The 57,671-nt window shown below is 31.6% G+C and carries 55 protein-coding genes, 3 pseudogenes and 1 riboswitch (2 of these 59 running past the window's edge); of the genes and pseudogenes, 10 read left to right on the top strand and 48 right to left on the bottom strand.

Going from position 1 to position 57,671, the window contains the following annotated elements; genetic code table 11:
- From CUL_RS0106845 to CUL_RS0106780, 14 genes are all read right to left on the bottom strand, one after another.
- Nucleotides 1-802: the 5' portion of an NCS2 family permease gene (locus CUL_RS0106845; protein ID WP_025640897.1), read on the bottom strand. It extends 509 nt beyond the left edge of the window; 802 of the gene's 1,311 nt are visible here — the first part of the coding sequence; it begins with the start codon at nucleotides 800-802; the stop codon falls past the left edge of the window.
- An 18-nt stretch (nucleotides 803-820) separates the two neighbouring features.
- Entirely contained in the window at nucleotides 821-2,077 is a 1,257-nt protein-coding gene (gene purD / locus CUL_RS0106840) for a phosphoribosylamine--glycine ligase (RefSeq protein ID WP_025640896.1), read from the bottom strand.
- A gap of 11 nt (nucleotides 2,078-2,088) precedes the next feature.
- Nucleotides 2,089-3,621 carry a bifunctional phosphoribosylaminoimidazolecarboxamide formyltransferase/IMP cyclohydrolase gene (gene purH / locus CUL_RS0106835; RefSeq protein ID WP_025640895.1) on the bottom strand — a complete coding sequence of 511 codons (1,533 nt, stop codon included), beginning with the start codon at nucleotides 3,619-3,621 and terminating at the stop codon, nucleotides 2,089-2,091.
- A gap of 10 nt (nucleotides 3,622-3,631) precedes the next feature.
- On the bottom strand, nucleotides 3,632-4,249 hold the full coding sequence (gene purN, locus CUL_RS0106830; RefSeq protein WP_025640894.1) for a phosphoribosylglycinamide formyltransferase: 618 nt from the start codon (nucleotides 4,247-4,249) through the stop codon (nucleotides 3,632-3,634).
- Entirely contained in the window at nucleotides 4,243-5,271 is a 1,029-nt protein-coding gene (gene purM / locus CUL_RS0106825; RefSeq protein ID WP_005585995.1) for a phosphoribosylformylglycinamidine cyclo-ligase, read from the bottom strand. Before purM ends, purN begins: the two co-directional genes overlap by 7 nt.
- A gap of 15 nt (nucleotides 5,272-5,286) precedes the next feature.
- The gene (purF, locus tag CUL_RS0106820; RefSeq protein WP_025640893.1) at nucleotides 5,287-6,645 is read right to left on the bottom strand and encodes an amidophosphoribosyltransferase; all 1,359 of its coding nucleotides are present in this window, start codon (nucleotides 6,643-6,645) and stop codon (nucleotides 5,287-5,289) included.
- A 13-nt stretch (nucleotides 6,646-6,658) separates the two neighbouring features.
- Complete coding sequence (purE, locus tag CUL_RS0106815) at nucleotides 6,659-7,141, bottom strand: 5-(carboxyamino)imidazole ribonucleotide mutase (RefSeq protein ID WP_025640892.1); 483 nt, start codon at nucleotides 7,139-7,141, stop codon at nucleotides 6,659-6,661.
- Nucleotides 7,142-7,197: 56 nt separating this feature from the next.
- Nucleotides 7,198-10,917, bottom strand: a complete 3,720-nt coding sequence (locus CUL_RS0106810; RefSeq protein WP_025640891.1) for a phosphoribosylformylglycinamidine synthase — start codon at nucleotides 10,915-10,917, stop codon at nucleotides 7,198-7,200.
- A gap of 141 nt (nucleotides 10,918-11,058) precedes the next feature.
- A riboswitch (purine riboswitch) is annotated at nucleotides 11,059-11,160 on the bottom strand.
- A gap of 114 nt (nucleotides 11,161-11,274) precedes the next feature.
- The gene (locus CUL_RS0106805) at nucleotides 11,275-12,711 is read right to left on the bottom strand and encodes a radical SAM protein (protein ID WP_005585992.1); all 1,437 of its coding nucleotides are present in this window, start codon (nucleotides 12,709-12,711) and stop codon (nucleotides 11,275-11,277) included.
- A 35-nt stretch (nucleotides 12,712-12,746) separates the two neighbouring features.
- Nucleotides 12,747-14,360: an NERD domain-containing protein gene (locus tag CUL_RS0106800; protein WP_025640890.1), complete on the bottom strand. Its 1,614-nt coding sequence runs from the start codon at nucleotides 14,358-14,360 to the stop codon at nucleotides 12,747-12,749.
- 3 nt (nucleotides 14,361-14,363) lie between these two features.
- On the bottom strand, nucleotides 14,364-16,262 hold the full coding sequence (locus tag CUL_RS0106795; RefSeq protein ID WP_025640889.1) for an MrfA Zn-binding domain-containing protein: 1,899 nt from the start codon (nucleotides 16,260-16,262) through the stop codon (nucleotides 14,364-14,366).
- Nucleotides 16,263-16,266: 4 nt separating this feature from the next.
- Nucleotides 16,267-19,713: a helicase-related protein gene (locus tag CUL_RS0106790; RefSeq protein WP_025640888.1), complete on the bottom strand. Its 3,447-nt coding sequence runs from the start codon at nucleotides 19,711-19,713 to the stop codon at nucleotides 16,267-16,269.
- Nucleotides 19,706-21,712 (bottom strand): DEAD/DEAH box helicase, encoded by a 2,007-nt coding sequence (locus CUL_RS0106785; protein WP_005584050.1) that lies wholly within the window; start codon nucleotides 21,710-21,712, stop codon nucleotides 19,706-19,708. The genes CUL_RS0106790 and CUL_RS0106785 overlap by 8 nt, the downstream gene beginning before the upstream one ends.
- Nucleotides 21,713-21,927: 215 nt before the next feature.
- Nucleotides 21,928-22,689, bottom strand: a complete 762-nt coding sequence (locus tag CUL_RS0106780; RefSeq protein ID WP_005584051.1) for an S-methyl-5'-thioinosine phosphorylase — start codon at nucleotides 22,687-22,689, stop codon at nucleotides 21,928-21,930.
- Nucleotides 22,690-22,874: 185 nt separating this feature from the next.
- Between CUL_RS0106780 and CUL_RS0106775 the strand changes: the two genes are divergently transcribed.
- Together CUL_RS0106775 and CUL_RS0106770 are read left to right on the top strand one after the other, a co-directional pair.
- The gene (locus tag CUL_RS0106775; protein WP_005584052.1) at nucleotides 22,875-23,789 is read left to right on the top strand and encodes a DUF2935 domain-containing protein; all 915 of its coding nucleotides are present in this window, start codon (nucleotides 22,875-22,877) and stop codon (nucleotides 23,787-23,789) included.
- Nucleotides 23,790-23,824: 35 nt separating this feature from the next.
- The gene (locus CUL_RS0106770; protein WP_025640887.1) at nucleotides 23,825-24,739 is read left to right on the top strand and encodes a DUF2935 domain-containing protein; all 915 of its coding nucleotides are present in this window, start codon (nucleotides 23,825-23,827) and stop codon (nucleotides 24,737-24,739) included.
- 133 nt (nucleotides 24,740-24,872) lie between these two features.
- Here CUL_RS0106770 and CUL_RS0106765 read toward each other — a convergent pair whose 3' ends face one another.
- Complete coding sequence (locus CUL_RS0106765) at nucleotides 24,873-25,490, bottom strand: DUF5052 family protein (RefSeq protein WP_005584054.1); 618 nt, start codon at nucleotides 25,488-25,490, stop codon at nucleotides 24,873-24,875.
- 221 nt (nucleotides 25,491-25,711) lie between these two features.
- Between CUL_RS0106765 and CUL_RS0106760 the strand changes: the two genes are divergently transcribed.
- Entirely contained in the window at nucleotides 25,712-26,065 is a 354-nt protein-coding gene (locus CUL_RS0106760; RefSeq protein WP_005584055.1) for a hypothetical protein, read from the top strand.
- 444 nt (nucleotides 26,066-26,509) lie between these two features.
- Entirely contained in the window at nucleotides 26,510-26,881 is a 372-nt protein-coding gene (locus CUL_RS0106755; RefSeq protein ID WP_005584875.1) for a DsrE family protein, read from the top strand.
- Nucleotides 26,882-27,075: 194 nt separating this feature from the next.
- On the opposite strand, the gene CUL_RS0106750 is transcribed toward CUL_RS0106755, so the two are convergent.
- The 4 genes and pseudogenes from CUL_RS0106750 to CUL_RS16865 all read right to left on the bottom strand — a co-directional run.
- The gene (locus tag CUL_RS0106750; RefSeq protein WP_005584876.1) at nucleotides 27,076-28,095 is read right to left on the bottom strand and encodes a pirin family protein; all 1,020 of its coding nucleotides are present in this window, start codon (nucleotides 28,093-28,095) and stop codon (nucleotides 27,076-27,078) included.
- A 689-nt stretch (nucleotides 28,096-28,784) separates the two neighbouring features.
- Nucleotides 28,785-29,384: an ATP-binding cassette domain-containing protein gene (locus tag CUL_RS0106735; RefSeq protein WP_025640886.1), complete on the bottom strand. Its 600-nt coding sequence runs from the start codon at nucleotides 29,382-29,384 to the stop codon at nucleotides 28,785-28,787.
- A gap of 190 nt (nucleotides 29,385-29,574) precedes the next feature.
- On the bottom strand, nucleotides 29,575-29,700 hold the full coding sequence (locus tag CUL_RS19900) for a hypothetical protein (RefSeq protein ID WP_005584878.1): 126 nt from the start codon (nucleotides 29,698-29,700) through the stop codon (nucleotides 29,575-29,577).
- Between the two features lie 82 nt (nucleotides 29,701-29,782).
- Nucleotides 29,783-30,133, bottom strand: a pseudogene (locus CUL_RS16865) (YjdF family protein); the annotation flags it as partial.
- A 95-nt stretch (nucleotides 30,134-30,228) separates the two neighbouring features.
- On the opposite strand from CUL_RS16865, the pseudogene CUL_RS20300 reads away from it, so the two are divergent.
- Nucleotides 30,229-30,387, top strand: a pseudogene (locus CUL_RS20300) (transposase); the annotation flags it as partial.
- A gap of 176 nt (nucleotides 30,388-30,563) precedes the next feature.
- Nucleotides 30,564-30,845 (top strand): annotated as a pseudogene (locus CUL_RS18385) (transposase); the annotation flags it as partial.
- 54 nt (nucleotides 30,846-30,899) lie between these two features.
- Here CUL_RS18385 and CUL_RS0106710 read toward each other — a convergent pair.
- From CUL_RS0106710 to CUL_RS0106690, 6 genes are all read right to left on the bottom strand, one after another.
- Nucleotides 30,900-31,124, bottom strand: coding sequence for a hypothetical protein (locus CUL_RS0106710; protein WP_025640885.1), 225 nt, complete (start codon nucleotides 31,122-31,124; stop codon nucleotides 30,900-30,902).
- Complete coding sequence (locus tag CUL_RS0106705; RefSeq protein ID WP_025640884.1) at nucleotides 31,111-31,587, bottom strand: twitching motility protein PilT; 477 nt, start codon at nucleotides 31,585-31,587, stop codon at nucleotides 31,111-31,113. The genes CUL_RS0106710 and CUL_RS0106705 overlap by 14 nt, the downstream gene beginning before the upstream one ends.
- A gap of 150 nt (nucleotides 31,588-31,737) precedes the next feature.
- Nucleotides 31,738-31,917, bottom strand: coding sequence for an N-6 DNA methylase (locus CUL_RS17965; protein ID WP_162147635.1), 180 nt, complete (start codon nucleotides 31,915-31,917; stop codon nucleotides 31,738-31,740).
- A 45-nt stretch (nucleotides 31,918-31,962) separates the two neighbouring features.
- Nucleotides 31,963-32,085 carry a hypothetical protein gene (locus CUL_RS19895; RefSeq protein ID WP_269077317.1) on the bottom strand — a complete coding sequence of 41 codons (123 nt, stop codon included), beginning with the start codon at nucleotides 32,083-32,085 and terminating at the stop codon, nucleotides 31,963-31,965.
- 105 nt (nucleotides 32,086-32,190) lie between these two features.
- On the bottom strand, nucleotides 32,191-32,343 hold the full coding sequence (locus CUL_RS20155) for a type I restriction-modification system subunit M N-terminal domain-containing protein (protein WP_408065622.1): 153 nt from the start codon (nucleotides 32,341-32,343) through the stop codon (nucleotides 32,191-32,193).
- Nucleotides 32,344-32,608: 265 nt separating this feature from the next.
- A complete protein-coding gene (locus tag CUL_RS0106690) occupies nucleotides 32,609-32,833 on the bottom strand; it encodes a helix-turn-helix domain-containing protein (protein ID WP_005583553.1) in 225 nt (74 codons plus the stop codon).
- Between CUL_RS0106690 and CUL_RS18870 the strand changes: the two genes are divergently transcribed.
- Nucleotides 32,825-33,169: a hypothetical protein gene (locus tag CUL_RS18870; protein ID WP_040354599.1), complete on the top strand. Its 345-nt coding sequence runs from the start codon at nucleotides 32,825-32,827 to the stop codon at nucleotides 33,167-33,169. The two genes, CUL_RS0106690 and CUL_RS18870, sit on opposite strands and share 9 nt — an antisense overlap.
- A gap of 42 nt (nucleotides 33,170-33,211) precedes the next feature.
- Here the strand turns inward: CUL_RS18870 and guaA are convergent, their stop codons facing one another.
- The 6 genes from guaA to CUL_RS0106660 form a co-directional block, all read right to left on the bottom strand.
- The gene (gene guaA / locus CUL_RS0106685; protein WP_005583555.1) at nucleotides 33,212-34,717 is read right to left on the bottom strand and encodes a glutamine-hydrolyzing GMP synthase; all 1,506 of its coding nucleotides are present in this window, start codon (nucleotides 34,715-34,717) and stop codon (nucleotides 33,212-33,214) included.
- A gap of 11 nt (nucleotides 34,718-34,728) precedes the next feature.
- Nucleotides 34,729-36,180 carry an IMP dehydrogenase gene (gene guaB, locus CUL_RS0106680; protein ID WP_005583556.1) on the bottom strand — a complete coding sequence of 484 codons (1,452 nt, stop codon included), beginning with the start codon at nucleotides 36,178-36,180 and terminating at the stop codon, nucleotides 34,729-34,731.
- Nucleotides 36,181-36,364: 184 nt separating this feature from the next.
- Nucleotides 36,365-37,015 (bottom strand): TetR/AcrR family transcriptional regulator, encoded by a 651-nt coding sequence (locus tag CUL_RS0106675; RefSeq protein ID WP_025640882.1) that lies wholly within the window; start codon nucleotides 37,013-37,015, stop codon nucleotides 36,365-36,367.
- 30 nt (nucleotides 37,016-37,045) lie between these two features.
- Nucleotides 37,046-37,774 (bottom strand): Rv2686c family ABC transporter permease subunit, encoded by a 729-nt coding sequence (locus tag CUL_RS0106670; RefSeq protein WP_005583558.1) that lies wholly within the window; start codon nucleotides 37,772-37,774, stop codon nucleotides 37,046-37,048.
- On the bottom strand, nucleotides 37,771-38,496 hold the full coding sequence (locus CUL_RS0106665; RefSeq protein WP_005583559.1) for a fluoroquinolone export ABC transporter permease subunit: 726 nt from the start codon (nucleotides 38,494-38,496) through the stop codon (nucleotides 37,771-37,773). The genes CUL_RS0106670 and CUL_RS0106665 overlap by 4 nt, the downstream gene beginning before the upstream one ends.
- The gene (locus CUL_RS0106660; protein ID WP_005583561.1) at nucleotides 38,489-39,343 is read right to left on the bottom strand and encodes an ABC transporter ATP-binding protein; all 855 of its coding nucleotides are present in this window, start codon (nucleotides 39,341-39,343) and stop codon (nucleotides 38,489-38,491) included. The genes CUL_RS0106665 and CUL_RS0106660 overlap by 8 nt, the downstream gene beginning before the upstream one ends.
- 174 nt (nucleotides 39,344-39,517) lie before the next feature.
- On the opposite strand from CUL_RS0106660, the gene CUL_RS0106655 reads away from it, so the two are divergent.
- Nucleotides 39,518-40,372, top strand: a complete 855-nt coding sequence (locus CUL_RS0106655) for a VOC family protein (RefSeq protein WP_025640881.1) — start codon at nucleotides 39,518-39,520, stop codon at nucleotides 40,370-40,372.
- A 28-nt stretch (nucleotides 40,373-40,400) separates the two neighbouring features.
- On the opposite strand, the gene CUL_RS0106650 is transcribed toward CUL_RS0106655, so the two are convergent.
- The 3 genes from CUL_RS0106650 to CUL_RS0106640 all read right to left on the bottom strand — a co-directional run bounded on the left by CUL_RS0106650 (nucleotide 40,401) and on the right by CUL_RS0106640 (nucleotide 43,230).
- Nucleotides 40,401-40,985, bottom strand: coding sequence for a class I SAM-dependent methyltransferase (locus tag CUL_RS0106650; RefSeq protein WP_005583564.1), 585 nt, complete (start codon nucleotides 40,983-40,985; stop codon nucleotides 40,401-40,403).
- A 149-nt stretch (nucleotides 40,986-41,134) separates the two neighbouring features.
- A complete protein-coding gene (locus CUL_RS17960) occupies nucleotides 41,135-42,154 on the bottom strand; it encodes a copper amine oxidase N-terminal domain-containing protein (RefSeq protein WP_025640880.1) in 1,020 nt (339 codons plus the stop codon).
- A gap of 305 nt (nucleotides 42,155-42,459) precedes the next feature.
- Nucleotides 42,460-43,230 (bottom strand): YqiA/YcfP family alpha/beta fold hydrolase, encoded by a 771-nt coding sequence (locus CUL_RS0106640; RefSeq protein ID WP_005583567.1) that lies wholly within the window; start codon nucleotides 43,228-43,230, stop codon nucleotides 42,460-42,462.
- Between the two features lie 99 nt (nucleotides 43,231-43,329).
- On the opposite strand from CUL_RS0106640, the gene CUL_RS0106635 reads away from it, so the two are divergent.
- Nucleotides 43,330-44,226, top strand: coding sequence for a fumarylacetoacetate hydrolase family protein (locus tag CUL_RS0106635; protein ID WP_025640879.1), 897 nt, complete (start codon nucleotides 43,330-43,332; stop codon nucleotides 44,224-44,226).
- Nucleotides 44,227-44,622: 396 nt separating this feature from the next.
- Here CUL_RS0106635 and CUL_RS17955 read toward each other — a convergent pair whose 3' ends face one another.
- From CUL_RS17955 to CUL_RS0106575, 11 genes are all read right to left on the bottom strand, one after another.
- The gene (locus CUL_RS17955; RefSeq protein ID WP_005582787.1) at nucleotides 44,623-46,311 is read right to left on the bottom strand and encodes a stalk domain-containing protein; all 1,689 of its coding nucleotides are present in this window, start codon (nucleotides 46,309-46,311) and stop codon (nucleotides 44,623-44,625) included.
- Between the two features lie 63 nt (nucleotides 46,312-46,374).
- Nucleotides 46,375-47,313 (bottom strand): linear amide C-N hydrolase, encoded by a 939-nt coding sequence (locus CUL_RS0106620; RefSeq protein ID WP_025640878.1) that lies wholly within the window; start codon nucleotides 47,311-47,313, stop codon nucleotides 46,375-46,377.
- A gap of 147 nt (nucleotides 47,314-47,460) precedes the next feature.
- Complete coding sequence (locus tag CUL_RS0106615; protein WP_025640877.1) at nucleotides 47,461-48,360, bottom strand: anti-sigma factor family protein; 900 nt, start codon at nucleotides 48,358-48,360, stop codon at nucleotides 47,461-47,463.
- Entirely contained in the window at nucleotides 48,357-48,842 is a 486-nt protein-coding gene (locus CUL_RS0106610; protein ID WP_025640876.1) for an RNA polymerase sigma factor, read from the bottom strand. The genes CUL_RS0106615 and CUL_RS0106610 overlap by 4 nt, the downstream gene beginning before the upstream one ends.
- Nucleotides 48,843-49,046: 204 nt before the next feature.
- Nucleotides 49,047-49,964 carry a hypothetical protein gene (locus CUL_RS0106605; RefSeq protein ID WP_005582792.1) on the bottom strand — a complete coding sequence of 306 codons (918 nt, stop codon included), beginning with the start codon at nucleotides 49,962-49,964 and terminating at the stop codon, nucleotides 49,047-49,049.
- Complete coding sequence (locus CUL_RS0106600; protein WP_005582793.1) at nucleotides 49,946-50,719, bottom strand: hypothetical protein; 774 nt, start codon at nucleotides 50,717-50,719, stop codon at nucleotides 49,946-49,948. The genes CUL_RS0106605 and CUL_RS0106600 overlap by 19 nt, the downstream gene beginning before the upstream one ends.
- Complete coding sequence (locus tag CUL_RS0106595) at nucleotides 50,716-51,204, bottom strand: hypothetical protein (protein WP_025640875.1); 489 nt, start codon at nucleotides 51,202-51,204, stop codon at nucleotides 50,716-50,718. Before CUL_RS0106595 ends, CUL_RS0106600 begins: the two co-directional genes overlap by 4 nt.
- On the bottom strand, nucleotides 51,191-51,757 hold the full coding sequence (locus CUL_RS0106590) for an RNA polymerase sigma factor (protein WP_025640874.1): 567 nt from the start codon (nucleotides 51,755-51,757) through the stop codon (nucleotides 51,191-51,193). Before CUL_RS0106590 ends, CUL_RS0106595 begins: the two co-directional genes overlap by 14 nt.
- A gap of 145 nt (nucleotides 51,758-51,902) precedes the next feature.
- Nucleotides 51,903-52,418 (bottom strand): cob(I)yrinic acid a,c-diamide adenosyltransferase, encoded by a 516-nt coding sequence (gene cobO, locus CUL_RS0106585; protein WP_005582796.1) that lies wholly within the window; start codon nucleotides 52,416-52,418, stop codon nucleotides 51,903-51,905.
- Between the two features lie 87 nt (nucleotides 52,419-52,505).
- The gene (locus CUL_RS0106580; RefSeq protein WP_025640873.1) at nucleotides 52,506-53,066 is read right to left on the bottom strand and encodes a hypothetical protein; all 561 of its coding nucleotides are present in this window, start codon (nucleotides 53,064-53,066) and stop codon (nucleotides 52,506-52,508) included.
- Nucleotides 53,067-53,318: 252 nt separating this feature from the next.
- Nucleotides 53,319-54,482, bottom strand: coding sequence for an AI-2E family transporter (locus tag CUL_RS0106575; protein ID WP_005582798.1), 1,164 nt, complete (start codon nucleotides 54,480-54,482; stop codon nucleotides 53,319-53,321).
- Between the two features lie 309 nt (nucleotides 54,483-54,791).
- On the opposite strand from CUL_RS0106575, the gene ald reads away from it, so the two are divergent.
- Complete coding sequence (gene ald / locus CUL_RS0106570) at nucleotides 54,792-55,910, top strand: alanine dehydrogenase (RefSeq protein ID WP_005582799.1); 1,119 nt, start codon at nucleotides 54,792-54,794, stop codon at nucleotides 55,908-55,910.
- A gap of 244 nt (nucleotides 55,911-56,154) precedes the next feature.
- Here the strand turns inward: ald and CUL_RS0106565 are convergent, their stop codons facing one another.
- The 3 genes in view from CUL_RS0106565 to CUL_RS0106555 are tightly spaced (at most 49 nt apart) and all read right to left on the bottom strand, a layout consistent with a single transcriptional unit that may run on beyond the window.
- Nucleotides 56,155-56,775, bottom strand: a complete 621-nt coding sequence (locus CUL_RS0106565) for a DUF1847 domain-containing protein (protein ID WP_005582800.1) — start codon at nucleotides 56,773-56,775, stop codon at nucleotides 56,155-56,157.
- 30 nt (nucleotides 56,776-56,805) lie between these two features.
- On the bottom strand, nucleotides 56,806-57,594 hold the full coding sequence (locus CUL_RS0106560) for an ABC transporter ATP-binding protein (protein ID WP_035142836.1): 789 nt from the start codon (nucleotides 57,592-57,594) through the stop codon (nucleotides 56,806-56,808).
- Nucleotides 57,595-57,643: 49 nt separating this feature from the next.
- On the bottom strand, nucleotides 57,644-57,671 hold the final stretch of the coding sequence (locus tag CUL_RS0106555; RefSeq protein ID WP_005582802.1) for an ABC transporter permease. The gene runs 818 nt beyond the window's last position; only the last 28 of its 846 coding nucleotides appear in the window; the start codon falls outside the window, past its right edge — the gene reads right to left on this strand; the stop codon is at nucleotides 57,644-57,646.

Genomic DNA, 57,671 nt, shown 5'->3' with positions numbered 1-57,671 from the left:
CTACTAAAGTCCCTACTGTATCAAATATATCTACAAATAAAAATGTAAATACTACTACCAACATATCTAGTGAAAATATCTCTTCCCATCCAACAAATTGGAATGCAACAGATTTTAAAGATGGAGGTAAGCTTACAATACTTTTTAAACCAAATCCTTCCGGTAACACGGTAACTCCCATGGGTATGCCTATTATGGTAGTTAGAAGAATACCAATTAACAAAGCACCTCTAACATTCTTAGCTAATAATATTCCAGTAATTACCAAGCCTATAATTGCTAGGATTGGAGCTGGGTCCTTAAGATTTCCTAAACCTATTAATACTCCGTCTCCTGCTACAATAATCTCTGCTCCAGAAAGGCCAATAAATGCAATAAAGAGTCCTATACCTACAGAAACCGCATTTTTCAAGTTCATAGGGATTGCATTAAATATTGCTTCCCTAGCCTTTACCAAGGATAATAGTATAAATATAATACCTTCAATCAATACAGCGGTTAAAGCAAATTGCCATGATTTTCCCATAGGACCTAAAACTACAGTAAAAGCAAAAAAAGCATTAAGTCCCATGCCTGGTGCTAAGGCAAAGGGATATTTTGCATAAAAAGCCATTATCATAGTTGCAATAAATGCAGATAAGGCCGTTGCTGTAAATACTCCTCCTACATCCATACCAGTTTTCGATAAAATATCTGGATTTACTATTAAAATATAAGCCATAGTCATAAAAGTAGTAATTCCTGCAAGTATTTCAGTTCTCTTGTCAGTATGATGCTCCTTTAATTTAAAATAATTTTCCATTATAAGTCCTCCTTAATCTTAGTCAATTTTTGCTATATCCTTTCTAAAATACATCCCATCAAATTTGATTTTGTTTAGGTTTTCATATATTTTCTCTCTGGCTTCTTCTAAAGTATCCCCTAAGGCGGTTATGGATATTACTCGACCACCATTAGTATATAGTCTCCCCTCCTTTTCTACTGTTCCATTGTGGAATATTATTATATCTTCATCTACATCCTTAAGCCCTCTAATCTCCTTGCCTTTTTCATACTTTCCAGGATAGCCTTTCGATGTAGCTACTACCGTTACACATTTTTCATCTCTCCAAATCAAATCCTCTTTCAATAAACTGCCTTCCAATGTTTTTTCAAAAATATCTATTATATCGGATTTAAGTCTCGGAATTAAAACCTCTGTTTCTGGATCCCCAAATCGCACGTTAAACTCCAATACTTTAGGTCCATCCTTAGTTATCATTAACCCTATGAACAATATGCCATTATAGTCTATTCTCTCTCCCCTTAAACCTATTTCAATTTTTTTAAGTATTTTTTCTTCAATTATTCTTTCTAATTCAGGATTGAATAATGGATTTGGAGAATAACAACCTACTCCACCAGTATTAGGTCCTTCATCTCCTTCAAATATCTGTTTATAATCCTTAGCGCTTTCCATAGGGATTATTTTCCCATTAGATACAAAGCATAATAGAGATGCTTCAACTCCTTCTAAAAATTCTTCAATTATTATAGTCTCTCCAGCAGAACCAAATACTTTGTCCTTCATCATTTGGTTTATACTATCTATAGTTTCCTCTTTCCCATTGCAAATTACTACACCTTTCCCTAAACACAATCCATCTGCCTTTATTACCAGCGGATAATTAAACATATCCAATTCTTCAATAGCCTTTTCACTATCTGTATATCTTCTATATTTGGCAGTAGGTATATTGTATTTTTCCATAAACTCTTTAGCGTATACCTTAGATCCTTCCAGTTGAGCTGCCTTCTTATTTACTCCAAATATCTTTAGTCCCTTTTCACTAAACCTATTTACTATGCCCATAACTAAAGGCCCTTCTGGCCCTACTACCGTTAGATCTATTTTTTCTCGTATTGCAAAATCCAATAGACCGTCCATATCTTCTAATGATATATCCACGTTTTCGGCTATCTCCTTTATTCCTCCATTACCTGGAGCACAGTAAACTTTAGATACCTTAGGGCTTTTAGCTATTTTCCAACAAAGAGCATGTTCCCTACCGCCACTACCTAGGACTAGAACCTTCATAGTAACCCTCCTTAATGTTTAAAATGTCTCATACCTGTAAATACCATAGCTATACCATTTCTATTTGCTTCCTCTATAGATTCCTTATCTCTTAAAGAACCTCCAGGTTGAATTATGGCTGTTACTCCGGCTTTGGCTAAAGCTTCTACAGAGTCTTTAAAAGGGAAAAATCCATCGGAAGCCAATACGGAGCCTTTTACCTTTTCTCCAGCCCTTTCAATGGCAGCCTTTACTGCCCATACTCGGTTTACCTCTCCCATGCCAATACCTATGGTACCTTTATCCTTTACCAATAATACCCCGTTAGATTTAACCCCTTTTACTGCCTTCCATCCAAAGAGTAAATCTTCCATTTCAGCTTCAGTAGGCTTCCTATCGGTAACTACTTTTAATTCCTCCCCTAAAAATCTTATATCCCTTTCCTGGATTAGTATTCCTCCAAGGACTTTTTTTATATCCAGGAAAGGATATTCTTTCCTCATTATGTTGGGAATTTGAAGAATCCTTATATTCTTTTTAGAGGTAAGGATTTCTAAAGCCTTTTCAGAATAGGAGGGTGCCATGACTATCTCAATGAATATATCATTAATCCTCTTTGCCACTTCCTCATCTATTTCCCTATTGGCTCCTATTATTCCACCAAATATAGATATTTTATCGGATTCATAGGCCTTATTATAGGCTTCTAATAAATTTTCTCCACTGCCTATACCACAGGGATTAGCGTGTTTTACCGCCACTACTGTAGGTTCATCAAATTCCTTCAAAATCTCTAAAGTTCCGTTTCCATCATTAATATTGTTAAAAGATAGTTCCTTTCCGTGGAGTTGGATAGCGCCTGCAATAGTCCCCTCTAAATCATTTATTTCCCTATAAAAAGCTGCCTTTTGATGAGGGTTTTCTCCGTATCTTAAACTATCTTTATCCTTAAAAGATAAGGTTATGAACTCTGGAAACTCTATAGAGTCTAAACTGTTAAAATATTTGGCAATCAAGGAATCATAATAGGCAGTATATTGGAATACCTTCCTAGCTAATGCCCTTCTCAATTCCATAGAAGTATCCCCTTCTGATTTCAACTCCTCTAAAACTTTACTATAATCGGAAGGATCTATGACAACTGTTACGTATTTATAGTTTTTTGCTGCAGCCCTAATCATGGATGGACCACCAATATCTATATTTTCCATAATCTCATCATGGCCTACCCCTTCTTTTTTTACCGTCTCTTCAAAGGGATATAGATTGTTTACAACCATATCTATGGAATGTATATTTAAATTCTCCAAAGTTTTTATATGTTCTTCATCCTCTCTCTTATATAATAACCCTCCATGAATATTAGGATGGAGAGTCTTTACTCTTCCATCTAATATTTCAGGAAATTTTGTAATCTCTTCTATATCAATAATATCAATACCCGCTTCCTTTAAAACCTTACTAGTTCCTCCAGTAGAGATTATTTCCCAACCTAATGCAATAAGTTCTTTAGAAAACTCAATAACCCCTTTTTTATCATAAACGCTTATCAATGCCCTTTTCATTTAATCACCTCTATTTGATCCTTACTTTTTTTCCTTCAATAACTAGTCTACCTTCACAATAAAGCCTTATAGCCTTAGGCAATAGTTCGTGCTCCACCTTTAACACCCTTTCCTTCAAGGTTTCTACCGTGTCATCCTCTGCTACCTTCACTGAACTTTGAAGGATAATAGGGCCTGTATCCGTTCCCTCATCTACAAAATGGACTGTTACTCCTGTAATCTTTACTCCTCTATCTAACACCATTTGATGGACCTTGTCTCCATAACAGCCTTTCCCGCAAAAACTAGGTATTAATGATGGGTGAATATTTATTATTCGCCCCCTATACTCTTCGATGAATTCTTGGGTCAATATATTTAAAAACCCGGCTAGAACTACTAATTCTATTTTTCTTCTTTTTAATTCATCTAAAATCCTTCTATTATATTCTTCTACGGAGTTAAATTCTTTCCTATTAATATATAAGGTTTCAATTCCTGCCTTTTCTGCCCTTATTAGGCCATAGGCATCTTTCTTATTAGATATTACTATCTGGATTTTCCCTTTAATTTCTCCTCTATTTATATTATCAATAATAGCCTGAAGATTGGTTCCACTGCCAGATATTAATACCCCTATATTTACCATAGTGAAACCTTCTCCTCTCCCCTTTGGATCTCTCCTAATTGGATAAATTCTTCACCCATTTCTTTTAATTGACTAGTTATCTCCCCTATTTCATTCTTATCAACTATTAAAACCATTCCTATTCCCATATTAAAGGTTGAATACATCTCTTTTTCACTTATATCTCCCCATTTAGCCAATAGATTGAATATTTCTGGAGTATTTATCTTAGAAACATCAATACCAGCCATTAGTCCATCGGGAATAATTCTAGGAATATTTTCATAGAATCCACCACCAGTTATATGGACTATACCTTTAATATTATATTTTTCTATTAAGGGTAATACCGCTTTAGTATATATTCTGGTAGGCTTCAATAGCTCTTCTCCTAAAGTAGATTTTAATTCAGGAATATATTTTTCTACACTGAATTTCATCTTTTCAAATACTATCTTCCGAACAAGGGAATAGCCGTTGCTATGGATGCCAGTAGATGGAAGACCTAAAATAATATCTCCTTCTTCTACCTTTGATCCATCGATTATATTCTTTCTATCCACTATCCCTACACAGAATCCTGCTAAATCATATTCATCTTCTTTGTAAAAACCAGGCATTTCAGCCGTTTCTCCACCTATTAAAGCTGCCTCACCTTTAATGCAACCGTTGGCAATACCTTCTACTATGGATGCCATCTTTTCTGGAATTAACTTCCCTGTAGCAATATAATCTAAGAAGAATAAAGGCTTTGCTCCTTGGCATAATATATCGTTAACACACATGGCTACACAATCTTCCCCAATGGTATTGTGTTTGTCCATCATAAAGGCTATTTTCAACTTAGTTCCAACCCCATCGGTACCAGATACTAAGACTGGTTCTTTATAGGATTTAGTATTTAATTGGAACAGGCCTGCAAATCCTCCAATATCTGATAATACTCCTTCCCTATAGGTCTTCTTTATGGTATCTTTTATTAATTGGACTTGCTTATAACCAGCTTCCTTATCTACTCCTGCCTCCTTATAGGTAAGCTTCATGTTCTTTTCTCCTCTCTATAATAAATCTTTGTTCACTGGGTACTGGCCGCTAAAACAACCAGTACAATAGTTGTTTTCTCCACCTACTGCTTCCAACAACCCTTCTAAAGATAGATAACATAGGGAATCAGCACCAATTACATCCTTTATTTCATCGACAGTTTTTTTTCCTGCTATTAGGCTCTCCTTTTTTGGAGTATGCATCCCTAAATTGCAAGGATATTTTACTGGAGGAGCAGCAATCCTTACATGGACTTCTTTAGCTCCTGCACCTTTCAACATTCCTACTATCCTCTTCATAGTGGTTCCTCGAACTATGGAATCATCTACAAGTATTACCCTTCTTCCTTCTACATTTTCTTTTAAAACATTCAATTTAATCCTAATTCCTTGTTCCCTTAATTCTTGAGTAGGCTGTATAAAGGTTCTTCCCACATATCTATTTTTAATAAGTCCTTCATCGTAGGGAATCCTAGATTCTTCTGCATATCCAATGGCTGCCACCGTTCCAGAGTCTGGAGCTGATATAACTATATCTCCCTCTGCTGGACATTCCTTAGCCAAATTACGCCCTGCTTCCCGTCTTAAAAGGTATATACTTTTCCCATCTAATTTACTATCCGGCCTGGCTAAATAGATTATTTCAAATAGGCAAATATTCTTATCTTCTGCTTCCTTAGTCCTTACAGATTTAATATCCCCATCGATTATAACTACCATTTCTCCTGGTTCTACATCCCTTACAAATTCTGCACCTATAGTATCTAGAGCACAGGTTTCAGAGGATAATATATAGTCCTTACCAAATTTCCCGATACATAATGGCTTTAACCCATAAGGGTCCCTAACTCCAATTAATCTATCATTGGTCATGGTCACTAATGCATAGGAACCTTTAATATCCTTTACTGCTTTTATTATAGCCTGCTCTATATCCTCCCTATGGTACCTGGCAATTAAATTAGCTATTACTTCTGTATCAATAGAGGATTGGAATATTACCCCATTGTCTTCCATATTTTCCCTCAATTCCATATAATTTACTAGACTTCCATCATAGGCCAGGGCTAATGCGCCTTGTTTATATCCTACAACCAGCGGTTCTGCATTGGCAGTAGTAGTCTCCACTGGACTTCCAGACCTGATATGACCAATTCCTATATTCCCTCTTAATCTATTTAATACTTCTTTATCTAATACTTCATGGGCCAATCCTAAGCCCTTATGATAATCTATATATCCATTATTGTTGATAGCTATACCTGCACTAACTTGGCCTCTATGTTGAAGGGCATATAATCCATAATAGATTATCTTGGATATATCCCTTTTTTCTTTACTGTATATTCCAAAAACTCCACACAAATCCTTCACCCTTTCGGTTTGACTAAATCTCCTTCACTTTCCTATCCATATCCCTAACTTCTTCTGCCATTTCCAATTTATATTTTTTAAATTTTTCCCTTAATTCCGGATATTTTACCGATAAAATTTGTACCGCCAAAAGACCTGCATTTTCTGCTCCATTTATAGCTACAGTTGCTACTGGAACCCCTTTAGGCATTTGGACTACAGACAATAGAGAGTCTAATCCATCCATAGTGGATGATTTTATAGGCAGCCCAATAACTGGAAGGGGAGTTATACCAGCTATTACACCAGCTAAATGGGCCGCCTTACCAGCTGCAGCAATTATTACCTCTATCCCTCTTTCCTCTGCTGTTTTTGCATATTCAGCAGCTTCAAAAGGAGTCCTATGAGCAGAAATTACTCTTAATTCTATATCAACACCAAATTTCTGAAGAATTTTAACAGATTTTTCCACTATATCTTTATCGGAAATACTTCCCATAACAATACCGACTTTCATGATAGACGCCCTCCTTTTTAAAATTCACAATTCTATCTTGGTTAATGGGAATCCCATTAACCAAAATAGCTAATTCCTGCTTTAAATAACTTTTCCTCTTCCATTCTTTCTATGTTTTTATACAAGCCTTTGCCAATTCTATCTGAATTTGCAACTCTACCTAAAATTCTTCCATCAGGGCTTGTTAGGCCTTCTATTCCGTATAGGGACCCAGTTGGGTTCTCATCTAGGTATTGGGTTGCTATTTGACCTTTCTCTATAAGATCTTCAATAGTTTTTTCCTTTCCAACAACTCTACCTTCTTTAGTAGATAGAGGCAATACTTGAGTATCTCCTACCTTTCTATTGTTAAACCAAGGAGATAAACTAGACACAATCTTTACCTGAACCATTGTTGATACATGATGTCCAGAAGTATTGTAGGTTATATTGATTGAATCTTCATCTAAATCCTTCACCTTGCCATAAGGTATAAGACCGGATTTAATCAATCCTTGGAACCCGTTCCCAATTCCTAATATAAGGCCATCTTTATTTCTTAACAATTCCATTAAAGCTTCTTCTATATAGGAGTTTTTCAATATATTGGCTAATAATTTTCCTCCTCCATCTGGTTCATCCCCTAGAATTGCTCCATCTGGAAATCCGACTATTTGAGATTTTTTTATCCTTTTAGCCATTTCTTTAAAAGAATAACCTATAGCTTTACTATCTAAAGTTCTAAAAACAAAGGTGTCAACTATGGCACCTGCTCTTTCAAAGGATTTTCCCATATCGTATTCTCCAAAGGTTCCTGTAAATACTGGAATAAATACCCTTGGTTTTGCTACTTTTATATTAGATTTTTTAGCCCTATCCTCAGTATACTGAATCCCTTTAGGTTTATAGGTAGAATCTACATGTATAGGGAATACATCTTGTAATGGCTTAGTCCATTCTTCTATTAATAGTTCTAAATCTAATTTTATTTTAGAGATTTCTATACATTCTTCCTTTACAGTAGTTCCTAGTAATTCATATTCTATACCTTCTAATAACTTTTCTGGACTTTCCTCCATTTCTACTATTAGGGAACCGTATAAGGGTAAGAACAATTCCTTTTCATCATAGTTTTTTACGAATTTAAATCCTATTTTATTTCCAAAGGCCATCTCCGATATACTTCTAGCAATTCCTCCAGACTTTACTGTAGAAGCGGCCAATATCTTTCCATCATCTATTAATTCTTTAATCCTAATATAGTTATTTTTCAATTGATCAAAATCCACCATACCCTTGTCATCTATCTTTAAAGGAATGAATACTACATTATTGCCTACCCCTTTAAACTCTGGTGAAATTATGTTTTTTACCTTATCGGCAGTTACAGCAAAGCTGATTATAGTCGGGGGTACATCTATGTCTTCAAAGGTACCAGACATGCTATCCTTACCGCCAATACTTGGAATATCTAATTCCTTCTCCACCATAAAAGCTCCTAATAGGGCAACAAAGGGTTTACCCCATTTTTTCTCTTCCCCATTTAATCTTTCAAAATACTCTTGGAAGGTTAATCTGGCCTTTCTAAAATCCCCTCCCATAGCTGTAATTTTAGCTAAGGACTCAATGACTGCGTATAATCCTCCATGGAAAGGGCTCCATTTTGAAAGATTTGCGTCGAATCCATAGGCCATTAAAGAACAAGTGTTGGTTTCACCTTCCAGCACAGGAATTTTGGCAGCCATCCCCTCGGTAGTGGTCAATTTATATTTACCTCCCAAAGGCATAAGGACTGTTCCAGAACCTACACTATGGTCAAATTTTTCTATAAGGCCTTTTTGACTGGAGTGGTTCAAATAGGTTAAATTCTTTAACCAATTTTCTTTAATATCTTTTCCATCCAAATAGGAAGGTATGTCATGTAAATAACTAACTTCCTCAGGCCCTTCTACTCTTACTCTGGTCTTCTTCCTTATTCCATTTGTATCTAGAAATTCTCTGGATATATCTACTATAGGTTTACCTCGCCAATTCATTAATAATCTATTATCAGAAGTAACTGTGGCAACGACTGTAGCTTCTAAATCTTCCCCTTCTGCATATTCCATAAAGGATTCTAAATCTTCCTTTTCAATTACCACTGCCATCCTTTCCTGAGATTCAGAAAGGGCTATCTCCGTTCCATCTAGTCCAGGGTATTTAAGAGGTACTCTATCTAATTCTATTTCTAGGCCTGGAGCTAGCTCTCCAATGGCCACTGATACACCACCGGCACCAAAATCATTACATTTTTTAATCATTCTACTTAGATCTTTATTTCTAAAAAGTCTAAGGATTTTCCTCTCAAGAGGAGGATTCCCCTTTTGAACTTCCGCTCCACCAGTTTCCAAGGATTCTTCCGTATGCTTTCTAGAAGAACCTACTGCACCCCCTAATCCGTCTTTTCCCGTTCTACCACCTACCAATAACACTAAGTCGCCAGGTTCAGGTGATTTTCTTATTACATTTTCCCTAGGTGCTGCTGCTACCAAAGCCCCTACTTCCATCCTTTTGGCAATATACCCTTCATGGTATATTTCCCTAACGAAGCCTGCTGGCACGCCTATCTGGTTTCCATAGGAACTATAGCCTTCCATTGCCCATTGGGTAATCTTCCTTTGGGGCAATTTTCCTACTAATGTATCTTCAAAGCTTTGTCTTGGATCGCTGGCTCCTGTTATTCTCATAGCTTGGTATACATAAGCTCTACCGGAAAGGGGATCCCTTATACAACCTCCTAAACATGTAGAGGCTCCACCAAAAGGTTCTATCTCCGTAGGATGGTTATGGGTTTCGTTTTTAAACATTAGAAGCCATTTTTCTATCCTGCCTTCAATATCTACATCTATTTCTATACTGGCTGCATTAATCTCTTCTGATTCTTCCAAATCATCCAGCAATCCCTTTTTCTTTATCTCCTTCATATTTATTGTTGCTAAATCCATTAAAGACATTGGTTTTTCTTTGTCTTCATAAACATAATTTCTAGAACTTAAATATTCTTCAAAGGCCTTCTCGATTAAAGGCTTGTATTTACTTTCTTCAAATTCTACATCTTCTATTTCTGTCATGAAGGTAGTATGTCTGCAATGGTCAGACCAGTAGGTATCGATTACCTTTAATTCAGTTATAGTTGGATTCCTTCTTTCCACCTCTTTAAAATATTTCTGGGTGAATAATAGATCTTCCATATCTAATCCAAGCCCATACTTTTCTTTCATTAGAGGAATTTCTTCCTCTACCATATCTATAAATCCTTCAACTGATTCTGTTTTCTCTTCAGCTTCTTCGTATTTTTCATAATGGATAAAATCCATATCTATTTCTCTCATCTCTACAGAATTTATATAATAATCTTTAATCAGATCTAATTCTTCATCATTTACACCTTCAAGGACTATTACCTTTGAATGCTTAACCTTAATATCCTTTCTCCCTAACAGCATATAAATAGATTGGTTAGCTGAATCTTCCCTTTGGTTATATTGGCCTGGGACAAATTCAACTCTAAAAAATTTATCCTCAGGATTCAACGGAAGGGTTGTTTCATATAGATGATCTAGACTTTTTTCCCAAAGTATATTTTCAACTATCTTCTTATAAACTTCATCTTCCACATTAAAAATATCATAAACATTTAAGACCCTTATTTTTCTTAAGGATTTCACTTCCAAATAATCTTTAAAATCCCTATACAGATTACCTGCTTCTACATTAAACTCTTCTTTTTTTTCAACAAATATCCTTTTTACATTCATATAGAACCCTCCTTGAATAAATAAAGCCCAGTCAGGTAGGTCAAGCGAAACCTACCCGACTGGGCTTTTATCCCTTCGGTGTAATATTGTCCTAGACAACATCTGTACCGCTTGGTCCAGACAAGGACTTGCCTTCGGAACCCTAGGTACACTTTCGCCCATAGCTAAATGATTTACGGTCATTTCGTAGAAACTTCTCAACCATATTATGAGAATTATATGAGCTTTATATTCATTTTTATTTATCATTTCATTACAATTCCATATTACCAGTATGATTAATATAAGTCAAGAATTGTTTTTTGATTATTTTTGCTTCAAAATACGATTTCTTATGGATATCCCTATTTGGTTTAATCATCTTTTCTTCTTGGGAATGTAATGGATTAATAGTTCCTTCTCTTTTTTACTATATGAGTACAATTCAATATCTCTAAATTTATTTAAATTAATTATTTGTAAAACTTTAGATTTATCTTCTAAGCTTGTATATGCACTCCACCATTCATCTGTATTGCCTGAAATTTCGTTTTCTTCTCTATTTATTATATAATCCTCTGGCATTATCAATATCTTTTTAAACTCATTTTGATTCTTACCAAAGGCCCTTAAGAAAAAATTCTTTTTAGGTCCAACCACCCCACGAGTTGCTACTAATACACATTGGATAGCCCTAATATACTTAGGAGTCCAGTACTTACCAATATATTTCCTATCTTTTGAGTGGGGACCTTTTAAAGGGGAATACCTCATAGGGAATGAAAATATTTTTGCTCCCCTTGTTTCTTCATCTTTCTCAAATTCCTCATTGAGATCTACATTAATTCGTAATCTTTTATAAAAATCCCCTGGCTTATCTTTAAAGTTAAACAATACATAGTTTGATAAATCTTTTATACCATGTTTTACAGCTAGCCTCACGGCATCTGTATATATTTTCACATATCTATCATCAGCATGATCAAAGGCGATTCTTAAAGGTCTTATTGCTACCTTACTCAACAGGCTCATATTTTCATCATTTATCAATCTAGCATCTACTCCTTGATTGAAATCAACATATTTTCTCTTGCTTATTTTCCTTCCTTTTTTATTTATATAAGTAAATTTATTTTCTCCCTTTCTATATCCTAAATCAATAATCTCATCTATTATCTTATTAAATTCCTTTGATGCTAGAACATTGTTATCTAAAAACAATAGGTCCCTCTTTTCGCCGCTGGATTCCTTGATATTATCAACCTGATCTTTAATGGATATATAATCCTTATATACAGGTTCAAGTTCAGGTACAGCACAGAACTCACATCTATTTACACAGCCTCTTGTTGAATATACTATATAGGCATCATCTACAGGATATCTATAGGTTTGTGTTTCATTTGGCTCTATTATGCTATAATCTGGAGTTAAAGTATCAACAATTATATCATTATCCCCTAGTATTCCAGGCTTGTCTAATAGACCTCTAATGATATTTATTTCAGAAAGGCCCTCTTCTTCAATCATCTCATTATATAATATAGTAGCCATTATTCCGCCTACATATATATCTTCAGGTGATTTTACGCTATTCATATAATATTTAATAGTTTCCACAGTCTTTTTCCAGTAAAATGTAAATAGAGTTGAAATGTATATTCTATCCCATTTTTCTGCCCTTAAATCTGTATTCTTACCCTTATGGAATACTACTTCATCTCCCAAGGTTTTGTGATATGTTGAGATTTTCATAAGCCCTAAGGGTGGATACTTATTTCTATAATCCGGTTCTATTAAAAGTACTTTTGCCATATAATCACCTATGTCTAATTATTTTGACTTAATTTCTATTTGTTTTTTAGTTTGATTTCATAAAGATAGAACCTAGCTCTTGTATATGCAACATACAATTTTTCTTCGGTTTTCTCTTTATGATTTAAGTATATTATAACATCCGATTCCAAACCTTTAAATTCATCTATGGTTCTGAATCTTATTTCGTTTGACATAACAGGATCTCCGTGCTGGTTGAATTCCCAATTACCAAGGGTATTATGCCCTAACAATATAGATTCTCCAATAGGTAGATCTGATAGAACGGTAATATTCTTATTGCTTACACCTTCTTTATGGATAAGCGTATTCATTATACTTTCCAATTTATTTCTTGCAGATTGCCTATTTTTCAACTCTATTGATTCAGGATAGGCACCTTCTATAGTATTGGGTATAACATCTCTTCCTAAGCCTGTCTCCTCAGTTGCAAAATTGTAGATATTAGAGGTATTTCTCAAGTTTTCTATCAAAGTAAAAGGTGGTATTTTTATATCAAATCTATTTTCGAAATCTCTATTGAATATATTCTGATACTCATCAAAAAATACATAAAGGTCTGATTCTACCTGATCCTCAAGAAAAAACCTTGTACAGTAAGCCCATTCAGCAGTAAAGTCCTGCCCCTCATCGACAATAATAGAATCATATTTTTTGAGATTTTTAGCCTTTTCTATGTAATTTTCTACACCAGTCAATTCTTTATGCCCTTTTATCTTATCATAATCTTCTGGTCTTATATTCCTCATAATAAGCTCTTTAAAAGTTAGACAGTCCGCATTTGGAGTTTCTAAGAAATATGCCTTAACCCATTTCATCAAATGGAAGCTAGAACAGAGAAAGAGTACTCTTTTCCCATTTTCTGCATCCAACTTAGCTTTTTTGATTCCAATCCAAGTCTTTCCTGTACCAGCACCACCTGTAATATATACTTGATTGAAATTACTTAAAAAATATATATAATTATCTTGAACTCTATTAATTTGATTCAACTGCTTATGTCTATATTCAATGAGAGCCCCTGCTGCTGCAGATAATGACACCCTCTTATGTATTAAATTTACAAATTTCTTTTGCTGATCCTTAGAAAAGGCGATGAAATTGTGATTTGCTCCTTTCCAGTAGTTAAATATCTCTCTTATTCTATGTTCTAAATTTGACATATCCCTATAATCTAAAGTAAGTATTTTAGGAGTTCCAATACCTAAATTATGATTAATATTATAATTTGGAAAAGCAACTGCAAAGCCATAGACCCCCTTGTAGAAAAACCCATATTGTTCTTCATAATATTCCTTAAAATACCTCATACTTTCTTCCGCTTGCAAATATGGGCTCCTATCCAATTTTCGATATTCATTGTCTCCTAGTATTAATTTCCATTGATCTCCATCTTTTTCAATTCCTAGTCCCCCCTTAACTTCAACGGATATATAACCTAAAGTAGGGTCTAAAATTAGAAAATCGCATTCACTATCCTTCCGTATTCCATCTTTTTCCGAGAACCAGCGAATAGAATAGAAGGCTCGGTAGCTATCTGGAAGGAATTCCTTCAAAATATTGAAAAACTTTTTTTCTGACTCTGTAGCATTATAATCATCTATTGAGCTAGGATACATTATAGCCATAAATTAATCCTCCCAAAACCCGTATAAATTATTTTTGATAGCGGGATCATTATATCCAATTAAATATCTTCTATTAAGATCCTTATTAAAATGTTTACATGAAACCTCATTAATATAAAGGCATCCCAAACATGCACCATCCCTATGGATACAAACTGGGTCAAAAATACATTTATACATGCTCTCATAAGCTTCATTAAGCCATTTATCGAGTACTGAAGTATAAGCTGAAAACAATGAGCCAAGTACTCTACCTTGGTTGTTTTGACAGTATATGAAAAAAGCAGGTACTGCAGGAAATAGGTACTCACCTAAGGAATTCTTATCCAAACCAGTAAATTCCTCTGAAACCTTTATCAATGCATGGCTAATACTATGTAACAACTTATATATACAGGATGTATATTTATGTTTGTAACTGTCTATATTTGAAAAGGTATTAATTGCACTCAAATTTATATTATTTAAAAACCATAATTTCAATTCATTATCGTCTTTCATATCTGGTGCTATATCTTCATCAAGCATTTTATTCTTTATCAACCAATTGATTATCTCTTTTCTATCAAGTTCAAATAGAATACCCTCCGTATTCAACTTAATTCCGTATATATTTTTAACTCCAGCAGATTCTTCCTTTAATGCCCTCAAAGTAAGCTTTTCACCTGGCAAATTTTCGGGGTCTGATTCCATTCTCGTATATCCATAGACACAGTTAACCATTGGTATATTACCCCTTGCTTCAATTCTTTTAAATCCAAATCTATCAAATAAGCTTAAATATTCGTCAGGAGAAAATATAGTATTTTGGTCTAAAGCGCTCTCTATACCTTCATCGATTGTAATCTTTACATTACTATTCAATATAGTCTTATACTCAGCTAATGAAATGGATAGTTTTTTGCGGTTATAGTCATCTAAATGGTCTCCTGTTAACAAGGGCTTTATCATATTTACTGCATCATTATATATAGCATTAGGACTGCTTTTTTGAGCAGCATTTTTTGCTATATCTTTAGCCTGTTCCTCAGAAAGACCATTCTTAATAAGTTCATTAAATAAATTCTTATATATAATGGAGTAATCGTCATCCACTCTACTTGAGTTCTTCACTATTCTTTCGTATTCTTTATCATCAATTTTATTTAACCAATTGGCTATGGCTATATATGCTGAATCATCTTTTTCAATTAGGAAGCTTTCTTCTTCATTATTTAGAAGTTCAATAACAGTAAAATTAAAAGGGATAAATATATTCCCAGAATTAATATTTCTTGGCGTCAAACGATTTTTGCATTCAGGACAATATCTAATCATTTCAATTTTGCTTCCATCCTTACTGCATATAAACCTAAATTCCTTTCCAGGTCTATATTTTAAATATTTAATACCATGATTTTTTTGTGAACATCGATTCGGATATATAGGTCCTGCCCATCCACAGGTACAAGCATATACCAAACCAATTTGTTTAAGCTCTCCACCACAACCTTTATCTTTGCAATATTTATTCTTTGGATCGCTGAGAAAATCTGAACTACTATAAAAGATAGTTACCTTATAGCATTTATTACATACAAAGGTAAGGGGACTAATCTTCGAAACTATATCCGGTTTATCAGGGTCGTTAAAGAATTTGGGAGTTAGTATGCTGTACTCAGAAACATCAATATTTCCAAACCCTTGAGTTTTTCCACCTCTAACTATAAACTGTTTAACTTCATTTGAAACTTCTGAGAGTATTCTCTTCTTGTTTATATTTTCTAAATTGACACTGATCCAATAGTTTACTTGCATATTGTATGATGATCTAGAATCTCTATCATAAAAATCTCCCCAGGAATCAGGAAGATATCTATATAATGCTTGATAGGCACTTCTTGGCATAGACATAATTGTCATAAAATCACCTCAATCCAATATTCACGCTCTTGTCGGTATATCTCAGACTGGTCATGGGAGCATTTAACCTAGGATCTAGCATTGGCAAGCCTGTATTATTGCCTAGATAATAATATCCGTCCCCGTAGTATTTGTCTTTAATATTTTTAAATATTTTATCAATACTATCATCTATGAACTTGCTATAGTTCAAACTTAAGTTGCTACTTCCACCATTATTTAACTGGCATCCATAAGCTTCCTTCACATGATTTATTAATTCGTCCTTCTTTATAATTTCCCCTTCAATTAATTTCTTCAATATCTTCATATTATACAAATTGCCATATTCATACTGGTACTTCAAGTCATAACTGTCCATCAATATTGCAGCTACTACTCCTGACAAGGTCTTTTCAACTGCTTTCGATGCCCATCTATTAATAGGCACTGGTTCTACTAATATATCCTTATATTTATGGAATTTATCAAAATATTTCAAATAGGAAACGTCCCTTTCTCTAGTAGGTCGTATTATATCGATTACTATTCCAGGATACTTTCTTCCTACTCTCGAATATGCCTGTATATATTCTGCAGTATTGTTAGGCATACCAAAGAACATCATAGTATTAAACCTATTTGCATCCACACCATGAGAGATCATGCTGGTTGCTGCTATAAGGTTAACTCCTTCAAGTACATTATCATTGTTCTCAACTTGAGAAAGTATCTGCCTTACAGTTTGGAAGGTTTCATCACCTGTCATCTTTTGAATCTCAAATTTCTTATAGCCTTCTTCTAAAAGCTGAGGGCTTATTATATTGTCTAATGCATTGATTACTTTATTACCGTCTATCTTAACATTGTTATACTCCAAAAAGATCCAATAATCCTTAAGTATTTCATAGGCTTCATCATCACTGTTTATTTGTATACCCGGTATTGATTTAAGCTTGTCAATGTTCTTATAATACTCTTCTACAGCTTGTCTTAAATATTTGAGGGAGTATACTACGGAATTGATTATAGCCCTTCCAAAAGGTGCATAAGAAATAATAATCCTATTGATATCCTTATCATCAGTATAGGAGTAAAAATCCTCTCCAATATATGGAGACTTGGCTGGAAATCTGATTGGTTGTTTATTATATAAATTCAATATATGCTTTTCATAACTGGATATCGTAGCCGTTGCACCAATTGTCTTGAGTTTCTTCTTGTTGGATATTAAATTGCTAATTAAATATTGCATAAGGGTTTCATAATGTGAATTAAAGGTTCCCAATGATTCCCTTATTAAATGTACCTCATCCTGTATTAAAAGAGTTGGTGCCGGATCAAATAAAGACACCTCTTTAAATTCTCGTACATCTTTCTCACAAAGTTGGTTCTCAGTACATCTAGTTTTACTTGTATATCCATGGGCAGGACATTGATGTTGAACTTCTCCAAGTATATTTCTAAAGTTAGATTGAAATCCCATAGATGCAATTTTATCTATGGTACTTACTATAACAGAAGGAAGATAGCGGTATATTTCCCGGTCTACAATATGTATTGGCAATTCTCCTCCGGATGGACAGTTATTATTTCTACATACATGCTTCAATTTAATACTGCCTATATCCAATACAATATCAACGGTTTTCTGTTTGCAAAACGGACATACATCTACTATTCTCAACTCATCATTTAATTGCCCTTGAGTTTTGTTAGAAAAATTGAATATCTTTTCCTCATTTAATTCATTAGGAGTATTATTGTCTCCTACATAATATCCTAAGGAAAAACTATCTCCAGGATAATCCTCTTTATTATTCCTTCTAATTATTTCTGCTGCTGCTAGTACGTTGGCTATCCGATTAATCTGTTGGACTGATAATAACCTTAATGGATATTTTACTAAACTGCTTACCCCAAAACTTTTTCCTCTAATCCTATCAAAGAATAGTGTAAATACTATACACCCAAGAAACGCTTCAGTCTTTCCTCCACCAGTTGGAAAATATAACAGATCTACCATATCTATAAAGGATTTTTCAATATCATCTTCACCATAATGGCTCAATATAATATCAGGGACCAATGAAACTATGAATACTATCTGAAATAGACGCCAGCTATCATGGCTTGTTGACGACATTTTAAAGGCTTTGTTCATATTGATAAAAGCCTTTCTCACCATTTCCCTATTCTCTATCTGCTCTATGCCATATTTAAATCTATCAATTTCAAATCTAAAACCTTTTATTTCATCTTGAAAATCCTTTTGAGCTTTTCCCAACATACTTTTATCTTCAATTAGATTATCCTTCTTTTTTTCGTACTCCTTTTTCCATTTTTCTATTTCCTTTTCCATTTCAGCAGAAATATTTTCAAGTGTTTTTACTGGATCACTAATAAGGTCTTGAAACTTAACAGATAAACCATCTTTAGTCTTTAATCGTTTTTGATAGAATTTAGGTATATTAGTAGTCTTCAACACATTGTTTTTATTATCAAACTCCAAACTACAATTATGCCCTATTCCCTTTACCGTTTTATCGTATTTATAATCATCTAAAAAGTAATCCAACTTTATATCATCAAATTTAGCATTTATAAGTTTTACATCAAATCCAGCATTGAAAAGAATTGAATCATGGGAAAGGTTCTTTTTAAAAGTATTTATCTCATTCTTCAAAGTAGTATTTGAAAGACCAACACTTACTCTAAATAGACTATCCTTCACCAACTTAACTCCAACTGATAAATTTAGTTCAAAATTAGGCCTAGGTACATGATGGGAACTGTATTGGATCAGAAAATTATCATATTTATGCTCATCAATTAGCTGCTCTACTTTTATATCCTCCTGTATTGCTTTATATATATCAGCCTGGCTTATGATTTCATCAATTTTTCTATCCAAGTATCCCGATATCTGATCCTTAAAACTGTACATTCCCATATCTTTATTTGGATTTAACATATCCTTCAAATGGATTTCTAAAATTATAGAATCATCTAGGGACAATTTTTCAAACACATTCAATATTGGACACCTATTTAAATTTAAAATATCCCTGTTATTTTTGTTGTCCTCAAAAAAGCTTATTATTTCAGCCATACTATCAAATTTTCTTCCAGTGGATTTCCTATTCATCTCCTTTATAAAATACTTTCTCTGTTCCTCAAAAGTTGGCATTACCCGGTAATAAAAATCTCCTCTTATTTTGATCTTTAATTTTGAATTCTCAATCTCATCTTTGGTTATAAAAAAATCCATGGACATCTGATTTACACTTACGTCTGAGTTTATATTCCTGTTGTTTCTAACATCATCAATAGTAGATAGCTTACCTACAAAATATGTATCATCAGGATATTGTCCTACTAGCCTGTCTATGTTCCTTCCTGTTATCCTATCAATAAAATCCTCTAATATCCTTTCAGCAAAAATCATTCTGTTTTTATAATCTTTATTCAATATTACCAACCCCCATAACAGATTCTAAAATAATCTTTGAATATAGAGATTCGTCTTCATCCTCTTCAAGGAAAATAGTCAGATGATCCTTTGCTCTAGTACAAGCAGTATATACCTTATTAATACTATCTATAAATTCCTGTTCAATTTCCTGATTATCATCTTCTCTATTCCTCATTACATTAATATCTTTAGAATTATAATATTTCCCTAATGGTAAAAGCCCTGCTAAAATAACAGCATCAAAATCCAATCCCAAAGATGATTCTATAGTGGATAATGCTACACCTTTATTGTTTCCGTAATAAGCAGGTAATTGGCCATCCCGTCCAGAAACCAGAGTATAGTAATCAATAAAATTTTCATTGAGCTTATTTTCTAACCAGCTCATAAAGTAATATCTTAATGGAGCATACTTCCTATAAGGGAAAAGTACAGCTATTCTGTTTAAAGGTACATTTTTCTTCTCATTTAAGTCGCTTATCTCATCTACTATACAATCTGTTAATTTAAATCTATTTGTCATAACAGCCTTAGGTGGAAAACCCTTCCTGAAAGCCTTGCCAAGAAGATAGGTATCTTCTTCATTTTCAAGCTCTATATTAAATTCCTTAATATAGGATTTGGCTACTTCTATAAAATTTTTCATCATATCATTAATTCCAATGGAATTTCTATAATTCTTTTCTATTCTTAAACTTCTACCAGTATATTTAGGCAGGTTAGCATTCTCTGGTCTTTGCCAAGGTGCTTTGCCCTTCTTAATATTCCTATTGATATTTTGAGATATATCACCGCAAATTGTAAAAAAATAATTATCCTTTTGATGATTTTCGAGTAAATTATAGCAAAACTCATACCATTCAGGTTTAAATATCTGTATCTCGTCAAGAAATATACCATAATATCTTCTTTTAATTTTCCCTGCTTTCAATGCTTCCTTTGCTTTCTCAAAATTTTCATCATGTTTATAATTACTATATGATATACGTGCTTCATGGAGCAGTATTTGTAACAATTTATGAAAAGTCATGGATTCAACATTTCTTTGCCTATAACCACCAAGGCTTATCTTCCAATTATAATAACTTGCCAAATTTCTATTAAAACAAGTGATTAAAAACCTTTTGTCAGGATGTATGCTAGCTGCTTTAAAAGCTTTAGATATTAGAATTACACTTTTTCCACTTCCAGCACAAGCTAATATTAACTGATTACCCTTTCTCATATTATTAATGATATTTATCTGTTCATCATCCAATCTATGTACTTTAACATTGAAATCATTTTCATTGACCATGTAGATATCTTCATTTTTAGTATTTGTAATAGTATAAAAAAATCTACTGTTTTCCAGTTCTTCCTCGCTGACAATAGGTATTGTATATTCTGGACAGATCATCTGTAATATGTAGTTAATATCCTCATTTGTAAACTCATCCCAGTCTTTCCAATAGGGATGGTCTATATTCGAATACATGGACTCTATTAAATCATTCATCTGGTTAAATCCCTTAGCCAATCTAAATAGCAAATTGTCCTCTGTGGGCTTACTGTCTTTAAATATGCAAAAATTCATAATAAAATCCTTATCCTTATCTGAAAGTCCGTTCACCATAGTATCTTTATAACGTAATTGAGAAAGGAATATCTTATATGTAAAAGGAAATTTAAGATAATACCCATTTTCCCCTTTAACTTTTAATTTCTTATGTTGGGTTAACCTATTGTACAATTTTTGCATATTCTCTTTGACCCTTATCTCTAAACTTGAACGAATAGAAATAAAAATATGTATATCCGCTATTTCTATTGGCTCTACAAAAACCACACCTTCATTAGATATGAATACGTGAAGGTTGTTTATTCCTGTAGGAGAAGTCTTTAGAAAAAAATATGAGTTATCATCATCCCCATATTTGGATTCAAGAGTCTCAATTAATTGTCTTTCACTTTTACCTAAATTCAATTTATCATATCTAGACGGTAATATATTCATAATTTCACCTTTTAATTATTGATATTTCATTTTTTCATTTAGAATGGAAAATATTCTAAATTTTCATATCCATTTAATATTATTTCGACATACTTATATAAACTCCTTCATAAAAAGTGAAATATTCCTGTGCAATATTCTTGTCTAATAAGTTAAATTCTAGAATATATTTACTTAAACGGTAATGTATACCCTATTGTAAGAATCCCTTTAGGTTATAATTCAATAATGCTATTTTTACATGTACATTTGTTTTTATTTAGTTCTCCTTTAAATATTTCAATAAATGCTTTTGTTACTTTTTCTTTGCTTTTATCTAATTCCTTTTGAATATCATGTAAGGTTATTTCTCCTTTCATACCGGTACACCAATTGGAAATTATTCCAACCGTTGCATAACATATGCCCAGTTCTTTAGCAAGTACTACCTCGGGTACATTGGTCATTCCTACTACATCTCCACCTAAATGTTTAAACATATTGATTTCACTAGCAGTTTCAAACCTAGGCCCTTCAGTGCAAACGTAGACTGCTTCTCCTTTTGTTTCTATGCCTTGGTTTTTAGCCATAAAATAAAATTTTTCCCTTAAGTTTTTACAATAAGGATCACTCATATCTACATGTTTTACCTTTTCCTCTCCCCCTTCAAAAAAAGTAACTGGCCTTGCCTTGGTAAAATCTAGAAAGTCTTTTATTATTACCACATCTCCTGGAAAATACTTTTCATTACAAGAACCTACTGCCGCAGTAGCATAGATATATTGTACTCCTATCTCCTTTAAAGCCATCATATTTGCTCTATAATTTATCCTATGGGGAGGAGTAGTATGATCCTTTCCATGCCTAGATAAAAATGCTATTTCCTCTCCTCCAATATTTATAATATCTAATTCTACTTTTCCATATTTTGTTTCAACTAATCTATTATGGCTTTCGCCAATATCATATATCCCAGTACCACCAATTATCGCCTTCAATTTTCTTACCTCCTCTAATAAATTTGCTTTTTATTTTATGTTACCATCTCTAAAGATTTCTGTCGATAGTCTTTCCATTAAGTTATGCCTAAGCTTAAGGAGTTAATTAAATATTATTTTGTAATAAACCTTTCTATTATCAAATAGAATTTACTAGTTAGGTATATTTATAAAGGAGGAATTTTATGTTATCGAGGAAAGAGTTTATTCAGATGTCACTAGAGCTAAATTTATTTTTTGGTCGGATTATGAAGGAACATATGATCCTAATGGAAGCTAGCCTTTCGGTAAAAAATAGTAATTACATTCTAGAGGCAGATAGTATTAAAAAATCTTTTGAAGATATACTGAGAGAGGTAATTGCCTTATCCGATAAATCCATAAGCCAAGAAGCAATAGAGTCCAATGAATTTGTCACACCTTTCACATTAGATGCAGAAACCATAACGGAATCCCTTACTGGAGTCTGTATAGACAAAGATATAACTACTTCTGAGCTAGAATTGGTTTCTGATCCAGATTTTAGTTATACTGCTAGTTTAGAAGGATATGTTTTTGATTTAAACAACAGAATAATAAATTTAGTAATAGAAATTATTAAATTCAAAGAAAAAGTATTGGCTCAATTTTTAGAGTGCAATCTATTCATCTTCATATACCCCCACATGCTAGAGCATCTTAATAGGGAAGCTAAATTCTATTTAAAAACTTTATTAGACCTTCAAGAACGAAGGTTAGTAAAAAAAGATATCCTAGAAAAGGAAATATTCTGGGATCATATAATGGAAGACCATGCAGAATTTATAAGAGGATTTTTGGACCCTACAGAAGAAGAACTATTACATAAAGCCAATGACTTTGCAGAGCTATTTGAAAAACTATTAGAAAAGACTAAAGAGACTTCGGAAGAAGAAATATGTGAAATTACTAAGGAAAATTTAAAAGCTACTAAGGAAATTAAAGAATTTAAAACTGCCAGCACAAAAGGGCTAATAGCATGTGAAATCAAATCCATAATGAGCCCTCTATTAGCAGATCATGTATTGAGGGAAGCCAATAGGTATATTCGGATATTGAAGGAATATTTAAAAGAATGCTAAATTCATTTAATTTGGCATAAAAAAGGAGGGATTTTATGCTATCGAGGAGAGATTATATTAAAACTTCTTTAGAATTAAACTTGTTTTTTGGTAGGATAATGAAAGAGCATATGATTTTTATGGAAGTAGGATTGTTAATTATAGATAGTTCCCTTATTTTAGAAGGTGATCAGCTTAAAAGGTCTTTTGAAGAAATCTTATTAGAAACCATTGCCCTATCAAAAGGTGCCATAAATCAAGAAGTATTAGAATCAGAGGAATTAGTAACCCCACTTACTCTTAATTCTGAAACAATTACTCAAGATAATACAGGTATATGCATAAATAAGGAAATAACCTTAGAAGAACTTGAATTAGAATCAAACCCATACTTTGACTTTACATCTGAACTAGAAAGACGGATTGATAATATCAATAAAAGGGCTATCAATTTGGTTATAGAGGTTATTAAATTTAAAGAAAAAGTCCTAGCAAAATTACTAGAATGTAAGATGTTTGCAAATCTATATCAACTACTTATAGATCATATATTAAGGGAAGCTAAGTTTTATTTAATGGCACTGGAAAATATTCAAAAGCAAACAAAGCCCATTACTGACATATTAGAACAAGAAATATTTTGGGATACAATTATGAAAGAACATGCCTTTTTTATTAGAGGCCTATTAGACCCAACGGAAGTGGACTTGTTTAATACTGCCAATGATTTTAGCCAAAGATTTGATGAGCTTATAGAAAGGACTGAAGAAGCCAACAAAGAAGATATTCCTAAGATTACAAAAGAGGCCATAAAATTAACCACCGAAATTCGGGATTTTAAGGTTACTGGCACAGAAGGTTTAATAGATTGTCAAATAAAAGCTATGGCTTATCCATTATTAGGAGACCATATACTAAGGGAGGCTAATCGATATATTCGGTTGTTAAAAAGCTACTTAAAAGGGCATTAGATTAAATAAGTTCTCGCTTTGGTGCCTGCACCATAGTGAGAACTTTCTATCATTTTCATCACACTTTTCATCCATGATTAATGCCTCTACTTTATTACAGTAGATATTAAGGTTGGTACTGGAGATGAATATTTTACATCATTTTCGTATCTAAGATTATATAATTAGCCCTATGAATATACAAAGATTTCCCATCTATATTAAGCCTTGTCATCTTAGGTAAATCATCGGGAACCGTTACATAGACATTTTTCCCTTGATAAACAGCTATAGGAATCCCCATTTGACTAGAAATAATTATGGTTTTTTCTTTCCCAATTTTATTTTTTATATCATTAATAAATCTATCTAAGGGAACAAATCCTCCACCTTTACTTACAGTAATATCCTCAGGGACTTCAAAATCCTCTACCATATCCAATCCATCTTCTGCAAAAATAACTGTATTTCCTACTTGAAACATCTGCTTTCCATTTACAGTTATCTCCAATACACCAGATTGATATCCTGTAGATGACGAATCAATATTAGCTTCATTTTCTAAAACCCCTACTGTTACTTTGTTTCCTTCCACTTCTAAAGTTTTATTTGCATAGTGATCAAAAGCCGAAATTGTAAAATGTATACCTACTAATTCACCTTTCATAGTTTTTAACTTGTCCCTGATTTGAGCACAACCAGATAGATTAAAAATAAGTAAGCTTGTCATAAGTATTATTGCTATTTTTGATTTTTTGCTAAATTTTTTCATTTCTTTTTCTCCTTTTTTAGATTTCTTAACGATATATATTATATCATAAATAATTATAATGAAAAAAGAGCTAAAATCACCATTGTAATATATTGAAGTCATAGAGGTAATTTATGTTGCAGTAAATCAGTATGTTAGAACCAGGTATGATATGTACTTATTTTCGAAATTGTTATATAATTAACATAAAGTTTGTTTATACAAAAAAGGGGGTGCTAGATATGACTAGTAGTGCAAAGTCAAAATACAAAGTTTTGCTTGTAGCATACAAGGATATTGACCAAAAGACCAAAAATATTATCACAAAATATTCGGTATGCAATATTAAAAATAAAGATGTTTTTTTAGGACAAACTAATTATCAAGGCTCGGGAAGAAACTTTAATTTAAACGATAGGGTAAGCATTTACATTGGATGGTTTAAAGATCAAATCATAGAAAAGTTGGACCAAGGTTATACTTTGGATATAGTAGAGATCCATAAATCCTATGGAAACACAAGAGAAGAGTTGCTAAAGGTTCTAGACATTGAATACGGGGACAATATTTTAGTATTAGACATACAAGAAATATAATAATTAAATATTTTGATAGACTAAGGCATTGTTAAATACAATGCCTTAGTCTATTTTATTTGCAAATCGTTTAGTTATACTCTAACAGTGGAAATACCATATCTAGATTATCCTTCTTACCTTCAGGTACTATAGCACATATATACAAGGAATATTACCATCATTACTGTATTCTTCTTTATCATAAATATCTTTCCTTTTAAAATTTTTAATATAAATTATTTGTAATAAAGGATATCGATTTTATTCTTTCTTTTCTATACTTGGATGGTCCTTAGCTACTCATTGTAGTTTTTCTGATAATCAACATTGGCTAAGCAATGAATTCACAATGGTTTCCAATCCGTTTTCAAACTTTATTTTATCTAAAGACATTTTATATTTTGATTAACAATACCCCTAATGGGTATATTAAAAGTATAAAAACAAGGAGGTTTAAATATAATGGATAATATTGATTTACTAATTACCTTAACACAACACGAAAGAGATGCAAATAATGTTACCATAGCTTTTACAATGGGACTAAAAGCAGCCCAGAAAGGTCATGCTGTAGAATTATTACTTCTATCTGACGGGGTGCATTTAGCCACTAAAGGCTATGCAAATAAGATAGATATAGGGGAACCTTTTGAACCAATTTCCAAACTACTACCTGCATTTTTAGATGCTGGTGGGAAACTAAAAGTTTGTTCAGCATGTATGATCCATAATGGTGTAGATGAAAATACTTTAGTAGAAGGTGCAGAAATTATTGATGCAGATTATGTTGTTTATGCTGTTTTAGAAGCTAAAAAGTCCTTACAATTGAATTAGTATTTGATACCAAAGAATCATAATATACAAAACAAACCTGGTAAAAGCTATTTTTTGCTTTTACCAGGTTTGTCGCTTCTACTTCCACTTATCTTTATAATAATTTATTTATATCTATCTCCAAAATACCTTATTTCCCCATTTCTAGGGAAGCTATTATTCTCCTATTATTAGAAGAATAGTAGTCTAATCTACTATCTATTTTCTACCATGCCATCAGAATATTTTGCAAACCTGATCTTTTCCTTAATATGAACAGGGTCCTCTCTATCCCAAGGCCATCCCCCAAACTGGGTATCCCAATAATCTGCATAAGCTTGTTTTATTTCCTCCATAGTATTCATAACAAAGGGACCATAGGCTACTACTGTTTCTTCTGTAGGTTCTCCTTCTAATAATAGCATATGGCTTTCCCTATCTCCATTTATTAATTCAATATTTTCATTACCTTTAAGCTTAAATCTATTGTCTACCCCAACATCATTTCCATTAATTTTCAACGTATCTCCATTATAATAATAGAGATTTCTAGTAATTGTACTATTAACCTTAGGAATCTTAAATCTGGCATTAGGTTTCATGGTTATTATCCATATGTTTACTTTGTTGTTTTCATCATTTGCCCAAGATGAAGGTGCTGGTTCTAAAGCATTATGTTCCTTATATTTCCCAGCAATAAGCCTTATGGTACTTATTTTTCCATTATCATCAACATCCTCTATAACAGGTATATCTTCAGCCCATAGCATTTTATAATAAGGATCAACAAACTTATCCTTCTTAGGTAGATTTAGCCATACTTGAAATAGATGTAGTGGATTTTCTTTGTCCTGATTCACTAACGGAAACATCTCTGCATGTTGAAGGCCACTTCCTGCAGTCATCCATTGCACATCCCCTTTGCCATACCTTCCTGCTGCACCATAGGAATCTGAATGGTCTACAAATCCATCTAATACTATAGTTATAGTTTCAAATCCCCTATGTGGGTGAACTGGAAATCCAGGTACCTTTTTACCATGATACATTCTAAACCCGTCTCGTATTTCAAAATCATTCCCAATATTTCTATTTTTTAAGCTTTCCTCATCCACACCAAGTTCTTCATTTCCCTTTGGATAATCATCCTTATGATGAGCACAAAATAAAAACGGATCTTCTACTCCCCATCTAAAGCCTAAGGGTTCAGTTTTCAAAATAATATTATCAGACATAGTAACCTCCCTTATAATTAGAAAATATTTATTAATATTCTTATACCCTAATTACTAGTGAATTTTCATTCACTAGTAATTCTCAAGAACATTATTCTTTTTAAACTACCCACTATTGGTTCCATCTTGCATTGAAATATGATTTCTGCCTACTTCTATATATAGTAAATCTACATATTATCATTATAGAATCAAGATATTAAGATACATGCTCCATATTATCTGTAAAGGTTTATAGAATTTAGTCTATTCATATAACATTATCCATTCCTCAAGAAGTTTATCACGCTGATTTTCAAGTTCCACTTTTTCATTATATAAATCGTTCAACTTAATATAATCCGTGGCATTCATATTAATTTCTATTCCCTTTCTTGCAATTAAATTTTCATATTCCTCTATCCTCGCTTCCAGTTCTTTGATTCTCTTAGAATTTGATTTGTTTATTATACTTTTACTGTTATCTTTTGAATCATTAACAACTTTATTGCTAGTCTTGTCTACTTTATTAAATTCATCCTTTTTCTTTTGCGATAATTTCTTTTCTCAAAATAACCATAGTTTCCTAAATAGGGTATAAGTTTTCCTTGGGAAAGTTCCACCACTTTCTTTGCTATCCTATTAATAAAGTATCGATCATGAGATATAATTATGACTGTTCCCTTATACTCTAATAAAAATGATTCTAGTCAAGTCATAGAATTCATATCAAGATGATTAGTAGGCTCATCTAAAAGTAAAATGTCAGGTTCCTCTAATAGAATTTTACCTAAAAGTACAGTAATCTTTTCTCCACCACTTAAATCCTTAAACTTCCTATTTAAAAATTTTTCATTAAAACTTAGCCCATTACATATCTTGCTTAGTTTTTCTTCAATTTCATAACCTCCTTTGCTTTCAAAGAGGTTCTGAAGTTCTCCATATCTTTTAATTGTAAAATCCAGTTCTCTTCCTTCAATATTGCTCATCTTTAGTTCCAATTCTTGCATCATGGATTGTATTTTAAATTCATTTTGAAATGCTCTCTTTAAAACATCTATCACCCTATATTCATCTGGATAATTTGGAATTTGTTCCAGATATCCTATTTGACTTCCTTTACTAAGGGTGATTAAACCTTTATCATAATTCTCTATACCTGCTATAACTTTAAATAAGGTTGTCTTCCCCGTTCCATTTCCTCCTACTATACCAACCTTTTCCCCTTTTAATACTTGAAATGTTATATCTTTTAATACTTGACTCGCTCCATAATACTTTTCAACATGATTTAAGGATATTTCTATCATTTTATTACTCTCCTTTCAAAAAATAAACCTAGATAAGAGAAGCTTACCTAGGTTTCATGAGTCAAAAAGTATTTATAAATATTTAGAACATAAATTTCCAAACAATATATCTATGCATAAAAAGCCTAGGTAAGTAATAATTACCTAGGTTCATTGATTTATCAATGTATTTTAATTAGTGGTAAAGTAACTACTTCCCTTTAGTTAACATAATATTAATTTTAGACGCAACTATCCCTTGGTTCATAATATTTCTAAATCCTGTTATTATAATATTGGATAGCATCTCTAAAACACTGTTAACTAAAGTTTCCATACGTATTTTCACCACCTTATAAATATTAATTAAATTTTATCATAAATAGCCTATATCTTCAACAAAAATAGTTATACAAAATTTATCTACCTCGGTGCTTAGCCTTTTTCTTTTTCTGTCTTAATTCAAACTGAATTTTCTTTTCTTCTTCTTTTCTTCTCTTGCTTACAGACTTTCTCTCTAGTTTATTTTGTTCCTGTTGCAATTTTAATGCCTGTTGAGATTTTGTTCCTATGCCTTTACTTTTTAATTGTTTATTAATTTCTCTTTGCATCCTTTTAGGATTTATTTTTGTATTAGCCTTAGTATTATCTTCAACAGCTGGACTAAATCTTAAATATCTCAGGTTTTCAAGAATAAAGCTATAAACCTCATAATCCTTTGGTTCTGATCCAAAAGTAATCTTGCTAACTTCTAATTTCCCATTAGATACACGTTCATATACTCATATCCAAAATTCCCCATTAAAATAGACTGTTAATGTGATGTTACTCCCTAAATCCGGACAAGGAATTAGGGGGTTTAATCATGTCTAAATATTCATCTGAGTTTAAGTTAAAAGTAGTTAAAGAATACATGAAGGGAGAAACTGGTGGTTACAAGTCTGTAGCTAAAAAATATGATGTAATAAATCATGGCTTGATTAGATATTGGGTTAATGATTATGAAAAGTATGGAGAAGAAGGCCTAAAAATAAAATCTACAAAAACTTTTTACTCTGGAGAATTTAAGCTTCGTGTATTACAATATAGGCAATTCCAGGTAACAGCTCCTACGGTGAAATTTACCACAGATGCCTTGGATGATGCTCTTAAAAAGCTTCCTAAGAAGCATAAATTAACAATTCACTCTGACCAAGGCCTTCATTCCAAGGCCTTCATTATCAACATGAACAATGGGTGAAAAGATTAAAAAACAGAAATATTGAACAAAGTATGTCTCGAAGAGGAAATTGTATAGATAACTCCCCAATGGAAAATTTCTTTGGGCTATTAAAACAAGAAATGTACTATGGAGAAAAATTTACATCAATTAAGCAGTTGGAGAAAAAAATTAAAGGATATATCAACTGGTATAATAACAAAAGAATAAAAGAGAAATTAAATGGCCTGTCACCTATTGAATATAGGAAACAATCCGCATAATTAATATTATCCGAAAGTCCGGATTAAAGGGTTCACATCACAAAAAAGGCTTTTTCAATCTTTGTTTTCCCAATATTCCTCTGCATTATCATAAATTTCGTCTATAGACATATCTTTAAAAATTTCTTTCTCTAATTTCAAATAATCTTCCTTACTTATGCCTTCAGAATGACGGATAAATCTTAGAAACCCAGAATATCCAAGTTCTTTTATTAATGCCCTGGAACCTTTTTCTAATATTTCTTTATCTGTATATTTAACTCTTTCATTCGATAACATCAATATCCATCTCCTTCCTAAGAAAATCTATAGGATTATATAATCTAATATCCCTAATAATATCTTTTAATTTATCATTATTTTTTTCTATTGTTTTTATAAACTTATCATCACATGTAATAAAATAGTCGCATTTATTATATATTGCAGATGCAAGGTGTAATGCATCCTTATCTTTAGTATTTGAGTTTTCCACTATAATTTTTGCTATTATTTTAATTTCATTATTAGGTTTTATATTTTTCTTGCATAAAGTGGAAATTGATTTAATATGAAGCCTTCTCTCCATAAAAGGATTCATACTATTTTCATATTCCAAAATAAAAGACCATACTAATTCATAATTTCCTTTCTCAATAAGTTCAAATAGTATGTCAATTGCCATTGATTCAAAACGAATTCTCATCTGTGACTGATCATCAAATATTCTATTATATATATTAATATCAAAATATAACTTCATATGATTACTGCCCTACTTCCTTACTATTCTATATTTATTATATCATAACTTTCTGTATATAATAATCTATAAGTAATTATTTCACTAATTTTTTATTAATTCTTAATGTGTTTTAGGATAGAATTTCAAACCCATTGATTTATCTATGCTTCATGCTCGTGTCATTATTATAGCACGTTCCCCACAGGCAGGATCAATTATTATATCAGCTGGCGTCGGTTTCATTAGATTTACCATCATCTTAATTATATGTCTTGGTGTTCTGAATTGGCCATTGGCTCCAGATGTGGAAAGTCTAGACAATAAATATTCATAAAGATCTCCCTTTATATCTCCCTCTATAGGTAGTTCGTCTATACCATTTATTACTCTCTGCTACATTAAAGGAGTTGGTATTTGAAACATAGCATCTCCCATATATTTAGCAAAGGAAGAACTTGCATCCCCATTTAATTCTTTTATAAATGGAAATACACCTTCATTGACAATTTCATACATCCTACCTGCTTCAAATTGTTTAAAAGTATGCCATCTTAAATCTTTATATTCAAATCTATTTTTATATTTTGGACTTTTACCTTTAAATATTATCTTTGGTTCTATTCATAACAAATTAGCCTCTGCTTCACTTTGTATCTGTTTATCGTCTAAGGATTTTATAAATATTAAATATGTAAATTGTTCTATTACAGTAAGTGGATTGGTAACACCACCTGTCCAAAAGGTTTCCCAAATCTTATGTACTTTATTTTTAATTTCACCGGTATGAACAAACTCATTCCTGAAGTTAATTAATTCATCTATGAATTAATACAAAGAAATATCCATATTTTTATACTTGATTTGTTTTTTTAAATATTCCTCCCAAACTACAACTAAATATGGTATCAATAAACTGTTTGGGAAAAACCTGGGATTCATATCATCCATAACTTGTATACCTGTTGGTTCTTTTCTAGAAATATCACCTTCAATATTAAAATCATACTAACCCCATAATTTAAAACAAACTATCCTATTTCTATATTCCACTTGGAACATATTCAATTATATCTTCGACCTTGCATTCTAATACTTCACATAATTTTTCTAAACTTTTCATATTTATATATTCATTTTTTCCCAACTTTGCTATGGTAGCACTCAATCTTTTGGCAATAGCAATTCCAAGCATAGTATCTATAGTTGGTTTTATTGTTACATCTATACATTTATCTAAGAGTTTAAAAACGAAATTTTGAAACATAAGAGTTCCGCCACTCTATCTAAAATAGTTGATGCTCCATATTTATTTTTAGATTTCCTTACAAAATCCTTACACGACGATTTTGATGAAACCATATTATTTGATAAAATGATAAAGTTTCATAATTTGATATATGGCTATGGTTCTACCACTGCTATAAAAATACTCTCTTCTATGCAGGAGCATAGCTATAAAGTAGATACTATAGAAGACCCTAATATAAAATCAAATGAACATTTCAAAACTATGTCATTTTATAGTGTATCGGTTTCTCAATTAAAATATGATATAACCGGAGAAATTTTCAACCCCAATTACTGGTTTAAAATAAAATAGTCTTGGTACCTCTGTTCCCAAAGGTTCCAAGACTTTTGTTTATCACTCCCACTCAATAGTAGCTGGCGGTTTATTCGTTATATCATATACCACTCTATTTACCTGGGGTACTTCTTCAGTGATTCTATTTGAAATCTTTTCTAACAATTCTAAAGGCAGTTTTACCCATTGGGCTGTCATGCCGTCTATGCTATTTATAGCCCTTAAAGCTATAGTATAAGTATAAGTTCTTTCTCCTTGAGATACACCTACAGTTTTAACATCAGGTAATGCAGCAAAGTACTGCCAGATCTTCTTATCCCATTTTGCCTTTTTAATTTCATCTCTAAATATATAATCTGCTTCCCTAACTATATTTAACTTTTCCTCTGTTACTTCGCCTAAAACTCTAATCCCTAACCCAGGACCTGGGAAGGGTTGTCTTTCTACGATTTCTTCCGATATACCTAATAATCTACCTACTTCCCTAACTTCATCTTTAAACAATTGTCTTAACGGTTCCACTAATTGAAAATCTATATCCTCAGGAAGTCCACCTACATTATGATGGCTTTTTACGGCCACTTCCCCATCTAGTCCAGACTCTATAACATCTGGATATATGGTCCCTTGAACTAAGTATCCTATATTATCAAGCTTCTTCTGCTCTTCTTCAAATACCCTAATGAATTCCTCACCGATAATCTTTCTTTTTTGTTCTGGATCAGTAATTCCCTTAAGTTTGTTTAAAAATCTTTCTTTTGCATCTACAATTATAAGGTTCATATGGAACTCATCTCTAAATACCTCTTCTACCTGTTCCTTTTCATTTTTTCTGAGAAGGCCGTGGTCTACAAAAACACATACTAAATTATCTCCAATGGCTTTATGAACTAACACTGCTGCTACAGAAGAATCAACACCTCCAGATAAGGCACATATGACCTTTCTATTTCCTACTTCTTTCTTTATTTCTTCTATGCTATTTTCAATAAATTCTTCCATATTCCAATTTGGATCACAGCTACAAACCTTAAATAGAAAATTATCTATTATATCTTTTCCTTCTTTAGATCTTTCAATTTCTGGATGGAACTTTACTCCATATATTTTCTGGTCTTCCTTTTCTATTGCTACAACTTTACCATCCAAATTCCCTATAGATTTAAAACCCTCAGGAATAATATCAAATACATATTCTTTATCTATCCATAAGGGCAAATTATCGCCTAGTCCATTGAATAATAAACTTTCCTTATCTACATTAATGGTTTCGAAGTCATAATTATAAGCTATAGGTTTTGTTGAATGGCCTTTGAAAACCTGTGCTATCATATCTGCACCGTATCCAATAGATAAAACGGGTATACCTAGTTCAAATATACCTCTGTCTATAATTCCTAAACCTCTTGGTTCTCCACCAGATATTATAATCCCTTCTGGCTTTTTCCCCTTAATCTTCTCCAAAGGATAACTATAGGGCACTATCTCACAATATACATTAGATTCTCTTATCCTTCTGCCTAAAAATCGACTAAATTTTCCGCCTAAATCTAAGATTAAAATCAAGCTTAGACCTCCTATCTTCTGCTGTAGTTTGGAGCTTCTTTAGTAATATTTATATCATGGGGGTGGTTCTCTATCAATGAAGCGCTAGTTATCTTAATAAACTTAGCCTTTTCTTGTAATTCTCCAATATTCTTAGCCCCTACATATCCCATTCCAGACCTTATACCGCCAATAAGCTGGTATACAACATCTCCTAAAGGTCCTCTATATGGAACTCTACCTTCTACTCCTTCCGGCACTAACTTTTTAGTATCTTCTTGGAAGTATCTATCTTTACTACCGGATTGCATAGCTCCTATCGAACCCATGCCTCTATAAACTTTAAACCTTCTACCTTCGTATAATTCCTCTTCTCCAGGGCTTTCTTTAGTCCCTGCAAATAAGGAACCTATCATAACTACATTAGCTCCTGCTGCTATGGCTTTAGTAATATCTCCTGAATATTTAATTCCTCCATCAGCAATAACTGGTATATTATATTCTTTGGCAGCTTTAGCACAATTTATGATAGCAGTTATCTGAGGTACCCCAATACCGGTAACTACCCTTGTTGTACAAATAGAGCCAGGTCCTATGCCTACCTTTATAGCATCAGCTCCCGCTTTAATTAAATCTATGGTAGCTTCAGCTGTAGCCACATTTCCTGCCACTACTTGAATTTCGGGATATTCTAATTTAATTCTCTTTACCGCATCGATTACCCCTTGGGAATGGCCATGGGCTGTATCTACCACTACTAAATCCACCTTAGCTTTTACTAATGCAGTAACTCTATCCATCATGTCTTGAGTAACTCCTACAGCTGCCCCAGCTAATAATCTTCCTGAACTATCCCTTGCAGAATTTGGATATTCAATGGACTTTTCAATATCCTTAATAGTTATTAGACCGGCTAATTTATAATCCTCATCTATCAAGGGTAATTTTTCAATTTTATGCTGCTTCATTATTTCTAACGCTTCATCCATGGTAGTTTCTCTAGTACCTGTCACTAGATTTTCCTTAGTCATTACGTCATCTATCTTTTTTGTGGTATCCGTTTCGAATCTAATATCCCTATTGGTAATAATTCCTACCAGAGTGCCGTCCTCTTCAATTATTGGAACTCCCGATATATGGTATCTTTCCATTAGTTCCAATGCATCAGAAACATCATGATGTCTTGAAAGGGAAAAAGGATCTGTTATTATTCCATGTTCCGACCTTTTTACTTTATCTACCTCTAAAGCTTGCTCTTCAATAGACATGTTTTTATGGATTACGCCAATACCGCCTTCTCTTGCTATGGCAATAGCCATCTTTGATTCAGTTACAGTATCCATACCAGCGCTCATTAGAGGAATATTTAATTGTATACTTCTTGTTAAATAGGTATTTATTTTAGTTTCCTTAGGCAAAACCTCGGATTTGCCTGGCAATAATAATACGTCATCAAAAGTTAAACCTTCTCCAACAAATTCCAAATGAAACTCCTCCTTATATTTTTTTATTATCAATAGTATACCACAATTAATATAATTCCTTACCTAATTATAGGTATTTTAATAGATATTGATATAATATTTTCTTTATAAATTAACAGAGTTTAGCCTTCATGTCAAGGAGTTTTATTGAAATAAAAACTTCCCTGAAATTTAGGGAAGTTTTCTAGTCTTTAACAAGTCCGTTTTTAATAAAATCAATTAAATAGTTAGCTGCTAATTCGTATTCGTTCAAATTGTTAGAATTGACTATCTGAGGTAAATTTATAAATAAATGGTTTATGATTTTTTTGACAAACTCCTTGGGTAAATCCTTTCTAATTTCACCTCGTTCATAAGCTATTTCTATTAAATCCGATATATAATCCATATTTTCAAAACCATATTTTTTAGTTATATCCTTTAAAAAATCAGCCCTACTAATAAAATATCTTCTAAATATTTCATTGTGAATTGGAGTCCCCCAATCCTTGACAAAACCTTGAGTAAATTTACTTATATTTGGATTTTTATTTGCAAATTTCATTCCGTTTTTCATAAGATTCCTTAATATTGTAAACACATCTTCGTTAAAATTTATGGAACCCATTCTCGCTGAAATAAATTTAAGTTTTTCCTCTGTTATAATATCTATCAAATGCATATACAGATCTTCTTTGTTCTTATAGTGATAATAAAAGGTACCCTTACTTATGCCTACCTCTTTTAAAATATTGTTAAGAGAAGCATTTTCATAACCTTTTTCCCCAAATTCATTCATTGCTACTTTTATAAGTTCTTCCCTTTTCTCAAAAGATTTCTCTTTATTTTCATCCAATACTACCACCTCAGCATATTTCTACCCTCGTTATATTTCTACCTTCCTGACAAACAATTTATAAGATGCAATATTTAGCAATACTAGATAAACTAATCCAATAAAATAATATTGATAATAGCTTAAATAAAGTACTCCTTTACCTTTTATTATACTACTTATTGCCTTGGCTGCCCAAAATCCTGGGGCAAAGGAAAAAAATAATTCCTTTTTATCGAAGAAAAATAAGGCTATAATAGGAAATAATATTAAAGAACCTAAACCTTTCATTACAGCAAATCCTTCAATTTTATTATTAGATAGAGAATTTATCAGCAGTCCATACATAGGAGCTTCTAAAGAAGCTAAAAAAGCAATGGCCAGTATGTTTTTTATGGGAATATCTCCAATATTTGAAAACCAGATGACAAATAAAGTTGTAATATAGGTCAAGACCAATACTATGATAAATCTGAAGGATAAAAATTGAGTAATGCTTAAAGGGGTAACTTTAACAGATGTGAGTATATTGTCATCTCTATCTTCCAGTATAGAAAAAGCTATTAAGGCTCCAAAGGATATAGGAACTACTAAAGTTAGTATTACAATTATTAAATCTGCGTATAAATCTATATTAAGATCTGATTTATCAGCTACCCAAGGTAGAAAATATCTACCTATAAATCCGAATATAAAGGGATATAATGCCATAAATCCCATCATAGAATCTCTACTCCATTTTTTTATTTCAGATTTAATAAAGCTACTATACATAATCATTCACCACTTTCCTTTATTTTAAAATCATCAAACTTTTTCCATACTATGAAAAATAGCCCTAATGTTGCTAATATTAAGTATATAATAGCAAACCAGGTCTTCCAATTATCCATACCTCCACCGGTAGCTTGTAAAAGTATGGAGGAAGATTTAGTCGGTATTATATAAAGTATCTTATCTATAGTTTCATTCTTAATAAACCCTATCTGTTCCAATAAAACAGGAATTGTAAATATAAAAGTGTATTTCATCATCCCCATTAACATTTCAGTAAAATCTTTAGTATTATAAGTCATTATAAATCCAATTAAAGAGTGAAAAAAAGCTATCAATATTGATGCTCCTAATAATCCAAAAAAGTTTAAATTTATCTCCTTAAATAATTTTGCATATACATATATGAGGACTAATGTAAGCACATTGGAACTAATATTAGCAAAGATTTTAGCCAGTATATATTCGGATTTCCCTATAGGTGAGACTAATAAGGTTTTAATGGTGCCTTCTTGTTTTTCATAGAACATGGTGGCTCCAATTAATACCATGGACATGGAGGTGGCATCGATGAATACAATTAAGGGGACCATACTAGTTATATCCTCTATATCCGTAAAGAATAATACCCCTACCCATAATAGGGCTACAAATATACCAGCAGCTAAAATATTATACTTTCTCATTCGATTTAATTCTCCAGAGAACAAGGTTATAAAGCTATTCATCTGTACTCACCCCTGTTACCTTTATAAATATATCATCTAAAGTCATCTCTTTACTATGAATAGTTAGTATTTCTTTGTTCTTTATTATTTCAATAAATTTTTCATCATCTTTTAAAGCATCTAAATCGAAGGATTCTTTTTTGATCCCTTCTCCTTCTCTATATTCTACTTCAACTTTTCTCTCGCCATATTTAAGTTTTAAATTCTTTGGGGTATCTATTTCCACTATTTTACCATTGGCCATAAAGGCTACCCTATTACATAGTTCATCTACATCGTTCATCAAATGGGTTGTTAATAATACTGTTCCACCCTTTTCCTTGTATTCCTTTATTATTTCCTTTATGATCCTTGCATTATGAGGGTCTAGTCCATTAGTAGGTTCATCTAAGAATAGGATTTTTGGTTCGTTTAACATAGCCCTAACGAAATTTAGTCTAACTTTCATCCCCTTTGAATATTCTCCTACTTTTTTATCTTTATCTTCATATAGTCCCACCTTTTTTAGCAGACTGTCCGTATCTAGATTTGTTTTATATAGTTTTTTGAAAAAATTAACATTTTCTTCAGCTGTTAATTTTGAAAAATGGACAGGCATTTCAAATCCTACTCCAATTTCTTCATAATAGCTTTTATTATAGGATTTTAAATCCTTATCCTTATATAGAATTTGTCCTTCATATCTATCAAGTAGCTTAGTGAGAATTTTTTGAGTAGTACTTTTACCAACACCACTAGGTCCTAAAAGTCCAAATATCTCACCATCTTGAATTTGGAAGGATATTCCTCTAATGGTATTTTCCTTGTTTTTAGGATATTTAAAAGTCAGATTATTAATTTGATACATTAAATCACCCCTTTTTGTTTGTAGACCATACGGTCTAGACCGATAAGTCTATTATAGTAAAGTCTATAACTTTTGTCAATATGATAATTATTTTCCTAGTCCTTTTTAGAGGTTCACCTGTTATACTTTGGGTATTATATAAATAAATAATTTATATCTAAAGGTGGTAAGAATATGTCTCAATTTCATAAAAGTCCTAATATCTATGTTAATCAAGTAGCCTTAAAAGTGATGGATTTAGATACTTCTATTGAATTTTATGAAAAAATAATGGGCCTTAAAACTATGGAGCGGATAGCAAGAAAAGCCATACTGTCTGCTGATGGAATATCTCCTTTACTAATATTGGAACAACCGGAAAATATAAAACCGAAAGAATTGAGGAGAACAGGCTTATATCATTTTGCATTATTATTACCTACTCGTAAAGACTTAGGAAGTTTTTTAAGGCATATTAAGAATATAGGATATCCCCTTATGGGTGCTTCCCATCATGGGATAAGCGAAGCAATCTACCTTCATGATATTGATGATAATGGTATTGAAGTATATGCAGACACTCCAAACAGTAGATGGAAATGGCATAATGACACCCTAGAAATGACTACTACCAGATTGGATTTGCAAAGTCTTATGGATGAAGGAAAAGATGAAGTCTGGAAAGGTATACCTAAAAATACTATTATAGGCCATATACATCTTCATGTATCCAATTTGGAAGAATCGGAAAAATTCTATATAGATGGATTAGGATTTCAAGTAGTTACAAGAATACCTAGACAGGCAACTTTTATCTCTACTGGAGATTATCATCATCATATTGCATTTAATGTATGGAATGGCATTGGAATAGCACCACCTCCTAAAGATAGGGTAGGTATGAAATATTTTACATTAAGATTCCCTGATGAAAAAACCAGAGATGAAACAATAAATAATCTAAAAGAGCTAGGCTATAAAATAAAGCTTGAAGATGAGAGCATTATCACATTGGACCCTTCAAAAAATGAAATTCACTTAGTCATATAAATATTTAAAGGGGAACTTAAGTTCCCCTTTAAATATTACAATGTTTAAGTATATACCAGGCAGCCTTTTTATCCACATCTATTACTCTAACATTTTTAAAATATTTTTCCATTTCTGATTTGGCAACTTTAATGAAATTAAAATAATCTCCATTTTCCAGGAATTCAGCTATATCCGTTACTAAGGACCTGGTTTCATTGTAATCATGGAATATTATTTTTCCTTTAGACACTCTACACAGTTCCTTATATAGTTCTTCTCTTTCCTTTGGTTTTAGTCCATGAAGCACATAGGATGAAATAACTAAATCAAAACTATCATCTTCAAAGGGTAATTTTTCAGATGGATCTATCTGGATCAATTCCGCTTCAGTTCCTTCTAATTTTCTTCTTGCTTGTTTCAACATTCCTGGTGACGGGTCTACACCCACTACCTCTATCCCTAAATCCTGCAAAACATACAATAAGGCTCCAGTGCCACAGCCTAAATCTAATACCCTCTTATATTGAGTAATATCTACCTCCTCTCTTATCCTATTTAAAATTTTTCTATAATACTTTACTTGATAGTTAAAAAACAAGGCATATATCGGGGAAATTATATCAAATAACATGGTATCCCTCCAATAAGATTTTCTTTAGTTTATTATACCCATTATTCCCCATATACCCTCGTTAGGTATTATAAAACCTGATCATTGTAATCTAAGGCCTACAAATATTCATAAAAAGAAGCCAAAGGGTTTGTCCTTTGGCTTGTATATTATTTTTCAGTTTCTTCCTGGTTAATATTTTCTTCAATTTTTTCTATTTCTATCATTCCTGTTTCCTCATCATAATTAACTTCTAATCCAAATGCTTCAGCTATAAACCTTAAAGGTACATAAGTACGACCACCATATAAAGTTGATGGTGCATCTATTTCAACTTCTTGCCCATTAACAATAGCTACATTCCTATCTATATGTAAAACTATCTCCACATCTTCTTTTGTTATAGTTACTTTTTGATCTTCAGCTACCCATTCTACTGTAGCACCAAATCCTTCTGATACCGTTCTAACTGGCACTAAGGTTCTACCACCTTTTTTAATTGGAGGAGCATCAAATTTTATGTCTTCATCTTCAATTATTATATTTTCAACCGGTATTACTTCTATTTCTCCATCTTCCTCTTCTAAATTTTCACCTATTTCCTTAAGCTTATCCAACTCTTCAAGAGTATATTTATTCCTCGTAATTTCTTTAAACTTAAATTGTAATTCTTTTCTCTCTTCCTTTAGTTTAGCCCTTTCCATTTCTAAATCTTCAACTTGAGATTTCAACTCCTCTGCCAATTCAGCATTACCATTATCCTTAGCTTCCTTATATTGTTTTTCTAAATCTTTCTTTTCCATATCTAATTGTTTTCTCTTTTGATTTAATTCCTTCTTTTCATTTTTAATCTTTTCTCTGTCAATTTTCCAATCTTTATTTTTCCCTTTGTCTTCTACCCCTTCAACCTGTGATTCTTCTGGTTCTATTTCATTTTCATTTGTATCTTCATCTTCATTTTTAAGTTCTTCCTTGTCCATTTCTTCAAGTCTTGTCTCAACTTTGTCCTTCTTAGGCTCATTATTCTTGTTTTTATTTTTATTATTTTTCTTTTCTTTTATTGCTTTTTCCTGTTTAATGTTTTCCTTAGCTTTATTTTTATTACCGTTACCTGCAAAACTAGCCAATGGAGATGAAATTACCAATATAGCTACTATTACCAATGATAGTAATGTTTTAAATTTTTTCAATCAATCCAACTCCCTTCGAATATTCTTCTGTTAATATATATACAATTATATACCATATTTGTCGAATTTGAGCGAATTGTGTGAATTTAGGACTATCATACTATTATAAAAAGTTTAAGGTAACCAGAAGGAAAACTCTCTGATTGCCATAGTTGCATTAACATCTCCACATAGTTTTCTGGATACAATCTCTAATATCAAAATATTAATCCATTTAACTCTGTTTTCACTGCCCTCCAATGTTGAAGATTTTTAATATTTTTTTGTTGTTTCTATTTCTCTATTATTTATAACTATTAGCCTTCCTACAAATATTCATAAAACCAAACTATACTCTCCTCCATCATATTGGTGGTGACAAAATGATTTAGATTTGGATATTCTAAGAATTTTATTCTATCTCTATAGTTATACATAGGTTTAATTTTATTGTAAAAAATACGCTGACTTTCGATAGGAACTACATTGTCACTATTCCCATGTAATATAAGGATTGGCCTGTCTATTAATAGGTTTAAATTATTTTGAGGATTCAGTTTGCTAATTTTTTCTTCTATCTCCTTTAATTCATAAGTTTCTGATATTTCATAGGATTCCTTAAATCTTTTATTAAAGTTTTCCCATCCACAAGAGCCATTAAATACTACTAAGGCTTTTATATTAGGGTTATGAGTAAATATTCCTGCTGCAGTAAATCCACCCATGGAATTCCCTATAACTCCAATCCTATTTGGATCAGCCTTATATTTTAATATTAACCCTTCTATGATACTCTGGGATTCTTCTATGTTATTTAATATGGTGTTCCAAAAAAATCTTGTAGCATCATCTATATCATAGTTTTGGAGGGGGCTTCTTGCTCCATGATAGATTGCATCAGGAATTAATACCTGATAGCCTACTGACGATAATATAAATCCTCTCATCCTCTGGAACTCCTTATTTGAGCTCCAGCCATGGTACAGAATTATTGTAGGTAATAGCTCTCCTGCCCCTTTGGGTCTAAATAAAATAGCCGGAATTTTTCCTATGGTAATTTTGTCTTCAATTATATGATTGGATTTTAAATGAGTCATAATACTAAACTTCCTTTCAATATGTTTTAAGGCGATTATTATTTTTATATTACCATATTTATGGTATTATAAAAATAGAAAATAAAAGGAGCTGATAGAATGAAATTTGTTTCCTATATATATAAGGGTAATCAAGGTTATGGAATAGTAAGTAAAGATAATACGAAAGTAATTCCAATGGATATTTTACTCAAAAAAATTGGAAAAGATCTGCCTGAGAATTTTTTGGAATTCATTCGCACCTATTCTGATAGTTTAATTCCCAATCTCCAGGAGGTAATAAATCATAATGGAAACGGTACAATATCTTTAGACAATGTAAAAATTACTGCTCCAATACCATATCCAAGAAGGAATGTTTTTTGCCTAGGAAAAAACTATGCTGACCATGCCTTGGAGGTTAAAAGCCTACCTGGTGGTAAAGCAGCTATTCCAGACCATCCAATTTACTTTACAAAAGTTGCCGATCCTGTTATAGGCCATATGGACAAGGTCTTGATTCCTAAGGATTATACTGAAAAGATTGATTATGAAGTGGAATTGGCTATTATAATCGGTAAAGACGGTAAGGATATTTCTCCTGAAGACGTGGAAAGCCATATATTTGGATATACTATTGGAAATGATATTTCTGCCAGAGATGTCCAAACTAAACATGTTCAGTGGTTTAAAGGAAAAAGCCTAGATACATTTACTCCCATGGGACCATGGATAGTACATAAATCGGAAATAGAATTTCCAGTTGAATTAGATATTAGATGTAAGGTAAATAATGAAATAAGGCAAAACTCTAATACTAAGAATTTAATCTTTGATATACCTTATATTATCTCAGACCTATCTAAAGGTCTTACTCTAAGGGCAGGTGATATAATATTAACAGGGACTCCAGCAGGGGTAGGTATAGGGTTTAGTCCACATAAATATTTAAAATCCGGAGATGTGGTAGAATGTTTTATTGAGAAGATTGGCACTTTAGTTAATGTCATAGAATAGTTTTTATACTTTTATCGTCTTAGATAAGCTTTGGAGATGTCATAACATCTCCTCTGCCTAATATTTTAAATAAAGTATTCATCTTTGCTTAGGCTTTTGTTGCGTTATCCTTCCCCATGTTTAGAATTTTAGACCTGTTTTGCAAAGTTCTTTTGGTTTTTACTTAAGGCTAGTCTCTTACTATATTTTTATTTAATAAAAATTGCTTTATACCTTTATATATCATTTTTATTTGTTCATGCAAAGATTTGCTATAAGTTAAGATTTCTTTCTACATATTCCTGTTTAACTCTCCTATTATTCTTAGTCTTGTTTTTAAATATGAAATTTAAGATTCTTAAATATTAGTGGTCGTAAACGTTTCTCATAACCTTTTGGAGTCCATTTAAATTATTTCTATTTATTTATTATAAAATCAGACATTTTAGTTTCTTCCCACTCAACACCTACTGGTGAAATATTAGAGTATAGCTTTATTATATCATTTTCATCAATAACAACTTTTAGCTCAAAATTCATTTCTTTTGGCTCTAAATATTCATCGTACATCTGCTGATAATTATGATTATCCTTTTCCTTTGCATCCTTAATGTATCCAACTGTGTCTGGATCCTTGTCATAATTTTTATAAATTATCCTATAGTTAAAAATGGCTTCAATCCGTTCATTCATAATTTCTTCCCCATAATTTGTTATTTCAAAATCTAATAATTCATAGTATGGGGAAAAAGTATTCTTCGACTCATCTTCCATATATGAACTTATTTTACTATATATCTTGTTGCTAGATACTTCTTCTATATTTATTTTACTAAAATATTCTACAAATCCATGCTCTAAATCTATTACTATAATATAATTTCCATCCTTATCTCCATAGGTTTCATGTTTATTTTTCTCATATAGACTTGGATATAAATCTGGTATTTTGGTCGCTTCTACATTTTCATCAATATACTTCTTTATAAAATTATTAGCTAGTTTTAAAGCCTCAGGTTGATTCAATTTATTTTCCTTGAAATCGTATCCATAACTCTTTAGATGATATCTAGTTAATCTTCCATTGCTATCAAAATCTGATTCTGTCTTAATTAGTACCTCTTCTTCATTATTCATAACTCTCATATATAAGAAACTGGTATTAGATATTGGTTTCTTGTAGGTGAAAACTTCATCCCTATCAAAAATATCCTCCGATACAAAATTATCCAATATATCGTATAGTACTTCTATTTCTTTCTTATAATTGTCTTTATTATCTTCTACAAAAGAATCCTTATCAATCTTTCTAAAAGATTGTATAGTTTCTTGGCCTTCATTGAAGATCTTTTTGTATGAATCTACGGTCTCTGGATAGAATTGAAAGTCCCTTCCAAATATAACTTCAATATACTTTCCGTCCTCATAATTAAGTACATAATCCCCATCATAAGGTAGAGTGGCCACTGTTGGATAGTCACTACATCTTATTTCAAATACTGGACCAAAGTTCTCAACCCCATCTGCTTTAAATCTATTAGCAGACTTTTTATCATAAACATATAAAGTTCCATCTATTGTTTTAATTATTGTTTCTTCCTTCCATGAATTAGGGAAGTTTAAAGTATATTTATGTTCATCATTATAATATAAAAATGTATCTTCAATTTTAGCTTCACCACCAAATTTGCCAACTGAGACTATTTCATTCTTTCCGTCCCAGATAACCTCTTCACCTAAATTCTTTGCTATAAACCCAATAGGTACAAATATATTTTCATCTTTAATAAAAGGTATTACATCTAGCTCTACTTCTTTGCCGTCTACCTTTGCCTTAGTAGACCCTATCGGTATTTCCATATTTATAGTATCACTCTTTATACTTACTTTTTTAGATTCCTCTAGATAGTTTACATTAACTCCTAATTCTTCAGAAATAGAACTAATAGGTACTAAGGTTCTACCATTTTCTAATATTGGAATAACATCATACAAAACTTTACCATTTATGAACACCTTAATTGAGCTACCTTCAGCCATTACTGGCATAGCAAAAAGTATTATAGCCAAAAATACAAGTATTAGGCACCTACTCAGTTTTTTCATAATTACCCTCCATTAATTAACATCCCATTTGTAAACTTAAATGAAAATCTACCGAAATCTTTGCTATTTTAACTTTTCTACGATAAAATCTTTATCTAAGAAAAATGCTTGTTTTTTATCCTCGTCTACTATGTCTTCAAATCCTAATTGATAAACCCTTGGATTAGTGTTAGATTTTACAGTTAGTAACTTATTTTTTGAATCATAAGAACAAATATACCTAGTATAAGTAGTGTGATTGTATTTTTTGTTTCTAACAAATCCATTTGGCATAGTCATTGCAGCCATTATATTATAAGAATATGAAAGTGCTTCTTTATAATTATTAGGTTTAATATGCATTTTAGTTAAATAAAAAGCTTTAATAAACCTAGAAATAGGATCATAGCCTCCTGGTAAATTTTTAACAGAATTAAAGTCTTCAAGATTATCTAAATCTAGAAGTTGATTCAGTCTTCTAACATGAGATTTAAATCCCGGTGAATTGGTCATTACATCATATGGATTTTCATAATATATCAATTTCCCTCTTCTAGGTTCAATAATAATGCATCTTTTAGTTGAATCAGCAAACATAAAATGAAAATCTGGTGATATTACATTTTCTCCCCTCCTATCTTTAGTAGATATATAAACATTTGGCAAATCCTCAATCAATTCCTCTACAGATTTGTAGTTTGTAAGTGCATAGGTCAAGTAATTCAAACTAGAAATATTAGTCTTCTCTGGTTTCACTTGATTAGCATAAAGATTAAACCCTGAAAAGGCATTGGTAACCCCTATTAATCCATGTTTATTTATGCCGTCTTTCAATGGATCTCGATTTTCAAAACATATCCCTAATATCTTATATTTTGAATACAATGGATTACCCATTAAATCATCACAAAAATTATAATTTTTTGGTAAATAGATTGCATTATAGTTTAGAGGAACTTCATAATCCATTGTTCTTCCCATAACACAACCATCTTCATAATTTATTTTTATAGCTGTACACATATTATCCCTCTTATTATCATAGTAAATATTTTTGAAAAACTGTTTTAATAAAATTTTATAATAAGCTTTCAGTATTTGCAACTTAATTTATCTATATTATGATAAGTGATTCCATTTTTTATAAGTTTATTATTACACAAAAATTAATTATCTTTTCGCTTTCCTATAAGCTTTCCTATAAAAATTAATTGCAATCAAGAATAAACAATAAATTGGAATCATAACCAATAAAATTGCAAAGAAATCACGTTGTGCCGAGTATGAAGAAGTTGTAAATCCTTTAATACAAAAATGTCCAATAATATAGGATATGGGTAATAACAAAAACTTTTCCAATACAAATTTCCTTTTGTCTTCCTTACGATATCTAAAAAGTAAAATCCCAAAGAAAATTGCCAGTAATATAGCTAACAAAAAATAATATGCAAGAACTAATCTGGGCAAAGTAACTACACCACCACCTTTGAGTAAATCTTTTCCATGAATCAAAATATCCTCTGTTCCATCAGTAGAATAATAGTATACTGCTACAACATCCTCCTCATCTGGATTCAATATTATATTTTGTGCATTATTCTTAAAAATATATTGGCTCCAAATAGTGTTCCAAGTAGTTAAATGATAGACATAACCCTCCTTATTCCTTGCCACATATCGGTTAATATCATATCCAGTTACTTCATCATCAAATTCAATAATAACTTTACCGTCCTCATATTCAGTTAAATATATAATATCACTAGAATAAGGCAGATATTTTGGAGTTGTAAGATAGGCCATACAGATTATTACAATTATCAAAACTAATACAACAGTTAAAGCAATTATTTGAATTCGCTCCTGAAAAAGCTTCCTTTCTATCCTTTTAAATGGCTCTACATTAGTGTCCATTGGAATTTCCTTAGGGTTTTGAATGGCTTCCAATTGGTTTTTACATTCTATACATGTATTAAGATGTTCTTCTACAAGAATTCGAGTATCATCACTTACAAGCCCTTCTTCATATAAAGGCAATAAATCTTCAATTACATCACATGTAATTTTCATAAATAAACCTCCATTTCTTCTTGAATTTTCTTTCTAGCCCGGTGATAAGTGACACATGCCCAATTATCAGTTTTTCCAAACAAAGATCCTATTTGTTTGAAACTTAATTCGCTAAAGACACGTAGTGAAAACACTTCTTTATATGGATTCTTAAGTTTATGTAAAATTTCATGAACTTTCATTGAATTCTCTTTAGAAATAATTAAATGATCAATATTAAATTCAGTTACATTCTTTAATTCCTTATCTGTAAAGGTAAACTTTTTATTTTTTCGTAAATATGAAAAATAGCAGTGCTTTGCAATTTGACATAGCCACACTCTAATATCACAAGTTCCTCTAAAAGTATCAATAGACTCAATTGCTTTGATAAAAGCTTCAGAAGTAATATCTTCAGCTATATGCCTATTTTTTGATAAACTTAATATATAAAGATATACATCCTCAAAATAAGTTCTATATAATTTCTCTAGTTCGGTCACTTTTTCACCTCCTATGTATAGGACGCAGAAACTCTAATTATCTTACAATCATTTTTAAAAATTGTATTTTTTCTTTAATTATATGGTAAATTCAACCCAAAATCCATTACACTAAGCTGCTCTTTCAAAATAAGAAAGAAAATAAAAAAGAAAATAAAAAAGGATGAAATTTCATCCTTTATATAATCTACTTTATATAATCTATTATTCTATTTCATCTACAACTATCTCATCAGAATTTAAGATATTTATCCTACTATTCCCTTCCCCATAGGCTAATTCTCCTTTAATATTTAAAAAATCTTCATTATTATTTTCTATAATATTCCACTTAGCATTTCCCCTTAGTGCTTCCCGATTATCTACAGTGGCAGTTATTTTTACATCCGTAGCCTTTTTTAATCTAATCTTAGTCCTGTTCACATTATCTATAACCCAATCTTTATTAATATTATTTACTATTAACTGTAAATCATTACCTCCGTTGATTTCAACCTCCCTATTTTCTGGTATTATTAAGCTAAAATCACGGGGATAAACATTATTAATTCCATTGCCGTGAATATATCTATCTACAAATGAAATATATAAAGTATCCCCAGACCTATTGGTTTTAATATATTCATTCCTTAACAGTTCCTTTGCCTTATCTTCACTATCTGCTGTAATATCTAAGGAACCGGCTAATAATATTTTATTATCTTTTTCAGTTCTAAGGGTTAAATTAGAATAATTAGGAGGATTTATAATTATTTTTTTAATATCTTCATTTATCTGAATTTCCTCATTAGGTATTTTATAACTAAAGGTCTGAGCCCATACCATAGAGTTGATTTTATCCATCATGCCAGTTTCAATAAGCCCATAGATTGCTAGGTTTACACCAACTATTACTAATACAATGAATATGCTAAATATATCGTATTTAATCTTTATGTCTTCCTCTTTATATCTATAACTATACCAAAGTATTTCTCCACCAATTAAAAACAGTATAGCAGGCCAAAATTTCATTCCCAATTCAACTGCTGACACTTTGCTTATTTGAGAGATGAATATTAAAATTCCAAAGGCAATTAAAACAAGAGCCATGGAAATAGTTCCTACTCGTCTTTTTTGCATATTTCTTCATCCTCCTCTTCTTCTCCCTTACTTTTAGCTAATAGTTTAATGCCACCAGCAATAAATATGATAGATATTATTGAAGTTTGGATATAGTTCCTTATTTCATGAGGAATTAAAGGGTATAATATACGTTCTATAACTATCAATATTCCTATTGTAATAAGTCCCCACCCTATCCATTGGGATTTAATATTGGGTAAAACAAACTCATCCTCTTTTTTAATGCCATCATCTTCACTAAAAGAATGTAATGCATCAAAGAAACTATAGAACCATATTAAAGGTAGCACAAACAAGAATAAGGATAAACCTAACCAGCCCATAAAGAATATGGTAAAGAAGAAGGCTCCCATTATTGCCAATCCCTTTTTCTGATAACCTAGATACATATGACCTGCACCAGGGATAACAGATAGAGCCATTGTAATGGTTTTTTTATTGGATTGTTTTAATTCATCTATGCCTTTGTTTTCCACTTCTTTTTCTTCACCTTCGTACTGAGATAGGACAAATCTTTTTCTTATGGAAAAAGCATCTAACAATGCTATAAGCCATATGACAGGTAAAGCAAACATTAATAATATGAAAAAATTATCATTATACGTAATGAATGACAAACCTGTTACACCTACTATTGCCCCAAAAAATACCATTAAAAATATTACAGCCCTATCAGCAAAACCTAAATAAAAATGGGATAATCCAGGTATAAAGGATAATAGAAAAGTTATAAATCTACTTTTTTCTTTCATCTCAATTCCTCCCTACTTTTAGATATTTCAAAACTATTGATGAAACTAGATGTTTTACTTACTATTTTTCCAGATACATCAGCTACTACATTAGGTGCATTAATATTATGTCTTTCTACAGTTGATTTTCCAATTTGAGGAACCATGTCTACTAATCCACTATAAAATCCTCCTAAAGTCAAGACTACAGCTACAGAAGCCACTGCTGCATAATATACGAACATATCTTTAAACCTAGTATTAGATTTTTTCACTTTAGTTTTTGGTTTATATCGTAAATTTTCAATATTAGCCATTAAATCAGCCGTAAAGTTTTCCGAAATGGAATCTCCTGCTTTATCTACTTCTTGTTTATCTATGAGGGAAAGGAAAATCTCCATACATCTATCACATCTATATAAATGTTCTTCCATTTCAATTTGTTTTTCATCTGAAAGAATCTTTTCTTTATAGAAAATCCATTCTATATCATCATAATGTTTCATCATCTTCCTCCCTCCATTTCTCTCTTAATAGATTACGCCCCCGATAAAGCCTTGAGGCTATAGTCTTTACGGTAGTCCCTTCTTCCTTTGCAATTTCTTCATAGGATTTTTCTTCAAAATAAAATTTGATAATCACATCCTCATAAATATTAGGTATTCTTTTACAAACCCTATGGATTTTTTCCCGACTCTCTTTTTCTACTAGTATATCCTCTGGTGTTTTATAATGATATAGGCTTTCTCCATCTATTACCATCTCTGCATTTTCCATTACCTGTTCATTGAATTTAGCTTTCTTTTTTCTTTTCCAATCTATGGATTTATTTGCAGCAATTCTGCCAATCCATCCTTTAAAATTATCAAATTTATATTCTGGAAGGGAAATATAGATTTGAAGAAAGACTTCTTGGGCTATATTTTCAGCTTCATTATGATCTTTAATAAAGTTTAATATAATAGCAAATATATATCCTTTGTATTTGCCTACTATTTTTTCAAATGCATTATTATTACCAGATAGAGTCTCTTCTATCAGATCTTTATCTAAATCCATATCTCCCCTCCTTTCCTACCTACTAATATAAACGAAACAAAAAATAGAAGTACTGCAAAAAAACTATAATGTTTTTAAAAATTTAAAAGGGATTAGATTTAGATTTATGGGATAGTTTCATTTAAATTATACACTCCACTTATTTTCAGTATTCTATCCCTTTTCTAGCTTCCACACCATGGTTATAATAGTGTTTAACCTCCTTCATTTCTGTTACTATATCAGCTAATTCAATAATATTTTTCTCCGCATATCTACCAGTTATTATTACTTCCACATGAGGAGCCCTTTCCTTTAATATTTTTATAACTTCATCTGAGGTAAACAGTTTAAAATATATGGCTATATTTAATTCATCTAATACTACTATATCGTATTTTCCTTCTTTCAATATTTTTCTACACTCTTCTAGCCCTTCTTTTGCCAGTTTAATATCCTCATCCGTTGGCTCATTATATATAAAACAATCCCTCCCAAATTGTTCTATTTGAAGATTAGGTAAATATTCAACACTTTTTAATTCATTATAATCCATACCTTTAATAAATTGTCCAAAAAATACTTTCTTCCCTGCACAAATAGCTCTAATAGATAATCCTAAAGCTGCTGTAGTTTTCCCTTTCCCATTTCCTGTATATACATGAATATAACCTTTGTTCACTTATATCCCTCCTCTTTAAATCAGTTGCTTTTCGAGATATTTCTCTACTAATGTAAACGCAGCAAAACATAAAAGTTCTGCAAAAAACTAATAAATTTGATAAGATGATTCCATTCTACTATATCTTCTTAATCGCCCTTCATAGATTAGATTTAACTCTTTACACTTCCTAAAATCCCTAGGAGATACAAGGACTGGTGGTTTATCAAATAGATCTATTCCACTATTATTTAATAAAGTAGCTACAAATTGAGAACAAAAATAATTATTTTTTCTTTCTATTGGAAAATTGAATATTACACCAAATAATCCTAATAGATTATAACTATACTTGTCCCCATTTTTCTTAAACTTATATAGTTGGTTTTTTAATTTCCTATATTGAACATCATCTATATTATAAGAGTACAGTGCACATCTTGTCTCTGGAAACCTTGAATAAGTTCCCTTTATTATGTCTTCTTTTACAAATCCAGCTAATATGGGATTGTAAGGATTTAGTCTGCCAAAACTATATAATTCCTTAAGGTTAGTATCCAACGCAATAGAAACATGGGTATAAGGTTCTTTTGTATATATATTAATACATTTTGATAATAAAGAGCCACTATGAGTAAGTAAAATATATATTATATGATTTTTTGTCATTTTAATCCACCTCTAATGTCATAATGTTTTTTCATAACTACTAATTATAACGGAATGGCAAATAAAAGTACTGCATAAATACAAAAATATTATATAAAATTAAAAAGGAATAGATTTGGGTTTTATGTCCTTAATCTATCCCTTTACTCCAATATAATCCATTTAGCATGAAATCCCATTTCCCACTTGATTATTATACCAATCTTATCATTGGATAGCTTTACAAAAACGATGTTGTTTTTAAATCTGATTTTAATAGTATTCTTTAGTATCCTTCGGTAATCCCTTTTTTCCTAATCTATATTCTACTATATCCTTTATTATAGAATAAACAAATACGAATAAAGGTACACCAATTACGAGCCCAACAAATCCAAATATCTTTCCTGCTACAAGTAACGAAAAAAGTATCCAAAAAGCTGATATACCTAGTGAATCTCCTAGTATTTTAGGTCCAATAATATTTCCATCAATCTGTTGTATTATTAATATTATGATTAAAAACCAAAGGGCCTTAATAGGTGAAACAAATAATATTATAAAGAAGGAAGGTATAGCTCCAATAAAAGGACCAAAAAAAGGAATAATATTAGTTATTCCAACTATAAAGGATACCAGAGTTGCATAAGGCATTTTAACAATACTTAATGTTATAAATGTCAATATCCCAATAATAAGAGAATCCAATATTTTACCGCTTAAAAATCTTCCAAATATACTATCACTTCTCCGTGCTAATTCCATTGCCCTATTTGCATTTTTCTCGGAAAAAATAGAGACAGTAATTTTTTTACTTAAAGCTTTAAACTTCTCCTTATCTAATAATAAATAAATGGAAACAATAACCCCGAGTACTATGTTCCAGATACTAGAAAGAATATTTTTTGTTAAATTACCTATTTTGGGTATTAGGTCTGTAGCAAATCTTAATATATAATCTACAAATTCATTCCACTTTCCTAATATAATTTCGTAGTACTCTTCCTGGATTTGAAATTCACTAGTAAAATCATTGATCTTTTTAGTTACAGCCATAAAGTAATCTGGAATATCATTTACCAATCCAATAACCGATGACAATAATTGGGGTAATACAAAATTTAGAAAAAGGTATAATACTAGAAATACAGTAAAATAAGTTAATATAATTCCTATTATTCTTTTTAACTTTCTACTCTTAATTTTAGAAAAAATATTATCTAATAAACATTCTTCATAAAATTCAAGTATAAAGTTAAATATATAAGCCATCACAAAACCTATAATAATTGGTTGTAATGTATTTATGTATTTACTAACTTGAATTTTAAATAAATTTACTTCTGACGCTATTAAGTAAAATATCGTACTTAAAACTGCTACAATTAGTGAATATACTGCAATTGTAGTGTATTTAGTATTCCAATTAACTTTCATAATATCACCTCTTATATTTTATAAACTTATGGATGGTATGAACATTAGCCTATATCATTATACTACCAAAAATAATTAGCAATAACTACTGTTTAATTACATATTTTATACCATTAAAAAACTTTTAACCCTTAACTAAATTTTTAGATTAAATAGTAGATTATATGAGCTAATCTATAATGGTAATTTAGTCTATTAATCATGGCAGTATTTTGACAAATTTTCTAATATTAAAAACCGTGCAAACATTTTCAAAATATGATAAAATATAATTCAATAAACCAATTATTTTTAAGGAGGAATGTATCAATGATTGTCGGAGTACCAAAGGAGATAAAGGAACAAGAAAACAGGGTAGCTCTTACACCTGCTGGCGTAGATTCTCTAGTGAGAGCTGGGCATAAAGTTATAGTGGAAACTAACGCAGGAATGGGAGCAGGTTTTTCTGATGAGGAATATTCTGCATTAGGAGCAGAAATCCTACCTGAAGCTTCTAAAGTATGGGAACAAGCAGATATGATAATGAAGGTTAAAGAACCTCTAAAATCAGAATACAAATATTTTAGAAAAGATCTTATCATATTTACTTATCTACACCTAGCTGCTGAAGAAGAATTAACTAAGGCTTTAGTAGAATCAGGAACTATTGCTATCGCTTATGAAACAGTTCAAAACCCAGATAGATCTCTTCCACTACTTACTCCTATGAGTGAAGTTGCTGGTCGAATGGCAGTTCAACAAGGATCTGTTTACTTAGAAAAAACTCGAGGTGGAAAAGGCCTATTAATAGATGGTGTTCCAGGAGTACCTCCTGCTCATGTAGTTGTTGTAGGTGCAGGTATTGTAGGTACTGGTGCTATTAGAAGAGCAATTGGTCTTGGTGCCAGAGTTACAGTGCTTGATATAAATGTGGACAGACTTCGTTATTTAGGTGAAGTTTTCATGGGAAGATTAGAAACCTTGTATTCCAATAATTATAACTTAACTCAAGCCGTTAAAACTGCCGACTTAGTAGTAGGAGCAGTTTTAATTCCAGGAGCTAAAGCCCCAAAATTGGTTACTGAGGAAATGGTAAAACTAATGGAACCAGGTAGTGTGCTAGTAGACGTAGCTATTGACCAAGGTGGATGTATGGAAACTACACATCCAACAACCCATGCTGATCCTATATTTATGAAACATGATGTAGTTCATTATGCTGTTGCAAATATCCCTGGGGCAGTTCCAAGAACTTCAACATTAGCTTTAACAAATGTTACTCTTCCTTATGCAGTTAGAATAGCTAATAAGGGATGGAAACAAGCACTTATTGATGAAGGGCCATTAAGAAAAGGTGCCAATGTATTAGAAGGAAAAATCGTTTATAAATCAGTAGCAGATGCATTTGATATGCCTTATACACCTGTAGAAGAAGTATTAGGTATGTAGAATAAAGGAATAAAACCCATCTTAGAAATTTCTAAGATGGGTTTTACATAATTAGTGAAACATTAATTATCTCCCTTTTCTGCTTTAATCAGTGAAATAAAACAATATATATTAGATAACTTAAAATAGTACAAGTGGTAGTGGTAGTACGAATTTTTCATTGATTCCCATCAATTAAAAAGTAAAAAATCCATAAACCGATTCGTTAGGTTTTAGGTTGCTTATTTTAAATTTCTAATGGTATTTACATTAATTTCTTTTTATAATAACTATTGGCTAAATATATAGCAACTAGCGGATTATGTCCAGTAACTCGATCCTTTACTGCCAAAGTAGTCATAGGGGCCTTTAGATACTTCATTACAAGTGTATCATGTCCCACACATAAACCTAAAATTATATTGAAATCAGTGTTTTGTTCATTAAGCAATAAGGCTTGTCCTATAGGATTGCACATTATTTCATCACATTCACCTGGAATTTTACTTTCATTATCAATTCCTACATATGTTTTATCTATACCTCCATTTTTACATAGAACAGATATAGCATCAAAACCGTGATGCCTTAAAATATCTGCAAAACATTTAGCTTCATTTATTAATCCAATACAGAAAACTAGCCCTATTCTTTTATATTCACATTTCTTTGCAAAGGATATGATTTCTTCCACCCTTGTCTTTGCTCCATAACCTTCTGCTTCTACTAAAGCAGCATTATGAGCAATTTTGTAATTTTCTTCTTCTAAATACAATTTCTTTGCTTCTTCTTGAACATTTTTTTCTTTGCTAGGGCAATTAGGTAAAGTTTTTTCTAAATTACCTTCAGAGCAACCTCTTAAGACACAATTTGCACAACTATACATATTATCACTCCATTTTAATATCATTTATATCTATGGATTTACAACCTTATTGTTAACAACCTCCTCCTCTAGCATCATCAGTATATCATTTGACATTTTTGCATATTCCACATCAGCTCGATTTCTTGGCCTTGCCATTTCTACATTTATAATTTCTTTGATTTTTCCTGGTCTTTTAGACATTACCATAATCTTATCTGCTAAATATATAGCTTCATCTACGCTATGAGTAATAAACAATATGGTCTTCCTGTTTTTCTCCCATATATGAAGTAGTTCCCTTTGCATTAATATACGTGTATGAGCATCTAATGCACCAAAAGGTTCATCCATCAATATCACTTTTGGATCATTCGCTAAAGCTCTTGCTATAGCAACCCTCTGTTGCATGCCACCAGATAACTCAAAAGGATAAGCGTTGCGAAATTCCTCCATATCTATCATTTCTAAATATCTTTGTGCTACCTCTTTTTTAACCTTTTTTGACTTCTTTTTAAATTCTAACCCTAATGTAATATTATCTTCTACAGTTTTCCAAGGCAGTAGGGAATATTGTTGGAAAACCATACCAATATCTCCACACGTTCCCTTCAACTCTTCTCCATTATAAAAAACCTTTCCCGTGGTAGCAGTTTCCAATCCAGCAATAATACGTAAAAGAGTAGATTTCCCACAACCAGATGGCCCTACAATACATACAAAATCATTTTCATATATATTAATTGTTGTTTTATCCAATGCATGAACAATATTACCTTTTTCAGATCTGAATTCCTTACTCAGATTTTCTGCTCGTAAACATATTTTCATAATATCCATATACTATTCTCCTAGCATTCTTTTAAAAATTTTCAATTTGTAGGCCTTACTATTGATCTGTTTCTGTACCACTTCCC

The organism is [Clostridium] ultunense DSM 10521, from assembly GCF_000511955.1.
GTDB lineage: Bacteria > Bacillota > Clostridia > Tissierellales > Tepidimicrobiaceae > Schnuerera > Schnuerera ultunensis.
Note: the sequence above shows the minus strand (reverse complement) of the source record. Positions and strands in the feature narration are given on the sequence as shown.

Bases quoted from the DNA above. Each gene is read 5' to 3' on its own strand.
- CUL_RS0106785 (WP_005584050.1), bottom strand. From the start codon at position 21,712: ATGAATATATTACCGTCTAGATATGATAAATTGAATTTAGGTAAAAGT.
- CUL_RS0106665 (WP_005583559.1), bottom strand. From the start codon at position 38,496: ATGAATAGCTTTATAACCTTGTTCTCTGGAGAATTAAATCGAATGAGA.
- CUL_RS0106635 (WP_025640879.1), top strand. From the start codon at position 43,330: ATGAAATTTGTTTCCTATATATATAAGGGTAATCAAGGTTATGGAATA.
- purH (WP_025640895.1), bottom strand. From the start codon at position 3,621: ATGAAAAGGGCATTGATAAGCGTTTATGATAAAAAAGGGGTTATTGAG.
- CUL_RS0106755 (WP_005584875.1), top strand. From the start codon at position 26,510: ATGGATAATATTGATTTACTAATTACCTTAACACAACACGAAAGAGAT.
- CUL_RS0106750 (WP_005584876.1), bottom strand. From the start codon at position 28,095: ATGTCTGATAATATTATTTTGAAAACTGAACCCTTAGGCTTTAGATGG.
- CUL_RS0106760 (WP_005584055.1), top strand. From the start codon at position 25,712: ATGACTAGTAGTGCAAAGTCAAAATACAAAGTTTTGCTTGTAGCATAC.
- CUL_RS0106590 (WP_025640874.1), bottom strand. From the start codon at position 51,757: ATGGATTTAGATAAAGATCTGATAGAAGAGACTCTATCTGGTAATAAT.
- CUL_RS0106560 (WP_035142836.1), bottom strand. From the start codon at position 57,594: ATGGATATTATGAAAATATGTTTACGAGCAGAAAATCTGAGTAAGGAA.
- CUL_RS0106795 (WP_025640889.1), bottom strand. From the start codon at position 16,262: ATGACAATTATGTCTATGCCAAGAAGTGCCTATCAAGCATTATATAGA.
- CUL_RS0106565 (WP_005582800.1), bottom strand. From the start codon at position 56,775: ATGTATAGTTGTGCAAATTGTGTCTTAAGAGGTTGCTCTGAAGGTAAT.
- CUL_RS0106670 (WP_005583558.1), bottom strand. From the start codon at position 37,774: ATGATTATGTATAGTAGCTTTATTAAATCTGAAATAAAAAAATGGAGT.
- purD (WP_025640896.1), bottom strand. From the start codon at position 2,077: ATGAAGGTTCTAGTCCTAGGTAGTGGCGGTAGGGAACATGCTCTTTGT.
- purE (WP_025640892.1), bottom strand. From the start codon at position 7,141: ATGAAAGTCGGTATTGTTATGGGAAGTATTTCCGATAAAGATATAGTG.
- CUL_RS0106765 (WP_005584054.1), bottom strand. From the start codon at position 25,490: ATGAAAAAATTTAGCAAAAAATCAAAAATAGCAATAATACTTATGACA.
- CUL_RS0106655 (WP_025640881.1), top strand. From the start codon at position 39,518: ATGTCTCAATTTCATAAAAGTCCTAATATCTATGTTAATCAAGTAGCC.
- purM (WP_005585995.1), bottom strand. From the start codon at position 5,271: ATGAAGCTTACCTATAAGGAGGCAGGAGTAGATAAGGAAGCTGGTTAT.
- CUL_RS0106595 (WP_025640875.1), bottom strand. From the start codon at position 51,204: ATGAAACATTATGATGATATAGAATGGATTTTCTATAAAGAAAAGATT.
- CUL_RS0106705 (WP_025640884.1), bottom strand. From the start codon at position 31,587: ATGAAGTTATATTTTGATATTAATATATATAATAGAATATTTGATGAT.
- CUL_RS0106640 (WP_005583567.1), bottom strand. From the start codon at position 43,230: ATGACTCATTTAAAATCCAATCATATAATTGAAGACAAAATTACCATA.
- CUL_RS0106650 (WP_005583564.1), bottom strand. From the start codon at position 40,985: ATGTTATTTGATATAATTTCCCCGATATATGCCTTGTTTTTTAACTAT.
- CUL_RS0106735 (WP_025640886.1), bottom strand. From the start codon at position 29,384: ATGATAGAAATATCCTTAAATCATGTTGAAAAGTATTATGGAGCGAGT.
- CUL_RS0106605 (WP_005582792.1), bottom strand. From the start codon at position 49,964: ATGCAAAAAAGACGAGTAGGAACTATTTCCATGGCTCTTGTTTTAATT.
- CUL_RS17955 (WP_005582787.1), bottom strand. From the start codon at position 46,311: ATGAAAAAACTGAGTAGGTGCCTAATACTTGTATTTTTGGCTATAATA.
- CUL_RS0106770 (WP_025640887.1), top strand. From the start codon at position 23,825: ATGCTATCGAGGAGAGATTATATTAAAACTTCTTTAGAATTAAACTTG.
- CUL_RS0106615 (WP_025640877.1), bottom strand. From the start codon at position 48,360: ATGAAAATTACATGTGATGTAATTGAAGATTTATTGCCTTTATATGAA.
- CUL_RS19895 (WP_269077317.1), bottom strand. From the start codon at position 32,085: ATGTATGAAATTGTCAATGAAGGTGTATTTCCATTTATAAAAGAATTA.
- CUL_RS0106600 (WP_005582793.1), bottom strand. From the start codon at position 50,719: ATGAAAGAAAAAAGTAGATTTATAACTTTTCTATTATCCTTTATACCT.
- CUL_RS0106710 (WP_025640885.1), bottom strand. From the start codon at position 31,124: ATGTTATCGAATGAAAGAGTTAAATATACAGATAAAGAAATATTAGAA.
- CUL_RS0106810 (WP_025640891.1), bottom strand. From the start codon at position 10,917: ATGAATGTAAAAAGGATATTTGTTGAAAAAAAAGAAGAGTTTAATGTA.
- CUL_RS19900 (WP_005584878.1), bottom strand. From the start codon at position 29,700: ATGGAAACTTTAGTTAACAGTGTTTTAGAGATGCTATCCAATATTATA.
- CUL_RS0106800 (WP_025640890.1), bottom strand. From the start codon at position 14,360: ATGGCTATAATGTATCCTAGCTCAATAGATGATTATAATGCTACAGAG.
- purN (WP_025640894.1), bottom strand. From the start codon at position 4,249: ATGGTAAATATAGGGGTATTAATATCTGGCAGTGGAACCAATCTTCAG.
- CUL_RS0106805 (WP_005585992.1), bottom strand. From the start codon at position 12,711: ATGGCAAAAGTACTTTTAATAGAACCGGATTATAGAAATAAGTATCCA.
- CUL_RS0106575 (WP_005582798.1), bottom strand. From the start codon at position 54,482: ATGAAAGTTAATTGGAATACTAAATACACTACAATTGCAGTATATTCA.
- CUL_RS0106660 (WP_005583561.1), bottom strand. From the start codon at position 39,343: ATGTATCAAATTAATAATCTGACTTTTAAATATCCTAAAAACAAGGAA.
- ald (WP_005582799.1), top strand. From the start codon at position 54,792: ATGATTGTCGGAGTACCAAAGGAGATAAAGGAACAAGAAAACAGGGTA.
- CUL_RS0106580 (WP_025640873.1), bottom strand. From the start codon at position 53,066: ATGACAAAAAATCATATAATATATATTTTACTTACTCATAGTGGCTCT.
- CUL_RS0106620 (WP_025640878.1), bottom strand. From the start codon at position 47,313: ATGTGTACAGCTATAAAAATAAATTATGAAGATGGTTGTGTTATGGGA.
- CUL_RS0106690 (WP_005583553.1), bottom strand. From the start codon at position 32,833: ATGTTTCAAAATTTCGTTTTTAAACTCTTAGATAAATGTATAGATGTA.
- CUL_RS0106775 (WP_005584052.1), top strand. From the start codon at position 22,875: ATGTTATCGAGGAAAGAGTTTATTCAGATGTCACTAGAGCTAAATTTA.